We start from the raw sequence: 49,707 nt of genomic DNA on the forward strand, positions 1-49,707 counted from the left end.
TCACTCAATATTCTGAATCTGCTCACGCATTTGTTCGATTAATACTTTTAGATCCACCGAGTAACGTGTGGTATCGGTATCAATCGATTTAGAGCCCAGGGTATTGGCTTCACGATTCAATTCCTGCATCAGAAAATCCAGTCGACGGCCAATAGGTTCATCGCGCTTTAGAGTATGTTTCACTTCATTCACATGATTCTGTAAGCGATCGATTTCTTCAGCGACATCCGCTTTTTGTGCTAACAGCACCATTTCCTGTTCAAGGCGTTCCGGCTCAAGATTCACTTCAAGCTCAGCAATCCGGTCTGATAATTTTTGACGGTGACTGGCAAGAATTTCTGGTAAACGTGTTTTCGTTTGTTCTGCAATATCATTTATTTGCTCACAACGCTGAATAATCATTTGCTCCAGAGCTGCACCTTCACGTTCCCTTGTCGCTACCAGGTCAGCCAGGGCATGTTTTAATGACTCGAGCACCGTGGCTTGTAACGCATCCTGATCCAGGCTTTCTGTTTGAATGACACCAGGCCATTGCATTACACGCAAGATATCAATGGGCGCGGCACTGTCTGTAAACGAGGCAAGCTGTTGATAGTTCTCCATGACGGCTTTGGCTAAGTCGACATTCATTTGCAATGCACTCTGCGTTTGCTCTGGTGCACGGTAACGAAGTGCTACTTCAACCTTTCCACGACTTAGTGTGTCGCTGATAAGTTTGCGCATTGCCATTTCAAATGGGCGAAAACTTTCTTCTAAACGGAAAGAGACTTCTAGATAACGATGATTTACTGAGCGAATTTCCCAGCTCAAGCTGCCAAGCTCTGTTTGCTCCTCATGGCGGGCAAAGGCGGTCATACTTCGTGTCACAATCATGTCCTATTTCTGAGTTAATCTGACATCTTACCGAAAACAGGTAACAAAAAGCATCTGCGGCGGTGATTTATGGCAGGTATAATAGATTGAATTTGACTGAGGAAAAGCGAATATGCGTCCAAGTGGTCGTCAAGCCAATGAACTAAGACTGGTTAATATCACCCGTAACTACACCAAACATGCTGAAGGCTCCGTACTGGTAGAATTTGGTGACACCAAAGTACTTTGTACAGCCACCGTTGAAGAACGTATTCCACAATTTTTACGTGGCTCAGGTGAAGGTTGGGTCACGGCTGAATATGGCATGCTTCCACGCTCTACTGGCAGCCGTATGCAACGTGAAGCGGCCAGGGGTAAACAAGGCGGTCGCACGATGGAAATTCAGCGTCTTATCGGTCGCTCATTACGTGCCGCAATTGACCTCAAATCATTAGGCGAACGTAGTATCACTATTGATTGTGATGTGATTCAAGCTGATGGCGGTACTCGTACCGCGTCTATTACTGGTGCTTATGTCGCTCTGCATGATGCCATCAGTCATTTAATCAAAACTAAAAAGTTAAAATCCAGTCCCCTGCATGGTCAGGTCGCATCCATCTCTGTTGGCATTTATAACGGCACACCAGTCTTAGATCTGGACTATGATGAAGACTCATCTGCTGAAACTGATATGAATGTAGTGATGAATGACGCCGGTGCTTATATCGAATTACAGGGTACTGCTGAAGGTCATGCGTTCCGGGCTGAAGAGTTACAATCTATGTTGGATTTAGCCAGCCACGGCATTAGTCAGTTAATGGAAAAACAACGGGAAGTACTGGCAGCATCATGAAAAAAATCGTCTTAGCAACCGGCAATCAAGGCAAACTGCGTGAGTTTGCACAATTACTTGCACCTCTAAAAATTGAGATCGTCTCACAAGCCGATCTCGATGTCATTGAGGCTGAAGAAACCGGTCTAAGCTTTGTCGAAAATGCCATCATTAAAGCGCGTAATGCCTGTCACCAAACAGGCTTGGCTGCTATAGCTGATGATTCAGGTATTGAAGTAGATGCCCTGTGCGGTGCGCCGGGCATTTATTCTTCTCGCTATGCAGGCAGTTCTGCCAGTGATGAAGAAAATGTTGCCGCCCTGCTCTCGGCGTTGAAAGATGTACCGGCATCTGAACGAAGTGCACGGTTCCAATGTGTGATTGTCTTCATGCGTCATGCTGAGGATCCCACTCCCTTAATCTTTCAAGGAAGCTGGCAAGGTCAGATTATGACGGAAGCACTCGGCGAGGGAGGCTTTGGCTATGACCCTATCTTTTTTGTCCCTGAGACAGACTGCAGCGCGGCTGAACTTAGCTCAGAACAGAAACATGCTATCAGCCATCGAGGCCAGGCTATGCGCCAGTTTATAGAAGAGTTTCCATACAGCCGTCATCAGTTCTGATTACTCAGATACCACGCTTCAACAGTGTTAACTGACCATGTGCCGTTTCCCCTTTTCACTTCTCATGATGACGTTAGCGCTATTCGCCTGCACAACTTATGACTCTGATCGCCCCATTACACCGATTCGTAGCGGGCAAAACCTGAGTGATATCTGGGACAATTATTATCGTTTTTTTATTGGTCAGCCAAATCCAGCACTTTTCTCCGTCTGCCATAGCATGAGCTGTTACAGAATCAGTGAAGTCAGCCTGAGTAAAAAAGATTGGTCAGGCATACTCAACTTATTCAATAAAACAACCAATGCTCATGAAGAACGACAGGCCATTCAACAAGCCATTGCCAACCTGGAGACGCTGATCGGAAAACAAATTGGCAGCGAGAAAGATTTAGCGCGTAACCAGATTGCCAATAATCGCTTTGGTCAATTGGACTGCGTGGATGAAGCCACCAATACCAGTGTTTACCTGCGTATGCTTGAGAAAGCCGGTGTTCTAAAATGGCATACCTCTGCTTCACGTACTTCACGGGGTATTTTTCAGGGACAGGCGCCACACAACACCGCCACCATCATTGATACACAAACGCACACTCGTTATGCCGTAGACTCCTGGTTTTATGGCAATGGCGAAATGCCTGTCATTATTTATTTAGATGATTGGAAGGCAGGCTGGGAACCGGAATCAAACTAATGTTTAACTTTACATCCTTACCACCACTTAGTCTGTATATTCACGTTCCCTGGTGTGTGCGTAAATGTCCCTATTGTGATTTTAACTCCCATGATAATCATCAATCTCTGCCAGAATCGGCTTATATTGATGCACTGATACGCGATCTGGAACAAGAATTACCCCTGATTTGGGGACGGTCAATTAATACGGTATTTATTGGCGGCGGCACACCCAGTCTGTTTTCAGCTGAAGCCTATGATCGGCTATTCTCATCGCTGCGGGCCTTACTGCCTTTACAACATGATGCTGAAATTACACTGGAAGCTAATCCGGGTACGGTAGAAGCCGGTCGTTTTCATGAATATCGTGATGTGGGCATCAACCGGTTAAGTATTGGTATTCAAAGCTTCGACCAGAATGCTTTGCAGGCGTTAGGCCGAATTCATGACGGTCAGCAAGCGATCAAAGCGGTTGAATATGCTCATCAAGCTGGCTTTGATAGTTTTAATCTGGATCTGATGTTTGGTTTGCCTGGACAGGATGAGAAAAAAGCGCGACATGATGTTGAAACGGCCATTGCACTTGCCCCACCGCATATTTCTTACTATCAATTAACGATAGAACCCAACACCTTGTTTTACTCTCAGCCACCGAGCCTGCCGGATGATGATCCGATCTATGATTGGCAACTGACCAATCAGGCGCGTCTGGCTGAAGCAGGCTACAAACAGTATGAAACCTCGGCCTATGCACAAAAAGGTCATCAATGTCGGCATAATGTTAATTACTGGCGCTTTGGTGATTATATTGGTATCGGCGCTGGCGCACATGGCAAAATCAGCAGTGTTTCTCCACAGCAAATTCAGCGACGAGTTAAACAAAAACAACCACAGAAGTATATGGAAACGGCAGGCACAGAAGCGGGCTTAGTTGAGAAAACGCTGGTCAGCCCGGATGAGGTAGGCTTTGAGTTTATGCTTAATGCGATGCGCTTACTGGATGGCGTACCCACGCCCCTTTTCCAGCAGCATACCGGTGTGCCGATTTCGACGATAAGACGAGCTATGCAGCAAGCTGAGCAGTTAGAGTTATTAGAGCATACGATCGAGAAAATCCGACCCACAGAAAAAGGCCAACGTTACCTGAATAGTCTGATTGAGCTATTTATAGAGGCATAGTATGCTTTTTCGCATACTTCTTTAAGGAAACGTCTATGACGACTCGTTCTCTACTTATCATTGGCACAGCATTATTCTCTTTTACAAACCTGTGCCAGGCAGAAGTGATCTCCATTACTGATCCCAGCTATGAAGTGGCTAATGATCCTACAGGGATTGTCCGGCCGACCAGAGGCATGAGCATGGCTCAGGTTAAACAACAGTTTGGAGAACCGCAATCAACGCAGCCAGCGGTTGGCCAGCCCCCCATTACACGTTGGGAATATAAAAAGTTTGAAGTGGTATTTGAATACGACAAAGTGATTCATTCAGTTGCCGTGAGATAAGAACTAAGACAACTCAATAACAGAAAACTTAATCGTCCTGACTGGGCTCAGGTTCAATATTCAGGAAACGTTTTAATGCCCATTTCGGCAGCGTTCCCATTCTAGCGTGATGAAGAGAATCTGATTCAATCACGATCAATACCAATACGCTCACCAGCGTTGGCAGAATACCTAAACCACCAATCATAGCGTAGACGGCTTCTTTCATCATGCCAAGATACATATGACCCAGCACACCTAAGGTCGACACGCTAACAAGCAGTATAAGAATCATCATAAAAAAACGACTCCAGCGGCGTGCTACTTGCCAATGCGCCCAGACGAATTCGCCGTCTTCACGTTTTACCTTACTGGATCGCCAGTAAGTATATCCCAGTGCCATAAATGAAATTAATGGCACTAGGAATAGATACTTCATGTACGACGGACCGAACGTCGAAATCGCGGTAAACACAAGAATATGGTTACCAATTAAGTTACTCAGAAAAATATCATGGGGCAACTTGGCGCGAGCGATTTCCTTTTCGGTAGGGTCCGCGTAATAAGTCATATCATTACACCATATTATTCAAAATGGCTTCACGAACAGCGTCAAGTTCAGCATTTACGGTGACGACAGCAGAAGTACTTTGTTTAATAGCAGTATCAGGATCTTTTAAACCATGACCCGTTAATGTACAGACAATCGTACTGCCTTCGGGAATCTTGCCTGATTTCACATCACGCAATGCTCCAGCTAGAGAAGTAGCTGATGCAGGCTCACAGAACACACCTTCTTTTTCAGCTAATAATTTCTGTGCAGCCAGGATTTCTTCATCTGAACATTCATCAAACCAACCACCTGACTCTTCTTTCACCTGCCAGGCTTTATCCCAGCTTTGTGGGTGACCAATACGAATTGCAGTCGCCACCGTCTCAGGATCGTCTACCATGTGTCCACGCATGAACGGTGCACTACCAGCGGCTTGGTAGCCAATCATCTTAGGACGGTTACCGACGATAGCACCACCGGCATATTTGCATTTACCACCACAATACGCACATGCATCAGTGACATGGTCACCTGAATCACATGAATACTCACAATAACCAATCCAGTGAGCGGTGATATTACCGGCATTACCAACAGGTAAACAGTGATAATCAGGTGCACGACCTAACTCTTCAACGATCTCAAAAGCGGCTGTTTTTTGACCTTGTAAACGGTATGGATTGATAGAGTTAACAATAGTGACTGGTGCATGATCAGCCACTTCTTTAACTAACTGCATACCCTGATCAAAGTTACCTTTGATTTGAATCACGGTTGCGCCGTGCATCATAGCCTGAGCCAATTTGCCTTGTGCAATTTTGCCGTCAGGAATAAGTACAAATGCAGCGATGCCGGCACGTGCCGCATAGGCAGCAGCGGCAGCAGATGTATTACCTGTTGAAGCACAGATAATCGCTTTACTACCCTCTTCTACTGCTTTCGTTACGGCCATGGTCATACCACGGTCTTTGAAAGAGCCAGTTGGGTTCAGGCCTTCGTACTTAACATAAATATCGACATCCTTACCCAGCTCTTTTGTAATGTGGTTGAGCTTAATAAGCGGGGTATTGCCTTCACCAAGACTGATCAGGCGGGTATCGTCATTGACTGGTAAACGGTCGCGATAGCGCTCAATTAATCCAGTGTAACGTGGTCGAAATGACATAATAATTTCCTCTAAATGAATGCTTTATACAGGCTTAACCACCAAGCGATTCCATGCGAATACGCATAATGGAATCGGGTACAGTGTCCAGCGCTTCAATTTGCGCTATCGCCTGATCCATATTTTTTTCAATGACAGCTTGGGTCAGCATGATGATGGGCACCATTCCCTCATGTTCTTCAGGCTGCTTCTGCAAGATGGCTTCAATATTGATGCCTTCCTTGCTTAAAATTCGTGTGATATCCGCTAATACACCCGGTTTATCCAGCGTGTGGATACGTAGGTAATATGATGTCACAACTTCTGACATCGGCAGAATAGGCGTATCTTTCAATGCATCTGGTTGGAAAGCCAAGTGTGGTACGCGGTTTTCAGGATCGGTGGTCAATGCGCGGACAATATCGACAATGTCAGCCACGACAGCTGAAGCCGTCGCTTCTGAACCAGCGCCAGCGCCATAGTAAAGCGTTGGGCCAACCGCATCCCCTTTCACCACCACCGCATTCATTACGCCATTGACATTAGCTAATAAACGACGCTGTGGAATCAATGTCGGATGAACTCGTAATTCCACGCCAGATGTTGTTTTCTTCGCGATGCCAAGATGTTTGATTCTATAACCCAACTCATTGGCATTTAACACGTCTTCCTGAGCAATACGACTGATGCCTTCGGTGTAACATTTATCGAACTGTAATGGGATGCCAAAGGCAATGGAGGCCATGATGGTCAGTTTATGCGCCGCATCAATACCTTCAATATCAAAGGTAGGATCCGCTTCAGCATAACCCAGCGCCTGTGCTTCCGCTAACACGTCAGCAAAGTCCCGGCCTTTTTCCCGCATTTCTGTCAGGATGAAGTTGCCTGTACCGTTGATAATGCCTGCCAGCCATTCAATACGATTACCAGCCAAACCTTCACGCATAGCTTTGATGATAGGAATACCACCAGCAACAGCCGCTTCAAAAGAGATGGTGACGCCTCTTTCCTGAGCGAGCTCAAATAGCTCGTTACCGTGCATGGCAATAAGCGCTTTGTTGGCTGTCACGACATGCTTGCCGTTTTCGATGGCTTTTATTACCAACTCTTTCGCCACACCGGTACCGCCAATCAATTCAACCACAATCTGAATGTCAGGATCGTTGATGATGTCAAAAGCATCATCCGTTAAATTGATAGCAGAAGTGTCACAGCCTTTAGGTTTATCAAGGTCACGATCAGCAGCGCGATATATTTCCATATCACGACCTGCACGACGACTGATTTCTCTCGAGTTCCGGGTTAATACGTTGACAGTACCACTACCAACCGTCCCTAAGCCCAGAATTCCGATTTTTACTGATTGCACTCTGCCCCCTACGGTTTTCTCATCATGTCACGGATCCCACGGATCGCCTGACGTGTACGATGTTCGTTTTCGATCAATCCAAAGCGAACGTAATCATCACCATACTCACCAAAACCAATACCAGGTGAGACAGCCACTTTCGCTTCTTTCAATAATTTTTTACTAAATTCTAATGAGCCAAGCTCACGATATTTCTCTGGAATTTTTGCCCATACAAACATGGTCGCTTTCGGTTTTTCAACCTGCCAGCCAATCGCATTTAAGCCATCACACAAGACATCACGACGACTTCTGTATGTTTCAACAATCTCATCAACACAATCCTGTGGTCCTTCCAAGGCGGTGATGGCTGCTACCTGAATCGGTGTAAACATACCGTAATCCAAGTAGGACTTCATCCGCGCCAGAGCAGCAATTAATGTTGGGTTACCAGACATAAAGCCAACACGCCAACCAGGCATATTGTATGTTTTTGACAGTGTGTAAAACTCCACAGCCACTTCTTTCGCGCCTGGTATTTGTAAGATGGAAGGTGCTTTATAACCATCGAACACGATTTCACCATACGCTAAATCATGCACCACCCAGATTTTATGCTCGCGAGCAAAATCCACAACCTTCTGGAAAAAGTCCAAATCCACGCATTGAGTAGTGGGATTACCGGGAAAGTTAAGCACCAGCATTTTAGGTTTAGGCCATGAATCTTTGACCGACTTTTCTAACTCCGCAAAAAAGTCTACATCCGGGGTAAGCGGCACATGGCGAATATCTGCACCAGCGATAACAAAACCATAAGGATGAATCGGATAAGCCGGATTAGGTACTAACACCGCATCACCTGGGCCTACTGTCGCTAATGCTAAGTGCGCTAGCCCTTCTTTAGAACCGATGGTAACAATACATTCTGTTTCGGGATCAAGATCAACATCAAACTTGCGTTTGTACCAGCCAGTGCAGGCTTTACGCAGCCTTGGAATACCGCGTGATACTGAGTAACGGTGAGTATCTGGCCGCTGCGCCGCTTCGACCAGTTTTTCTACAATATGCGCGGGTGCCGGGCGATCGGGGTTCCCCATACCAAAATCAATGATATCCTCACCACGCGCACGTGCTTTTGCTTTCAAATCATTTACAATGTTGAAAACGTAAGGCGGAAGGCGTTTAATTCTTGGAAATTCGTCGTTCAACTGAATACCTGCGATAAGCTAAAACTGTCGGCAAACTAAGCAAAATAACTGAAATTAATAAACACTTCAAATTCATTTATCAGAAGCGATTACTATGAGCCAGCAAGACCTATTTTATAACAAAATCCTGAAAGATCTTGAGGACGGTAAACTTCTTTTACCCACATTGCCAGAAGTGGCACTCAAGGTGAGAGAAGTTGTTGATGACCCAGATGCCACTGCAGTGCAATTGGCAGACATTATTGTAACCGATCCCGCCCTGTCGGCGCGCTTATTAAAAGTAGCGAACAGTCCTTTATATCGTGGTCGTGTTCCGATTGAGAGTATCCACATGGCGGTGCCAAGATTAGGCCTGACCATGGTGCGTAATATCGTCACCAGCCTGATGATGGAACAAATGTTCAATGCCTCCAATAAACGATTGGAGAAGCGTCTTAAAGCGCTATGGGAACATAGCACCAAGGTTTCTGCGCAAAGTCAGGTGCTGGCCAGCAAAATTCCAAAAATGAATACGGATGAAGCGATGTTGGCTGGTTTAATCCATTCGATTGGTACTTTACCCATTCTGATGCAGGCAGAAGAGGAAGCAGGTTTATTAGACAATCCAAAACGATTGGATCAGATTATCGACAACCTCTACCCACGCGTTGGCGCTGCTATTCTTCGCAAATGGGAATTTCCGCAAAGCTTGATTGATGTCGCTGCTGAGCATAAAAATCTAAATCGCAACAGCGGTCCAGCAGGTCCTGACTTGGTAGATGTAGTTCAAGTTGCCTATCTGCAAAGCTTATTTGATACGGAAAAAGCCCTGGATCCCCTCACATTAAACAAAGTGATTTCTTTTGAGAAAGTAGGCGCTGATACAGGCCTCACAGTCTATGAAATCGATGAGAATAGTGAAGAATATCTGGAAGCGTTGGCTTTATTCAATATACAACCATAGCGTTGATATGCTGATTATTAAAGGGCAGATCTTCTGCCCTTTTTTGTTTATGTCATTGAGATTGTTCAGGAGCAAAAAGCCGAAATCAGGTAGAGTAACTTTGTCACAGAAAAAATACACGGTTACACATGAACTCTGAGTTTGACACTTTGTTTAATCGATTCAAACGTTACTCGCAGCGGCTTTTATTATTATCTTTAATGTCTCTGATGGCCGCCTGTCAGACAAGTCCCCCCGTATACACTCCACCACAACCTATTGGCACTATTGATCAGCAACACACTCTCAGCCAGCTATATCGTCAGTATCAGCAATGGAATGGCACCCCCTATCGTTTAGGTGGCAATAACCGATCGGGTATCGATTGTTCAGCCTTTGTCCAGCAGACGTATCAACACTTGTTTGGTATCACTATGCCACGCACAACCTCCCAACAAATCCTGCAGGGAAAACACATCAAACGCACTGAGCTTAAATCCGGGGACTTAGTTTTTTTCCGCAAAGGCAGTCATGTAGGTATTTACCTGGAAGAGGACAAATTTCTTCACGTCTCGACGAAAATAGGTGTCACTATCTCGAGTATGCATAATAGTTACTGGGCGCGTTATTTCTGGCAAGCAGTGAGAGTGAAACCGGTAAGCAGCATTTCACCTTAGGCACATTGCTATATCGTCAGACTCACGGCAATATGTGCCAGATTGATTATTCAATCATCAGTACATTTTTAGGAGAACGCATCATGTTCCAACGCGCTTGCTTAATGCTGTCATGCTTCAGTCTTATGGCTGTTTGTTTACCAGCCTACGCTGACAAACCAAATTTAACACCAGGAATGTGGGCTCATACGACCACGACAACGATTCAAGGGCCGATGTCTCTCGAGCCACAAACATCAAGTAATCAGGAATGCCTTACTCAAGCACAAATTGATAAAGGCGTGGATATGTTGGAGATTCCTAAGCAGTGCCTGGTTCAAAAAGTCAACGTATTACGTGACACCGCTGACTTTGCTGTGGATTGTGATATACAGGGGATAAAAAATCACTTTATCGGCCACACTAATTTCCGAGGCGACCATATGGATGGTCAAATGAGCAGTGAGATGAATAGCCCGATGGGCACCATGGTGATGACGATGAACTTTTCTGCAAAGCGTATTGGTGCATGTCCAGCGGCTAAATAAAGGCTATTAAGTTTGCATCAGATCAAAGCTGGCCTTGTTAACAATATAGTGCTAGCGATGATACTCACACCAGAAACAAAAAAGGCGAGAAGTTTCTCGCCTTTTTTGATCAAACCAGAACGACTATTCCGGACGCATATGCGGGAATAACAATACGTCACGGATGGAGGGTGAGTCAGTCAGTAACATGACCAATCGATCAATACCGATACCTTCTCCCGCTGTAGGGGGCATACCGTATTCAAGTGCACGGATATAATCGGCATCGTAGTGCATCGCCTCATCGTCACCGGCATCTTTTTCTTCTACCTGCGCTTTGAAACGTTCGGCTTGATCTTCTGCATCATTCAACTCTGAGAAGCCATTGGCAATTTCACGGCCACCCACAAAAAATTCAAATCGATCAGTGACGAACGGGTCATCGTCATTACGGCGAGCCAGTGGAGAGACCTCTGTTGGATAGGCGGTGATAAATGTCGGATCCATCAAACGGTGCTCAACGGTTTTTTCAAAAATTTCGATTTGGACTTTACCCAGCCCATATGATTCTTTTAGTGGGATATCTAACGATTTAGCAATCGCACGCGCCGACTCAATATCATCCAACTGTTCCGCTGTTAGATCTGGATTAAAGTGCAGAATCGACTCTTTTACCGTCATACGAGTAAACGGTTTGGCAAAATCAATATCCAGACCTTGATAGTGAACTTGCGTTGAACCTAAAACATCTTGAGTGACTGTACGTAACATGTCCTCTGTCAGATCCATTAATTCATGGTAATCAGCATAGGCCTGGTAAAACTCGACCATGGTGAATTCTGGATTATGACGCGTAGATAAACCTTCATTACGGAAATTGCGATTGATTTCAAACACACGCTCAAAACCACCCACGACCAAACGTTTTAAATACAGCTCAGGGGCAATGCGAAGATATAAGCCCATGTCTAATGCATTATGATGTGTGGTGAATGGACGAGCGGTTGCCCCACCAGGAATGGCTTGCATCATGGGTGTCTCAACTTCCAGATAATCTTTCGCCATCAAATAACGACGAACACCATCAACGATTTTAGTCCGCACACGGAATACGTCACGACTGGCTTCGTTCATGATTAAGTCAACATAACGTTGGCGGTAACGTGTTTCCTGATCAGATAATCCGTGGAATTTCTCAGGCAGTGGTCTGAGTGATTTGGTTAATAACTGAATGCTATCAACATGCACTGACAATTCACCTTTTTGCGTGCGAAATAATGTGCCTTCTGCACCGATGATATCACCCAGGTCCCAGCTTTTAAATTGAGGATAAACGCCTTCAGGTAATTCATCACGAGCCACATACAATTGAATATTACCTGACATGTCGCGTACCGTCGCAAAACTGGCCTTACCCATGACACGTTTGGTCATCATGCGGCCAGCAATCTTCACACGCAATGGGTTCGCTTTTAATTTTTCAGCATCCCACTCGGCATACTCTGCCTGCAGTTCAGCATTCATGACATTACGACGAAAGTCGTTTGGAAAGGCATTGCCTTGTTCTCTCAACTCTGCCAGTTTTTCACGTCTCTGAGCAATTAAACGGTTTTCATCCAGTTCTGTTTCATTTGTCATTCGGGTTTCCAGCTTATAATCCTGATTTGAGTGAGGCTTCGATAAATGGGTCTAAGTCGCCATCCAACACCGCTTGTGTATTACCGGTTTCAACACCGGTACGCAGGTCTTTGATGCGAGACTGATCGAGCACATAAGAACGTATCTGACTGCCCCAGCCAATATCTGACTTCGACTCTTCAGCAGCCTGTTTCACTTCGTTTTGTTTCATTAATTCCAGTTCGTACAACTTTGCCCGTAACTGGTTCATTGCACGATCTCTATTCTGATGCTGCGAACGTTCAGTCTGACATTGCACTACTGTATTGGTCGGTACGTGAGTAATACGAACAGCCGAGTCAGTGGTATTCACATGCTGACCACCAGCACCACTGGAGCGATAAGTATCGGTTCTCAGGTCTGCTGGGTTGATATCAATTTCAATAGTGTCATCCACTTCCGGATAAACAAAGACCGATGCAAATGACGTATGTCGACGAGCACCAGAATCAAAGGGGGATTTACGTACAAGACGATGCACACCGGTTTCTGTACGCAACATACCAAAGGCATATTCACCTTCAAATCGGACAGTGGCACTTTTGATACCGGCGACCTCACCCGCTGACACTTCCATCAACTCGACTTTATAGTCTTGAGATTCACCCCAACGCAGATACATACGCAAAATCATATTTGCCCAGTCCTGGGCTTCGGTACCACCAGAGCCAGACTGGATATCCAGATACGCATTATTTTTATCCAGCTTGCCGGAAAACATGCGCTGGAATTCCAGCTTTTCCAAACCTTTTTCTAATTCATTCAGATCAGCCTGGATTGCATCAAACGTGGCCTGATCATTATCCTCAACTGCTAATTCGAGTAGTTCTTTTGCATCATCCAGCATGTCACGATGGCCAGATAAAGTCGTGACAATTTTTTCTAAACTGGCACGCTCCTGCCCTAATTTCTGAGCCGTGTCTGGATTTTCCCAAACACTGGGAGATTCCAGCTCGCGCGTGACTTCAATTAATCTTTCAGCTTTCTCATCATAGTCAAAGATACCCCCTAAGATCGTCACTACGATCTCGTAGGTCTTTGATTCGCTGCATCGTTGCGCCTAGTTCCAAAGGTAACCTCTAGTAAATTTGATTGAACACCGGCGAATCCGGCAAGCCCCATATTGTAGCTGATTTGTCATAAAAATGGCGTACCCCACTTTTATCGTTTAGGTAAGAAGCGTTGTGGGTCGACAGGTTTGCCATTTCGACGTATTTCAAAATGTAATTGATATCGCTGGGTGCCGGTGCGCCCCAACGTGGCTATCTTTTGACCGGACTTGACTATTTGGCCTTCTTTGACCAGCAAACTTTCATTGTGAGCATAGGCGCTCAGGTAAACATCATTATGCTTTATAATCAGTAAGTTGCCATATCTTGGAAGTCCATTCCCACTGTATACAACTTTACCTGAAGCAGCCGCGATAACAGGCTGTCCGGCTTTACCTGAGATATCGATACCCTTGCCTCCAGAGCTGCTATTGGAATAGGAACCAATCACTACACCATCTGTAGGCCAGCGCCATTGTAAATTCTGATTACCGCTATAGCTGGACGTCGTCGTTGAAGATTTGGCTGGTTTAGTGGATGTGGTGGGTTTTGTCACTTTGGGTTTTGATGACGTAGAACTCGGTTTTGTGACCGCTTTTCCTTTATTGGAGGTCGTGGATGCTGTCCGTGTGCTGGTAGTGGATCGTTTGAATTTAAGCTTTTGCCCAACGTAGATGGTATAAGGCGAACGAATACCATTAATTCGCGCCAGCTCCTTATAATCCATGCCATATCGCCAGCTAATGGAATACAGTGTGTCGCCTTTTTTTACGGTATATGAAGAAGGAGGTGAGGTTATTTTCCGTTGGCTGCTATCGTAACCATAAGAGCCAACAGGGGCTAATGCTCTACTGCCCCCACCACATGAGGATAATAAAAAAATCAGCAGTAGCGGCCCGATCCATTGCATATGTCTATACGAATATAAAATAACCTATCACCAAACCCAGAACAGTGAACCAACCTAGTCGGTCTACCCATAGGTGGAGTTTGGATTCCAATTCAGGCCCTCCCCAGCGCATCAGACCAGCCACTAAAAAGAAACGCATACCTCGACCAACAAACGATCCGAGCAAGAACGGTATCAGTGCCATATTGGCGGCACCTGCTGCTATAGTGAATATTTTGAACGGTATAGGAGTAAACCCGGCCAGAAATATGGCCCAAATCCCCCACTGGTCAAACCACTCTGCAGCATGAATATACGCATCCATATAGCCTAGTGATATCAAGAGTGGTTCAGCCATATTGAACGCAAATAAACCAATAAAGTAACCTAACAGCCCCCCCAATACCGAAGTCACGGTGGTCAGCATCGCCAAAAACCATGCTCGCTCAGGCCTTGCTAAGGTCATGGGTGCCAACATCACATCAGGTGGAACCAAAAAACACGAAGACTCAGTGAAACTGACTAACGCTAACCAATAGGTCGCATATTTATGTCGGGCCCAAATCATCACTCGTGCATACAAACCAGAAAATAATCGCATTAAATCTGACCACTCAATAATGGGACAAAACTGACAGGATCTAATTCCGTTTCCTCATACCTGTCGCCTTCACGATCTATCACACGCAATGACTGTCCTTGGCTGCTGCCGACAGGAATCACCAAGCGTCCTCCAGGAGCCAGTTGTTTTAATAACTCTAATGGAATGTGTTCCGGTGCACAGGTCACAATAATAGCGTCATAAGGCGCATACCACTCCCATCCCCAGTTTCCATCACTGTGTTTGAGTTTAATATTATTGAGTTTTAATTGATAAAAACGTTCGCGCGCTTGATTTTGTAACGGCGAAATACGCTCAACACTGTATACCCGTTCGACAAGTTTGGATAACACCGCGGTTTGATAACCCGAGCCAGTACCGACCTCTAGAATTTTTTGACGAGGACCACCCTCTAATAAAATCTCGGTCATTTTAGCGACAATATACGGTTGAGAAATGGTCTGCCCATGACCAATAGGTAAGGCAGTATCTTCGTATGCCCGGCTCGCTAAGGCTTCATCCACAAATAGATGTCTTGGCATCTCACGAATGACAGACAACACATCACTATTTTTAATCCCTCGCTCCTGCAATCTGGCCACCAGCCGATCACGCGTTCGCTGAGAGGTCATGCCGATGCCTCGGTAGTCGGTTTTCATCTCAAATATCTTTCAACCAGTTGGCAACGCCATCAATAGCATCGTAGCGTGTTAAATCAATTTGTAAGGGGGTGACTGACACAGCTCCCCGGCGAATAGCATCAAAGTCAGTGCCAGGTCCTGCATCTTCCTCTTCACCTGCCGGACCGATCCAGTACATTGCACGACCACGAGGATCCGTTTCTTTGATAACAGGTTCAGCTTTATGACGATGGCCCAGTCTGGTGCTTTCGATACCTGTAATTTCATCTATCGGTAAATCGGGCACATTGACATTAAGAATGGTATCAGCCGGCAAAGCAGAGAGTTTTAACTGAGCGACCAACTTTTTGGCGACCCAGGCCGCTGTTTCATAGTGTGTTCCATTATGTGATGTCAGTGATATCGCAATGGCTGGTAGCCCTAGGAAACGCCCTTCCATCGCCGCTGCCACAGTACCGGAATAAAGCACATCATCACCCAGGTTAGCGCCAGAATTAATACCTGACACCACCATATCGGGTTCATCATCGAGTAATCCGGTAATGGCCAGATGCACACAATCAGTAGGCGTTCCTTCTACTCTGTATACGCCATCTTCTTGTCTCTCCAGTCTGAGCGGGTTTTCCAATGTCAGTGAATTGCTGGCACCGCTACGATTTCTGTCTGGTGCGACAACGGTTATCTCCCCTAGTTCTGCCATTGCCTTTGCCAGTGTGCGGATGCCTTTCGACATGTAGCCATCATCATTGCTTATCAGGATTTTCATTAGATTGTTTTGGTCTTTAAGCTCTTGTTATTTAGGCGCTCATATCTTAACAAGATTGAGCTGCGATCATTATACATTCAGGTAAACCAGCTATGCCGTGAGGTAATCTTACATAGCCTACCTAATCTGATGTGACAGCACTGTCATCATCATGACGTTTATTCAGCGACTTCCATCTCACTGACTTTTTGTAAACCACGAGGGAGTTTATGTCCTCTTTTGCCTCGACTGCCTTGGTAATGCTCCAGATCCGTGGCTTTCAAGGTTAAGTGCCGTCTGCCAGCGTGCAAGGTCAGGCCCTGTTCATTAGGTACAATAACGACCGCTTGCATCCATTCTTGACCCGAAGTGAATTTTGCCTGTGGAATATTAATGAGTCGGACGCCTTTGCCCTTGTTCATTTCTGGAATGTCATCTGCAGGAAAAACCAATAAACGTCCATCTCCGGAAGCCACGGCAACGCGTGTATCCTTGCTGTTTATAAATAACGGTGGCAGCAGTGAGGCGCCTTTTGGAATATTAAATATGGCCTTGCCCGCTTTATTTTTAGCGATCAAATTATCGAGTTGAGTAATAAAACCATAACCTGCCGTATTGGTTAGCAGCACCGATTGTTCCGACTCAACCGTAAGAACGGCGACAAACCTGGCCTCAGGAGGTGATTGTAACCGCCCACTCAACGGTTCACCCTGCCCCCTCGCAGAGGGTAAGGTATGAGCACCGAGAGAATAACTACGACCACTGTCATCCAGAAACACAATCTGTTGATTACTTCTGGCTTTTACTGACGCAAAATAGCGATCACCGGTACGGAAGTTTAATGAAGCCGGATCCACATCATGACCTTTGGCTGCACGCACCCAACCACTTTCAGACAGCACAATGGTTAAAGGTTCAGTGGGTAATAATTCGGTGGCATTCAGTGCTTTTGCAGCTTGTCGCTCTATAATCCGTGATCGTCGGTCGTCACCATACTTTTCAGCATCTGCCGTCAATTCTTTACGAATAAGTGTTTTCAGTCGAGTATCTGAGCCTAATAATAATTCGAGTTGTTTCCGTTCTTTACTCAACTCATCCATTTCGCCACGGATTTTCATCTCTTCCAGCTTGGCTAAATGGCGTAAACGTAGTTCTAATATAGCTTCAGCTTGTCTGTCCGAGATTCCGAAGCGCTCCATCATCACGGCTTTCGGCTCATCCTCAGTGCGGATAATGGCTATTACCTCATCGATATTGAGGTAGGCCACGAGTAAGCCTTCCAGCACGTGCATGCGATCCAGCACTTTATCCAGGCGATACTGTAGACGACGACGAACCGTTTCAACCCGATAACTGAGCCACTCCTGCAGCATATCCAGCAGATTTTTCACCTGAGGACGGCCATCCATGCCAATCATGTTCATATTGACACGATAGCTGCGTTCTAAATCTGTAGTCGCAAACAGATGTGACATTAAACTCTCAATATCCACTCTGTTTGAGCGGGGCATAATCACCAGTCGCACGGGATTTTCATGATCTGACTCATCACGTAAATCAGCGACCATCGGTAATTTTTTGGCCTGCATCTGTGCGGCAATTTGTTCTAGTACTTTGGCGCCGGAAACCTGGTAGGGCAATTCATGAATAATGATTTCACCCTCTTCTTTTTTATAACAGGCACGCTGTTTTATAGAACCATGACCCGTGGCATATATTTTATGAATCTCATCACGGCTGGAAACGATCTCGGCACCTGTTGGGAAGTCCGGGCCCTGAATATCTTCAAGCAGGTCGTCTAATGTGCTTTTTGGTGATTTTAATAAGCGTAAGCAGGCATTCACTACTTCGCGAAGATTATGAGGGGGCACATCGGTCGCCATACCGACCGCTATCCCAGTCGTACCATTCAATAATAGATTCGGTAATCGAGCTGGCAGTAATGCTGGCTCATCCATGGTGCCATCAAAATTATGTATCCAGTCCGCAGTCCCCTGTCCTAACTCACTTAACAGAACCTGTGAATACGCTGCCAGACGCGCTTCTGTATAACGCATTGCAGCAAAAGACTTAGGATCATCAATCGAGCCCCAGTTACCTTGCCCATCGACTAGAGGATAACGATAAGAAAATGGCTGTGCCATTAATACCATGGCTTCGTAACAGGCAGAGTCACCATGAGGATGGTATTTACCTAATACATCACCCACTGTTCTAGCTGACTTTTTATGCTTGGATAAGGCACTCAATCCAAGCTCAGACATCGCATAAATAATCCGACGCTGAACAGGTTTTAAACCATCACCAATATGCGGCAATGCACGATCCAGAATGACATACATCGAATAATCCAGATACGCTTTTTCAGTGAAATCGCGTAGCGGCATATTCTCCAAATCATCGACGAAAGTAGTCATGGGTTATATCTCTTCATCATTTATAAAGCAGCCAAATCGGCTAAGTCACCATGTTGCTCAAGCCAAGACTTACGATCACCAGCCCGTTTTTTGGCTAGCAGTTTGTCCAAGGTCATCATCGTATCGTCTTCGGCATTAATGGTAAGTCGAATTAAACGGCGGGTATCAGGCGCCATAGTCGTCTCGCGTAACTGCATGGGATTCATTTCCCCTAACCCTTTAAAGCGCTGCGTACTGACTTTACCTTTGATTTTTTCTTTTTCAATTCGATCCAGAATAATCTGGCGTTCTTCATCATCCAAGGCATAGAACACCTGCTTGCCCACATCGATGCGATATAACGGTGGCATCGCCACGCAGATATGGCCAGCTTCCACCAGAGGACGGAAATGTCTGACAAAGAGGGCACATAACAAGGTAGCGATATGAGCACCATCAGAATCCGCATCGGCTAATATGCAAATCTTGCCATAGCGCAGACCGGACAAATCATCAGACCCCGGATCCACACCAATAGCGACCGCAATATCATGGACTTCCTGAGATGCCAGGACTTGTCCAGGCTCAACTTCCCAGGTATTCAGAATTTTGCCGCGTAGAGGCATAATCGCCTGAAACTCACGGTTTCGCCCTTGCTTGGCACTGCCGCCAGCCGAGTCCCCTTCAACTAAAAATAATTCTGTACGGGATGGGTCCTGTGAAGCACAATCCGCTAACTTACCCGGTAGAGCTGGGCCGGACTGTACCCGTTTTCGGACCACTTTTTTTGCTTGTTTTAATCTGGACTGAGCGTTATTGATCGCCAAATCAGCTATTTTTTCGCCATCTTCCACGTGATGGTTCAGCCACAAACTAAAGGCATCTTTGACTACACCAGACACAAAGCCAGCACACTGACGAGAAGATAAACGTTCTTTGGTCTGTCCTGAAAACTGTGGGTCCTCCAACTTGACGGACAACACATAACAACAGCGTTCCCAAACATCTTCCGGTGCTAACTTCACACCTCTCGGCAATAAGTTACGAAACTCACAGAATTCCCTAAGTGCTTCCAAAACACCGCTGCGTAGGCCGTTAACATGGGTACCACCTTGTGCAGTGGGAATGAGATTGACATAACTTTCGGCCAGCTCGTCACCGGCTTCAAGCTGCCACATCAGTGCCCAGTCGACTTCCTGGGACTCCTCACTCATATGGCCTACAAAAGGCGCGGCAGGGACACAGGGAGCATCGGTCATGGCAGAGGAAAGATAAGAATTTAACCCATCTTCATAACACCAGCGATCTTCGACTTTTTCCTTTCCGGATAGATCAGTAAATGTGACCACTAACCCCGGACATAACACTGCTTTCGCCCGAAGTACGTGTCGTAATCTAGGTACTGAAAATTTAGGTGAGTCAAAAAACGGCTCTTCTGGCCAGAATCGCACTGTAGTACCAGTATTCCGTTTACCAACAGTACCAATTTCGTTTAAAGCTTCGACTAAAGCACCGCTTTCAAAAGCAATCTGATACTCGGTCGCATTTCGACGAATTTTGACTTCCAGGCGAGACGATAATGCATTAACAACAGAAACACCCACACCATGTAAACCACCTGAAAATCGGTAGTTCTTATTGGAAAACTTACCACCAGCATGAAGTCGGGTCAGAATCACCTCAACACCAGGCACGCCTTCTTCGGGATGAATATCCACGGGCATACCTCGACCATCATCACTCACTTCCAATGAATTGTCTTTGTGTAGTGTTACCTGAATCTGTTTAGCATGACCGGCCACAGCCTCATCAACACTGTTATCAATGACCTCTTGGGCAAGATGGTTAGGACGAGCAGTATCTGTATACATGCCTGGTCGTTTTCGGACAGGCTCAAGCCCCGTCAAAACTTCAATGGCAGATGCATTGTATGTATTCGTCATTGTTGAGATATCTACCTAAAATTATTCCCACCGAAGGTTAGCAGGATAAAAGCCTAACAGACAACACAGATACAACATATCTGTGAAAAAAACACGATTTAAATAAAGTGAGTGTGTGATTCCCTCGTGTTAAAGGTGACAAGTTTGTAAAGTTTTGTAAATAAAAACCTGATAAGACTGCTTAACAAAATATCTGGCGTATGATTTCCACCTTAAAATTAACTAAGCTGGCAACCTGATTTAACTTAAATTGACTAAGATCATGTTTTCTTAATTAATGTTGTGGTGGAATAGTGGCGAAGAAATTATTCACTGATAGAAAATTGATAATTGAGCTTAGCATTATGTTGGTCTGCAAGCTCGTGTTACTTTTTTTTATTTGGCATTTGTTTTTTAGTAGCGCCCCCGACGACATTGACCATGACGCCGTCGCTGACGTGATTATTAATCACTCTTCAGATGGAGAAGCACCTTGATTTCTGAACACCTAGTCGATCTATCCCGTTTGCAGTTTGCCATCACGGCAATGTATCACTTCATTTTTGTTCCACTTACTCTGGGGCTTTCTTGGATTCTGGTGATCATGGAATCCGTCTATGTTATGACCGGTAAAGAAATCTACCGAGACATGACAAAATTCTGGGGCAAACTCTTCGGTATCAACTTCGCTCTTGGTGTGACGACTGGGCTGACTATGGAATTTCAGTTTGGCACCAACTGGGCCTATTATTCGCACTATGTTGGCGATATATTTGGTGCCCCACTAGCCATTGAGGGCTTGATGGCTTTCATGCTTGAGTCCACCTTTGTAGGTATGTTTTTCCTCGGCTGGGACAGACTCAGCAAACGACAACATTTAACCACCACTTTCCTGGTCGCTCTCGGGTCTAATCTTTCTGCATTATGGATTCTGGTGGCGAATGCCTGGATGCAAAATCCGGTTGGCGCACAATTCAATTATGAAACTATGCGTATGGAACTGACCAGCTTCTCCGAAGTATTTTTCAACCCTGTGGCTCAGGTGAAGTTTATCCATACTGTGGCTGCCGGTTATGTCACTGGTGCCATGTTTGTTCTCAGCATCAGTGCTTACTACTTATTGAGAAAGCGTGACATCGGCTTTGCTCGTCGTAGTTTTGCTGTCGCAGCAGGTTTTGGTGTGGCGGCCATATGTTCAGTCATTCTGCTAGGTGATGAAAGTGGTTATGAAGTAGGTGATGTACAGAAAACAAAATTAGCCGCCATTGAAGCTGAATGGGAAACTGCAGAGCCACCTGCCGCATTTACACTGTTTGGCTTGCCGAATGACGAAACAATGGAAACCGACTATGCGGTTAAGATCCCTTATCTTCTGGGACTGATTGCGACACGCTCAGTCACTGAACCTGTTACGGGTGTTAAAGATCTGGTAGCTGAACATGAAGACCGTGTTCGTAATGGTATGCAAGCCTACGCCTTATTAAAACAATTACGCGAAGGTCCTGTCACAGAAGAAACTAAAGCCGCGTTTGATGAAGTCAAAGATGACTTGGGCTACGGACTACTGTTGAAGAAATATACTAACAACGTCACCGACGCGACAGACGAACAAATTAAAGCGGCAGCACGTGATACTGTGCCACCTGTTGCACCTATGTTCTGGGCGTTCAGAGTCATGGTCGCTTGTGGTTTTGCCATGCTGATTGTGTTCTTTTTGTCTTTCTATCACTGTGCAAAAAGACAAGAGTACAAGAAAAAGTGGTTGCTTCGTCTGGCCATGTTCAGCCTGCCGTTACCATGGATAGCCGCCGAGACAGGTTGGTTTGTAGCTGAATTTGGTCGACAACCCTGGACCATCAGTGGCATTTTACCAACGCATATTTCGACATCGACCTTGTCCGCCGGTGATGTATACAACAGCCTGATAGCGTTAGTTGTCTTTTACACGCTGCTGTTAATTGTTGAGCTTTACCTGATGATCCGGTTCATCAGGCAAGGACCTAGCAGTTTACACACGGGTCGTTACCACCACGAAACATCAGCAGCGAGGAGCTAATCATGGTACTGGATTACGAAACATTAAAATTAATCTGGTGGCTGCTGATGGGAATTCTCCTTATTGGCTTTGCCTTGACTGATGGCTTTGATATGGGCGTAGGAATTTTGCTACCTTTTATCGGCCATACCGATGAAGAGCGCCGTATCATGATTAATACGGTCGGTCCTCACTGGGAAGGAAACCAAGTGTGGTTAGTCACGGCAGGTGGTGCCTTATTCGCTGCATGGCCACTGGTTTATGCCATGGCGTTTTCAGGTTTTTATTTAGCGATGATGCTAACGTTGTTTGCCCTCTTTCTTCGACCTGTAGGGTTTGACTATCGAAGTAAACTGGATGACTCACGCTGGCGTTCCAGCTGGGATTGGGGGTTATTTATCGGCAGCTTTGTCCCGCCACTTATCTTTGGTGTGGCATTCGGTAATTTATTACTGGGTGTACCCTTTTATTTTGACGAAATGATGCGTCCAAACTACACCGGTGGCTTCCTGCAGTTATTGAATCCCTTTGCATTGTTAGCGGGCGTAGTCAGCTTGCTGATGATTGTTATGCATGGATCTGTCTGGTTGCAAATTCGAACATTGGATAGTCTTGAATGGCGAGCCACACAAGTTGCCAAGGCCAGTTCAGTCGCCTTATTAATTGCCTTTGCTTTAGCCGGCTTATGGGTGTCTTTCGGTATTGATGGCTATGTCGTCAGCTCTATGCCTGCGGCAAGTTCAAGCTTCACACCCGACATGAAACAAGTCACCACTCAAGCGGGAGGCTGGTTACTCAATTATCAACAGTATCCATGGATGATGCTGGCGCCCATATTGGCTTTTCTGGGCATGATTGGCGTGTATTTATTTTCTCACTTTTCACGTGCTGGCTGGGCTTTCATCAGCAGTTCCATCACACTGACGGGCATTATCCTGACCGCTGGATTTTCTATGTTCCCATTCATCATGCCATCAAGTGATGCAGTGAATCATAGCCTGACTATGTGGGATGCCACCTCGAGTTTGTTAACATTAAAAATTATGTTTTGGGTGGCGGTAGTCATGGTGCCAATTATTATTTGCTACAGCTTCTGGACCTACCGTCGTATGTGGCGAAGACTCGATGTGAATTTCATTCGTGGTAACCAACATTCAACCTATTAGGAACCTGTTATGTGGTATTTTGCCTGGATACTTGGAATTTTATTAGCTGTGGCATTAGGTATTATCAATGTCATGTGGTTAGAAAACTGCCCAATGGATACGCTGGATGACTGAATCTTGGTTAGATAAAACTATTATTCGTTTGCTTAGCCTGTTAATGGCATTAGGCTTGTCTGCAGCGATATTAGTTTTTCCCAACCGTTTGTTAATGGAAAATGGTAAATCTGATCATGATTTATTAATGCTGTTGCTTGTCGGCATCTGCATTGGGTTTATTCATGGTGTGGGCTTTGCTCCAAAAAGGACTCTATGGCACTTTTTACTCAGCCCTTATCTATGCTGGCCCATAATGCTCTATGGCTACTTTCACATGGCGATCAATTAATGCGTCTGGGTCTTTTTTTTCCTCTCATTATTGCACTGGGTTTCGGCATACCCGCCTATGCAGATAGCGATGAACAAGCGGCTTTCGAGCGTGATGCTCAGGCGGCTATCAAAGATCTATCAACGCATCTGAAAGAAGCATTAATGTCAGCGCTACAGGACGGCGGTCCTGTAGAAGCTATTTCTGTCTGTAAATTGGTCGCACCGACCATCGCTGATGAAATGTCGAAGAAATACAGTCTCGATATTCATCGAACAAGCTTGCGAGTTCGCAACCTTGAGAATGAAGCTGACAGCTGGGAAACAGGTGTTCTACAGAACTTTGAAACGCGCCTAAAAACGGGAGAAGCTATTCAATCTCTGACCTTCATAGAAAAAGTCGATTCTGATTTTGGGTATGACTGGCGTTATATGAAAGCGATCCCAACGGATAAAGTCTGTCTGTCATGTCATGGCAGCAAGATAGCGTTACCTGTTAGCAAAATAATAGACAAGAACTACCCTAATGACATGGCTACCGGCTATAAGATGGGTGATATTCGGGGCGCATTTTCAGTCAAACGCCGTTACTCAAAAATCAACGCAAACTAAGGTATTCGGTACGCCCTTGTTGCTTGATAAGTAGCTTATTCTCTTTAGCTAACCAGCCTACAGCTCGCTGAAACAGCTTTGCCTCAAGCTTGGTCTCTTTGCATATACGTGAAGCTGAGGTCTCACCCTTCGCGTTTAAGAACGTCCATACAACACCTGCCGCTTCACCAATTTCATCATTCATCATCGCTGTAAACTCCGTTTCCTGACTGAATTAATTTGCTTGCTAGTGATTAGGTTCTGACTGCTAGCCAAGATGATGCTTCAGCTTGCACTAATACCATCAATGGCACTAGCGATTCTCTTCATTGCCTGCTGGACAATCTCGAGACGTGTTCCAATATTAAGACGCATAAAACCTCCCCCATTATCACCAAAGACATAACCTGGATTCATACCTACGCCGGCCTGCTCGATAAAGAAACGTTTGAGTGTCTCATTATCCATTCCCAAAGCACGGCAATCGAGCCACAATAAATACGTGCCTTCCGACTCAATCAGCTTGAGCTGAGGGCAATGAGTTTGAAGAAAATCTTCTACCCATTTCTTATTTTTGTAAATATAAATATTTAGCTGGTCTAACCAGTCTTCACCATGACGATAAGCCGCTTCAAACGCGGTGATGCTGAAAGGGTTAGAAGGGCTAATATGCCATTGTTCAAACACCGCTTTTATCGCTTTACGCTGTTGCTTATTACTGACAATCAGTGACGATAAGCCCATACCGGCAATATTGAATGTTTTACTGGGTGCTAATGTAGTGATGACATTATTGGTCTGAGTCAGCGTTGCCAATGCAATATGCTGTTGTTCAGGAAAAATCAGATCAGCATGAATTTCATCAGAGATAATAGTCATCTGATAACGCTCAGCCAGCTCAAGTAACTGTGCTAATTCTTCTTGTGTCCAAACCCGACCAACTGGATTGTGAGGGGAACAAAAAAGTAATGTTTTAGCACCTTGCTGTGCACACTGTTCAAGATGCTCAAAATCAATATAGTAGCGATTATTGTCGAGATAAAGCGGATTTAACACTAACTCCCTGCCACTTTTCTCAACCGATGAAAAAAACGGAAAGTAAACGGGAGGCTGAACAATGACTTTGTCACCAGGCTCTGTGATCGCTTCAATAACGGCATTGATTGAAGGGACAACGCCAGGACACATTATGATCTCGCTTTGCTTTATCTGCCATTGATAACGCTTGGCACTCCAATCAATCAAAGCGTCATACATGGAGTCAGGATGCAGCGTATACCCATAAATTGGATGCTTAGCACGTTCAACGAGCGCCTTTGTCACGGCTTCTGGAGCAGAAAAGTCCATATCCGCCACCCACATCGGAATCACATCACTCCGGCCGAAATAAGCTGCTCTGGCATCAAATTTCAGACTATGACTAAAACTTCGATCTATCTTCTGATCAAAATCTATCGTCATTATTTACGTTTCCAGACCGTCACTTCAGATAAAGTATGTTGGAATTTTCGGCTCGTTTCACGAATAACAAAGGGGATTGCTTCCGGCCCACGAATAAGCTCGAAATGGGGTTCTAAAATCGCCTTCAAACCATCCAGCGTGGTAAAGCTCTCACCATCTTTCTTGAAACCGCCCAACCAATGTGCTTTTTCCGTGTGTTCTTCCAGCCAGGTATAAGGCGAAGCCAGTACCAGCAAGCCATTCTGATTCAACCGTTCATGTACCGTCGCTAAAAATTGTGTCGGTTTGTAGAGTCGGTCAATCAGGTTGGCAGCCAATATCAGGTCATACTCTTTGAATATGGGCTTCAAGTTACAGGCATCACCCTGTAAAAATTCGACCTTAGCAGCTGTGTCTTCTAATCCAAGTTGGTCGAGGCGTCGCTCATTGTAGTGAACTAACTCACCTTCATCAGTGATGGTGTATCGCACCACACCTTGCTCAGCCATTTGCGTGCCGAGATTAATAAGACGTGCTGAAAAATCAACGCCGGTCACTTGTTCGAAATGTTTGGCTAACTCAAAACTCGCTCGACCCACTGAACATCCCAAATCCAGCGCCTTTTTCATTTCTTTGCCCGCCATCATTTCAATAGCAAGCTCAGCCAGTGCTTTAGGGAAATTCGCTACATTGAGGTATTCATCACCATAATGGAATTCTGCATACTGTGACAGCATCGTATCTGTTTCGTAGTTAGAACTGTATTCTTCCAGCTCCGCCTCAGACACGACATAACGGAATCCGGCATGCTGGAAAAAATGTTTACGAAAAGCATAGCGAGAAGCTTTGCGGCTTTCGTTACCGGAGGAAATCCACGATCCGCCTTTAATCAGGTTGTGTCGACCGTCAAAAGTCGGTGTCGTAAAGTCATCGTAGATAGCATGTACTTTAAACTCATCGAATGGATAAATGGGTGTTTCAGTCCATTGCCACACATTACCAATGACATCATACCAATCACCGTGTTTAAAGAAATTCACAGGACAAGATGAAGCCGCATAGTCCAGATGAATATTTGCCGGTGCGAGATCGCTGGTTAATTCTTGCAGTCCAGCCTCATCATAGAGTCGATACCATTCATCTTCGGTTGGAAGACGCACGGATTGGCCTGTTTGCTTTGCCTTCCAATTACAAAACGCTTTTGCTTCGTGATAATTAACATCAACTGGCCAGTCCCATGGCATATCAATGACCTCAGTCATCAAACGACACTGCCAGCCTTGCTTGGTTTCAAGCCAAAAAGTGGGATGCTGTGCCTGGGTAAACTGACGCCATTGCAGACCGTCCTCAGACCAGTATTCATCGGTGTTATAGCCACCATCTTCAACGAACTCTAGGAACTCCTGATTACTGACTAAAAACTTAGCAGCCTGAAAGGTCTCAATTTCTGCTTCGTGTGTGCCATATTCATTATCCCAGCCATAGATAGAATCCGAATATGGTTTACCCAAACTCACTTTTCCAGCAGGCACTTCGACCAGGCTATTCTCAGGTGCTTGGTTTGTTTCTTTGAATGGTTGCCAGGCAGGATGCGGTTTTACCCATTCCAGTCGTTGCTGACGAATAAGAACTGAAGAGGTTTCAAGATGGATCTGCTCATGCTCAATCCCCATCATGATAGACCACCATGGATTTTCCCAATCAATAGGTAGTTTGAGTGGCGCCTGACGAATCACCTTGTTGACCATCGCCTGTACTTTCTTGCGGTAAGCTTTAACCTCTTCAACCGCTGGCCAGTCATAATGATCATCGTTGAGATCATCCCAACTCATTTCATCCACACCCACCGCAAACATCGATTCAAATTTAGGATCAATACGTTTATCAATCAGCCCTGCTAACAGCATTTTATTAACGAAAAAAGTCGCCGTGTGACCAAAATAAAAAATCAATGGGTGACGAAGAGGAATCGACTTCTGAAAGTAGGCTTGATCATCGCTTAAGGTAGCAAACAAAGATTCGTAACGTTCGAAAGTGAAATTAAAGTAATCAGCAATTTCTTGACGTTTCTCTGCTGGGTTACCTTCGTCTAGTACTGGCGTTCTTAAATAAGAACTTTCCATCGAAGCATATTTTTTCAATGCGCTTTCAGCAGTCATATTGCTACCTCATCTCTGTATTTTTATTGTGTCGTTATGACTAATGAACTGTGAATTTGTTGCGAAAATAAGTCACACACTTCAGATTTGTTTAGCTAACCATGCTGTTTTTGCTGACAACTCCAGTGAACATGTCCATTTATAAGCCAAATTTATCGTTTCGGCACAGGCATAGACACCATGGCCACTGACTACTGTCACCTTATACTTTTTTAAAGTCTGCGCAACAGCAGCGGGTGCCTTTTCGACATATTCAGCATAATTGATATGAATAATCGGGACCACTGGAAAGTAGTATTGCCCTTCAAAATCGATGGGTGTAAAACCATCACCAGTTAAGGTCATGGCGACGGCATGAGGTCCATGGCTATGAAATACTGCCCGGGTTTTGTCGTTTTGTTGATAAACAGCAATATGCAGAGGCGCATCCAGAGAAGCGCCTTCCCCGCAGTGGCCATCAAGATGACAACGAACCAAATCATCAGGGCTGAGTGTATCGGCACAACAACCTGTTGGCGTCACCCAGACATCATTATGCCAGCGAAAAGAAGCATTACCACTGTGGGAGTCATTGCATCCGTATTGACGCAACCATTTGTAATGTTGGACCAGTGCCTGTTTTTGCTCATGCAGATCAGGCAGCCGGCTCATCTTTCTTCTCTAACAGACTGTTAATATGTTGCAACCACTGCCCAGCTTGTTTTTTCTGTGCATCAAAAGCCGCCGCTTTTATAAACTGATCCTTTGCCTGCTCTAAATTGTCCAGGTGGTAATAAGCCGTTCCTAACATCAGGTGGGTTTGTCCCAGTTTATTGCCTTTTAATTTATTTATGGCACTGGATAACGTATCTACTACCTTACCCCACTGCTCAGTCCTGATATAGATTTGGCTCAGTTTTAAGTGGCTTTCACCCGTGTTATCCATGGTAATCATGACGTTTAATGTCTCTGCTGCACGCTGATTTTCCCGAGCGGCTAACCAACTGTCAGCTAACTTATTCAGATTGTCATAGTTACGTGGGAGGACTTTTTGTTGCATACCTTGTTCAAGTAGTTGGCCAGCTTTGAATGGCACGGCCAGATAACGGTACATATCTGACAAGTTGACCAGGGTTTTAGGTTCTGTCAGGTCAAGACGTTTAGCCAGCATTTTTACAGCAAGTGAGGTGAACTCTTTATTCTGTTGCATGTATAAAGCAGACAATTGCTCCCAATACACTTTTTTATGCGGATATCGGGTAATCAATACCTCAAGCACATTAATGGCAGATTTATAGTGTTTCAGAGACAAATAAGATGATAGCAATAAGCGGTACCAGTCCTCTTTGGGAGTTTTATCGTTTTTGATGGCGATGTTGATTCTATCCGCTGCTTTTGAAAAGTTTTCTATTTGATAATAGGCACTGGCCAGAAGCACATAGACTGTGTTGTCAGGTTTTTTTTCTGCAGACAGCCATTCTTCCATCAGCGGAATACCTTTTTTATACTGGCCATCCGCAATTAGTAGCTGTGCCAGATTGTAACGTAGTGTGTGCGTTACATCCTTTGGCAAGGCATCCAAGTCCAGCGCGCGCTGAAATGTATCCGTCGCTTTTTTATACTGTTCAAGGGAGGAGTATAAAAAACCCAATGTTTGCAGAACAACGGCTTGCTCATAGCTGCCTTTTTCCACCTTATCGAGCAAGTTATTCAGCTGCTGTTGAGCTTGAGGATAGCTTTCTTTCTCCATCAGCTCTTGAGCCTGATTCAGGGCTTTATATGTGTCTTCGCTAAGTAGAAACTGCTCATCTTTCGTTTCGGCAGCAGAGACAGTCCCTATCCCTAGGACAAACAGCACAATCAATATGGTTAGTAATGGCTTACTCATCGTGACAATTTAAACTCTATTTCCTGAGTGGCCTGACGTTCAACAGCTTGTCCATCCACATACTTAGGTTTGAACTTCCATTTAAGGATCGCTCTCAAAGCCGCATCATTAAACACACTAGCAGGTTCAGCTTTAATAACTTTTGGATCACGTACTCGGCCATCTTTAGTGATGATAAATGTCACCGTGACCACACCTTCAATACCCCGTCTGGAAGCCACGCGAGGATATTTAGGAGGAATACGCACCAGTGGCACCACCTCATTATCTAACATTGGCGCATTATTCGGTGCTGGTGCTGGCGCTGCTTTGGGAGCAGCGGCAAAATCGCCCAGATAAGGCCCGCCTGTAATATTCATGGGCACATCAATGGCAGGAATATCCATCTGTGGCGTAGGTGCATCAGGTTTATCTGCCTGAGTGGCGGCCGGTTCAGGTGGTGGCGGCTCTTCCGGTGGCGGTGGTTTTTTGGGTACTTCTCGCTTTTTGGTTTCGGGTTGAGCTTCTTCTTTTTTCAAACGCACAAAGTCCAGAATCTGGACTTCTTCAATCTCACGTCTATCAATGCTTTTACTATTGGTCATGTGCTCCATTAAATAGAACAGACCAAAGTTCACGACTAATGCCAGAAGGATACCTACTACTAATCTCATCAAGACCGCCGTTAGTCGCGTTCAGCAGCAATAGATACATTGGCCACACCCGCCAACCGGGCCTGGTCCATTACCTCAATTAACAGCCCGGTTTTGGCTTCTTCATCCGCTAAGATGATCACAGAACCTTCTGGATTTTCAGCATGCATTCGCTCAACATTAGCCCTGACAGCACGACGATCAATTTGGCGTTTGTCCATCCAGATTTCGTCATTGGCACGAATCGATATCAGAATATTTGCCCGCTCTTTTTTCACAGCTGTTTTGGCCGAAGGTCGGTTAACGTCTACTCCGGTCTCTTTGACAAAAGAGCTGGTGACAATAAAGAAGATTAATAAGATAAACACCATATCTATCAATGGTGTCATGTTTATTTCAGCGATACCGCCGCTTTGGCGTCGGGAATGTCGGTTTCTCATGTCTATCCTTTACTCTCTACGCAGGGCGTCAGCCACTTTATCGACTTCGCGTTCTGTACGTTGAGTTAACTGCGTGCTGAAATACAAACCAGATAATGCCGTCAAAAGACCGCCCATCGTCGTAATCAGAGCGACAGAAATCCCACCAGCCATGCCTCTGGCATTACCTGTACCGAAAACGGTCATGACATCAAATGTTTGAATCATTCCACCCACTGTGCCCAGTAAGCCCAACATGGGCAAGGCGACGGTGAGTGTGCGAATTGTCATCAAATAACGTTGCAGGGAAATACGACTTTCAGTAATCATGCCTTGACGTATTTGAACAGCAAACCAACTATTTCTGTCCTGACGCTCTTGCCACTCCTGAATTCGCTTTTTCATTTGTTTGGGATGTGTGAACACCACAAACAAATAACGCTCAATAATTAAGGTCCACATTAATACAGACGAAAACAGGATCAACCATAAAACGGTTCCCCCGCTTTCCATCAGTAATTCAATCTGAAAAAGTCCGTCAGACAGATTGGTCATGTTGTTTTTCCGCATTACGAGCAACGATAGCCGCACTTTCTTCATCAAGAATTTGCACTAATCGATTCGACTTGCCTGATAAACCACTGTGAATCAACAATAAAGGAATCGCTACAGCCAGCCCCAGCTCTGTAGTGACCAATGCCTGAGATATACCACCAGACATTAATTTAGGATCACCAGTACCAAATAATGTGATTGATTGGAATGTTTCTATCATGCCTGAAACCGTCCCCAACAAACCAAGCATAGGGGCAATCGCGGCTAGAATAGCTAGTGTAATCAAACCGCGCTCCAACTTAGGCATTTCTCTGAGAATAGCCTCATCCAGTTTTAAAGATAAGGTTTCCACATCATGTGCTAAGCGATCATTGTAAACAGACAAAATTCGTCCCAGCGGATTTTTTTCGCTGACTTCTTTTTGTTTCTGCTGTTTGGCAATGCCATGACCATCTTTGGTCAGCGATAAAAACTGGATGAGTGCGATAATGAGGCCAATAGCACCAAGCACTAAAATGATGTAGCCAATCCAGCCACCTTGTTGAATACGTTCTTTCAGAGTGGGTGTCTGCACTAACAAGGCCATGATCGCACCACGGGTGGGATCAACAACGGTTGGCATTAACTCACCTGCTTGTGCCTCTTCAAACTCAGATACGACGTTTCTGAAGCGATCCACAGGTTGCCTTGCCAGCTCAACTAAATTGCCGGTCTCAGACAGGTATCTTAGGAAAGTCCCATCAGAAAAAGCCGTAAAGACACCAATGCGAGTGACGTCTTTATCTTCAACATCACCGGTGGTTGTAATAACGGGGGTGGTAAATTTTTCGACTTTGCCCGAAGCCGTCATTTCTTCTTGCAGTGTTAACCACAACTGGCGTAGCTCTTCTATCGTCGGTTGTTGTTTGCTTTCACTCAAGTTATTGAGAAAGTCTACCCTTTCAGGATGTTGAACGTTGGTCATTGAACTTTCCAGGACACCACGACTGTCATTAGCAACCTGTCTGACTGTCCCAAATAATTCACCCAGTGAACCTGATTTTTCATCAAGTAAGTTCTGTTGTTCAGCTAAACGTTGTTCTTGTTCATTAAAAGTGGTGTTGAGCTGTTCGGTACGATTTTCTTGTGCGGCTAACTCTCTTTTGGCTTCCGCCAAAAGATTAGCTTGTTCACTATGTGCTTGGGCAAATTCTGCTTCACGCCGTTGATTTTGCTGCTGCTCAAGCACACGTTCCCGTTTTACCTGTTCTAATAACTGATCCAGGTTAGCAGGTTTATCAGCCGCAAAGGCGGGTAGACAAATGCTGAGTAGTAAAAGAGAAATTAGCTGTTTCATTGTTTCTCTCCTACTGCTTTGACAGGTAATACCATCAGGTCTGGTGGCGACTGCTTTCTCGCCACTTTCAAGCCATCATTGATGGCCTTGATATAATCGTCAGATAAAGTAATCCATTGTTTATCCTCTTTGTCCCACATACCTGCTTCTTTTCCATCCAGTGAGAGGTAATATAGGTTGACGCGACCAATTCTTAAAAAATCGACTGTCTTTTTCGTTTCACCTTCAAGCAGATCGGCTTGGTAGGCTTCAATAGTGCGGCCATATTCCGTTTCAACCTGGTAGGCTTCCATGATGCGGCGATATTTTTCTGCCAAGGATACATCTGCGCGTCCCATCATGGCATTAAGAGCCGCTAAACGTGTTTGCCGTTCCTGCTGTAGAAAAGGGATATCAAGCTCGACGAATTGAGTCAGCACATCTACCATTTTCAGCATTAGCGGGACAATATCATGCTGAGTTGTTTCAATATTATCGAGCTGCTCAGAAATTGAAGCCATTTCTTGTTGTTGAGAGTCAACGAGGGCCTCGAGCTGATCATTGTAGGATTTGAGGCTTTGAGTTTGTCGTAATACATCACGATACTCTGCCAACATATCCGTGGTTTCATCAGACAAATTATCAATCTTTTCTTGAGACTTTTGTGCCGCGATATCGGTATTGACCTGAGTATCAATCGCCTCATCTAAGGCGCCAGCATTGGCCAGAAAAGGCAATGCTATAAGAATACTCAACTGCCAACCACATTTGATGGTTTGCTTGAGGTGCATAAATTCCAAATCCCTTATTTGCCGCTTAACGGCAGTAAACGAAAGAGGAATATTAACAAGAGAATGGAAAGTGGGGAAAGCTCTCTGTAAAATTACAGGCAAAAAAAAGCCAGATACAAATTGTATCTGGCGAAACCTTCATAGAAGGAGAGAGAAATATAAGACTATAGAAGCTGAAATTTCTATAAACTTGAGATACATAATACAAATCGCCCGACGTTTGCAAATGAGCGACTTATCCTAATAACTCGGGAAATTATTCCTATTCCTCTTTCCTTCAATATCAATTATTTACGATGCAATGCCATGACTTATCGCAAAGCGCATCAGCTCTGCGGTTTTACTGATATCTAGCTTACTTTTAATTTGCGTCAGGTTATTGGCAACCGTTTTATAACTAATTCCTAACACTTCAGAAATCTCAGTCATACTCTTGCCCTCACCTAACAATCGTAATATTTCCAACTCACGACGCGACAAATCACTTAGAGCACTCGTACCAGCATCTATATTCAACATGGCTAACTGTTGAGCCATATCCGGACTTAAATAAATTTTACCATCAAGTACTTTACTCACCGCTTCCACTAAGTGATCCGCGGCATTATTCTTGGTGATATATCCTCTGGCACCAGACTGCATCGCACGCGAGGCAAAGACGGGGTCTTCGTGCATACTGAACATCAACACTTTCGCATCTTCACGGTTAGCCCTGATACGTCTTAATACTTCCAGACCACCGACACCTGGTAGTGTAATATCCAGCAACACCATATCAGGCTGAGACTCCTGAAAAAGGCGGTACCCTTCTTCGCCTGTTTCAGCTTCGAGAACTGTAGCCGAGGGAATTTGTTGAATCAGTTGACGACAACCTGCTCTGACTATCGGATGATCGTCCACCACCAAAATTGTTAATGCCTGTTTCATTTTTTGTTTCACCCTTTAATGGAATCAACACTCGGACCTGTAAACCACGTCCTTCTTCCGTATCAAACGCTATACGACCACCGAGTGCTGACACCCTTTCTCGCATACCAATTAAACCAAACCCTTTCACCAAGTTAGCATCCAGACCTTTTCCGTCATCCGTCACAGCGACTTTAATTGTCTCAGCTTCCCGGCGTACTTCAACTTTTACATGACTGGCATGGGCATGACGTACGCAGTTGGTCGTACATTCCTGCACCAGACGGTAAATCGTGACCTGTAAGGTATCAGGTAAGGATTCAAATTCACCGACAAAATCCCATTCCCAGTCAATCTCTGGCTGGCGCTCACGCCAGTTATGCAACATATCTCTTAATGCTTCGGTTAGCCCTAAATCATCCAATGTCATAGGACGCAATCGACTTAGCATTTTTCTCACAAGAGATTGAATATGATTAGTGATGGTCTTGACTGACCCCACTTTCTCTTCAATCTCGATCAAATGATTTTCGCCAGCAATTCGTTCAATTTCACCTAAATCAACGCGAATCCCGAATAAACATGGCGCTAACTCATCATGTAGTTCTCTTGCCAGATCGCGCTGCTGGGATTCCTGCAAGCTGAGCATATTACCCGCAAGCGCATGGTTTTCGACCATCGTCTTTTCTAGCACGCTGGCCATATGGTTAAAACGAATCTGGATAGGATTAAGCTCTTTTACGGCAGAAGTATCAACACGAGCTGTAAAGTCACCCTGTTCAAGATGGCCTAAGGCATCAGACAATTGCGACAATGGCCGTAAGCCTTGACGCAGAGCGAGATAAATCAGACTCAAGATCAGTAATAAGAAGAATACACCCAGCCAGAATAACGTTTGAATATCCTGCCAGACCTCCGTGACTTCATCGCTGGGATCGGCTTCAACCACCAAATAACCATAGGATTTACTGCCTTTGGTAATAAGGCGTCTAAAGGCCACGGCCTCAGGCTCCATCATACGAATGAACCAGTCCGGTGCATCAGGTTTATTAAAAAAGCCGGTTTGATCTTCCTGACCAATTAGCGGTTGGCCATGCATATCTTCAAACCAGGCTCGTATATGGCGGGTATGTCTGACACTATCGACAATCAATGTCAGTCGCTCACTCAGATCATTAGAAAAACGTAATGTCGGAAGCGCATTTACCAGCAAACCTTTCGCTAATTGCGTACTGGAGGCCATTTCTTGAGCAAGCGCTAATCTGGCGTTTTGCACCATGAAATAGCCGGCGGCAGCAAAGTTAATCAGCAAAATGATGCTGACTATAATCAGTAATCGTAGTTTTAAACTCATGATCATCAGTACAATAGATGAGATAAGTTTAGAATTATCGCACAGTTACAACGGAGACGATTAGGAAACAGCATGCAAAATAACCACGATTTGTTCCAAAAAGCCCAAAAACATATCCCAGGTGGCGTCAACTCGCCGGTTCGCGCATTTAAAGGTGTAGGCGGTGATCCCGTGTTTTTCCGCGAGGGAAAAGGCGCATGGCTAACAGATGCGACAGGCAAAAAGTATGTTGACTACATTGGTTCTTGGGGACCTATGATTGTCGGTCATGCACATCAGGAAGTACTTGATGCTGTCAAAGAGGCGGTAAATCATGGTTTAGGTTTCGGTGCCCCAACAGAAATCGAAACAACGATGGCTGACTTGGTATGTGAGATAGTACCTTCAATGGAATTAGTCCGTATGGTCAGCTCTGGTACTGAAGCGACAATGAGTGCTATTCGCTTAGCTCGTGGCTATACCGGCCGTGACAAAATCGTCAAGTTTGAAGGCTGTTATCACGGTCATGCTGACTCCCTACTAGTGAAAGCCGGTTCTGGTGCGTTAACTTTAGGTGTTCCTTCTTCTGCCGGCGTCCCTGCGTCATTGGCAGAACATACCCTGACTTTGCGTTATAACGATCTGGAGTCTGTCAAAGCCTGCTTTGAAGAGGCCGGTGATCAGATTGCCTGTATTATCATCGAGCCTGTTGCCGGTAATATGAATTGTATTCCACCCGTGCCTGGATTCCTTGAAGGGCTGCGCGCCATTTGCGATGAGTACGGTACTGTATTGATTTTTGACGAAGTGATGACTGGATTCCGTGTTGCCTTGGGTGGCGCGCAAGCCCATTACAATGTCACTCCAGATTTAACGACATTTGGCAAAATTATCGGTGGTGGTTTACCCGTTGGCGCCTTTGGTGGCAAACGAGAAGTCATGGAGCACATAGCTCCATTGGGACCTGTTTACCAGGCAGGAACCTTATCCGGTAATCCCATCGCCATGGCAGCGGGCCTGACCACATTAAAACTCATTCAGCAATCAGGCTTTCATGCCGCGTTAACCAGCACCACTGAAACGCTAGTCTCAGGTTTGCAGGAACTGGCTGATAAAGCCGGCATTCCAATGACAACGAATCAGGTCGGCGGTATGTTTGGCCTGTTCTTTACCGAAGATAGTGAGGTGAATTTTTACGAACAGGTCGTGGCCTGTGATCAAGAGCGTTTCAAACACTTCTTCCATTTGATGCTTGATAACGGCGTGTATCTGGCACCATCAGCATTTGAAGCAGGTTTTGTCTCTGCGGCCCATGGTCAGCAAGAAATTGAACATACCTTATCTGCAGCAAAAACCGCATTCGCCGCTTTGTAATCGGCAATCAGTGATAAAGCCATACATCGCTCACTGGTGTATGGCTTTTTACGTTAAGATGGCTTCACATCACCGGAATCAACCTAAGATATTGAATTAATTATGAATACGCTTTACTGGCATGACTATGAAACTTCTGGCACAGATCCCCGTTATGACAGACCTTTGCAGTTTGCCGGTATTCGCACCGATGAAGATCTCAATATCATTGGCGAACCGTTGATGATTTATTGCAAACCCGCCAACGATTTTTTACCTCATCCACAAGCATCTCTAATCACCGGCATTACACCACAAAAAGCGGAAAAAGAAGGCTTGACTGAGGCCGAGTTTATGGCGCGTATACATGCTGAACTGGCAGAGCCAGGCACCTGCGGTGTGGGTTATAACAGTTTACGGTTTGATGATGAGTTCACCCGCTTTAGTTTGTTTCGTAATTTTTATGATGCTTATGCCCGTGAATGGCAGAACGGTAATTCTCGCTGGGATATTATCGACATGGTCAGGCTGACTCGGGCACTCAGACCGGAAGGCATCAACTGGCCTGATCGCGAAGACGGCAAACCCAGTTTTCGATTAGAGCATTTAACCGCAGCCAATAATATTGAACAAATTGGTGCTCATGATGCCCTAGTAGACGTTTATGCCACCATAGAAATTGCTAAGCTCATTAAAAATGCACAACCCAAATTATTTGATTATGTTTATCAGAATCGTCGCAAAAATGCGGTTGCCCCCCTACTGAACATCCGTGAGCGCACGCCTGTCATTCATGTATCTAGAATGTATCCCAGTGAGTATTGCGGCGCGGCAATGGTGGTACCTTTAGCAAAAGATCCGACCAATCCTAATGGCGTTATTGTCTACGACTGTCGCTACGATCCTACCGATTTAATAGAGCTTGATGCTGAGACCTTACAACAACGTTTATTCACCCCTTCGGCTGAGTTGGCTATCGGCGTGGAGCGTCCTGCACTGAAAACAATACATATCAATAAATGCCCGGTGGTGGTACCGGTAGCCACGTTAAATGATGCTGCAGCCCAGCGCTTGCATATTGATCGTGCTCAACATCAAAAACACATGGATATGCTTAATGCAGCTGGTGATTTAACAGAAAAACTCTCGCAAATATTCAGCCCTAAACCATTTGATCCCGTATCCGATCCTGATGCCAGTCTCTATAGCGGTGGTTTTTTCAGTGATAATGACAAACGCAAAATGGAGATAATTCGTTCAGCTGAACCTGATATGTTAAAGACCTTATCTATTCCGTTTGAAGATCCACGCCTGGCGGAAATGTTATTTCGCTATCGTGCACGAAACTGGCCTGAGTCATTGAGCTCGGATGAGCAAGAACAATGGCTGCAGTACCGTCAACAACGTTTGGCAGATGATACAGCCAGCCCTATTCTGAATTTTTCAGCGTTTTATGCCGCTCTGGCCGAGGCCAGACAACAAGATTTATCTGAAAAACAGCAAACGGTTCTCACCGACTTAGCTCATTACAGTGCGCAATTAGCCGCTGAGTTGGGTTATCAGACAACATAATATGACTCAGCAATACGACATCCTGCTTACCACGCTTAATGCCCGCTATATGCACTCTGCATTTGGGTTGAGGTATTTACTTGCCAACTTGGAAGAACTTGAATCAAAAACCAAAGTGATCGAGTTCACTATTCAGGAACAAACACTCAATATTGCTGAGCACCTGTTGCAGCATCAGCCTAAAATTATTGGCTTTAGTGTATATATATGGAATATTCGTGAAATCAGTGACATTGTTACCGTCATTAAACAAATATCACCCGACACCGTTATCGTGCTTGGTGGGCCGGAAGTCGGCCATTACCCGGATGTACCAGATATCTGTGAGTTAGCTGATTTTGTGATCAGTGGTCCGGGTGAAAAAAGCTTTCGTGAGCTGTGCCGCCAAATTTTAGATAAAGCACGGCCTGAAACAAAATATATTGATGGTATCGCTACTGAGTTAGCTGAATTACAACTGCCCTACCACCTCTACAATGAAGAGGACATTCGTAACCGACTGATTTATGTCGAAGCATCACGCGGCTGTCCGTTTAAGTGTGAGTTTTGTTTGTCGGCCTTAGATAAAACAGCAACCGCCTTCCCGCTGGAATCATTCCTGGCTGAAATGGATGCCTTATGGCAACGCGGCGTGCGTAACTTTAAATTCATCGATCGGACCTTTAACCTCAAGGTCTCCACCAGCATTCGCATTCTGGAGTTTTTTCTGGAGCGTATGACAGATGATTTATACCTTCACTTTGAAGTCGTGCCTGATAATCTACCTGATAAATTAAAAGAGGTATTAACGCGCTTTCCCCCACAAAGCCTACAATTTGAGATTGGTATTCAGACATTTGATAGTGATATCCAAACACTGATCAGCCGCAAACAAAACAATGATAAGACTCGCGAAAATATCCGCTGGCTACGCGAACATACTGGTGCTCATTTACATACCGATCTGATTTTTGGCTTGCCCAGTGACACATTAGATAATTTCGCTGACAGCTTTAATCAACTAGTCTCACTCAATCCCCATGAAATTCAACTAGGCATTCTCAAACGCTTAAGGGGCGCACCACTCAACCGTCACAATGATAACTATGCCTTAAACTATAACCCGCAAGCACCCTATAATATTTTATCTACTAACACCGTCGACTTTATGACGATGCAACGGGTCAATCGCTTTGCTCGCTTTTGGGATATGATTGGCAACTCAGGTCGCTTTATTAATACGTTGCCATTGATACTTGCTGATGATGCCTTTGCTCGCTTTATGCTGGTGTCAGACAGACTTTTCGAGATTAGTGGCAGTACGTGGAAAATTGCACTCAAACGTCTGTTTGAATTGTTATTTGTTGTACTCACTGAAGATTTAGCGATCGATGAGTATACGGTTAAGAACCAATTAAAGCTCGATTATGCTCGCGCGGGCGTCAAGGGTGTTCCGGATTATGAGAACTTGCCTAGCATTAATAAGCCGGCCAAAGCAGGTATTGCCAATAAACGCCAGCGTTATCATGCATGAAAGGCTTACTGACCGCTTTTCGAGTCAATAATATAGATTCCAACTATGGCTAAACAATCTACATCATCCAAAAACGTTATTCCGAGTCCATGCTTGCGGAAATGCTGCCTGGATGAGCGAGATGTCTGTTTAGGGTGCTTTCGTAAAATCGATGAAATTACTGGCTGGTCTGCCATGAATAATAATGAAAGACTAAAAACATTAGACCTTTGCCAGCAGCGAAGAAAACTACGTCTGGCACAAAAACGAAAAGCTAGATAATCAACTTAGACAGTGTTTTAAACTCGGGATGCTTTGCATCACCAAGGCATTCAAATAGCAGTGACTCAACATTGGTGATGATGGCCCCAGCCTCCCGCAGACGACTTAAGGCATTTTGATGTTTTTCCTTATGACGTGAGCACACTGCCTCTTCAATCACAAACACTTCATAGCCTTGCTTTAATAAGTCTAAAGCTGTTTGCAAAATACAAATATGGGTTTCCATACCCGTTAAGAATACCTGCTGGCATTGCGAGCTCTTTAGGGTCTCAACGAACGCGTCAACCTGCCAGGCTGAGAATGCTGTTTTCTCATGTATCGGCGTGTTGCCAGGTAATAGAGCCTGTATATCAGAGTTTGTATGGCCTAAGCCCTTCGGATACTGCTCGGTGACGACCACGGGCAGTGTTAATGCATCAGCCGCTTTGAGCAAGGTCATCACTGACTTCTGAACGTGTTCTTGTTGCTTTTGTGGCATCGCTGACAATAGCCGATCTTGAATATCGACTACTATCAGCATACCCTTCCCTGCATTAGCTTTGGTGAGTTTCTGACTCACTTATGACGTCCCTTTTCCTAGCCAGTTATTTATATCGACTAAATCATTCACGCTTAAAATACCTGCCGCTTGTTTTAGGCGTAGCGTATCTAAAATGTAGTCATAGCGAGAACGGGCATAATCACGTTTTGCACTGAACAGATTACGACGCGCATTCAGTACGTCTACCGTTGTCCGTGTGCCAACATCGTATCCTGCTTCGGTTGACTCCAGGGCTTTTTCATTCGAAACCACCGCTTGTTTAAGCGCTTTAACACGGCTGATGCCCGACATCACACCATTGTATGACTCGCGAGTTTGACGTGTCACCGCTCGACGCTGCTGTTCTTCAACTTGCATTGTCTCATCTAGACGATGGCCTGCTTCACGCGTTCTGGAAGAAACTGCACCACCAGAATAGATGGGTAGATTAAACTCAAGACCTATCGTTTCATTGCTAGCATTACTGCGACCGTTAATACCATCACTATCAGAGTTATAATTCTTCTGAGCCACAATACCTAATGAAGGGTAGTGACCACTACGTTGCAGTTCAATGGTTTGTTTTGCAGCTTCAACATTAATATTGGCGAGTAATAATGATGGGTTCTGTGAAATCGCTGTATCACTCCAGGCATCAATATTGGCTGGCTCGGGTTTGACCAGCGGCGACTCACCGTATAAACCAACCAAGTCATCAATATATCTGCCAGCCGTCTCACGAAGTTGCTCTTGAGCATTAGCCAGATCGTTTTGCGCCTGAATCACTCGGGCATTGGCCAGATCATAAGCCGCTTGTGACTCCGTGATATCAGTGATCGTTGCCATGCCAACATCAAAACGCTGCTGCATTTGTTCTAATTGTTTGGAGATCGCTTCACGTTCAGCCAGCGCAAAAGTGAGATCGTCCTGAGCACCCAAGACACCAAAATAACGCTCAGCTACACGTAACGTTAGCGCTTGCTCAGCGACTACGTAACTGGCATCAGCCCCTTTCATCGCGATTTCAGCTTGCGTTTTCTGAACAAAATTCTCACGTTTATACACTGACTGATTCAGACTCAATGTATAACCATGACTGGTATAGTCCGTTTTACCTGCAAATAGACGGGATGATGAATCCAGCCAGGTTTTATTTTGATTCGCCGTTAATCCTACTTGTGGCAAAAAGTTAGCAATTGCCTGATCATCTAATTCTCCAACGGCCTGACGAGAGGCGGCCTCAGCCAGCAATTGAGGGTCACTGTTGAGGGAGAGTTTATATACATCTAGTAAATCTTCAGCCCACACTACACCTGAAAATAATGTTGAGGCTATCAATGCGCTTAACGCAAATTTTTTCATTTTCCTTCCTTAGGAGTCATTCAATTAAATGGTATTCAATTGACTAATAAGTCGACATTGAATTATCAACATCTACAGCCCAGCTGTTCATGCCACCTTCAAGATTAATCACATCATTAAAGCCAACATGTTCGAGAAACTGACCTACTTGAGCACTTCGCTTGCCACTTCGACAAATAATAGCCACTGTTTTATCTTGATAAGAGCCTAACTCTTCGAGGCGTGATGGAATCTCATTCATAGGAATATGTATTGCCCCTTCAATCATTCCATGTATTAGCTCATGACTCTCTCTGACATCAATCATGACAGGAGGGACATCACTTAGTAATAAGGTGCTAAATTCAGTGGGGGTCATGTGTTTCATATTGTTACTCTGTTTTAAAATTCAAATGGTTGGCTGGGTTCAGCGTTAATCAAATATGGGATAACGGTCTCAAACAGAACTATGGTTTGCCATTCCCGTTCACTTGTTCGCGTGATTAATTTAACAGGCATTGCCGGTGCTTTACCGGTCACGATAAGTAGTTTTCCGCCCACTTTCAGACTTTGTAAATAGTCATCAGGAATATCGGCGCAAGCTGCTGTTACGACAATTATGTCCACACGCTCGACTAACGACCAACCTTGGCTGGCATCGCCCACCGTTAAGGTCACATTGCCGATACCTGCATGAGATAAACGTTGTGCTGCTCTTTCAGAGAGATCTGAATAAAACTCAACAGATATCACGTGGCGTGCCAGTTTGGCCAATAAAGCGGTGAAATACCCGGAGCCGGTTCCGATTTCTAGGACATTTGTTTCAGGAGTAAGGTGTAAAGCCTGTAAAAACCGGCCTTCTAATATCGGTGATAACATGGTCTGCCCATGAGAGAGAGGCAGCATTGTATCGGCATAAGCCATCATCGCTAAATGCTCATCAACAAAATCAGCTCTGGACACCTCTGTCATCACGCTTAAAACGGCGTTATCAAGCACTTCACTGGGACGAACTTGCTGAACGACCATATTATGATGAGCATGATTTAGCAACGACACATTATTGCCCCTATCTTTGAGCTATAGCTGGTTAGGAGAATAAGGATAAGTGCTTTCTTATATAGGTGCAACCATAGAAGAATAAGGGAAATATCCAGTCACTTTGCCTATTCATGACTTTATAAAAGCAACGGTCGTGTGATTTTATTTTTTACCAGTAACACGATGGAATAAAGGCTCGTGGACAGATTCGCGAGAAAAGCGCCAGCAAGCAAGGCTAATCGCCATAATGGAAAATCCTGTCACCACCATCACATCCGTCATAATAGAAAAATCACTGGTCGCACTGGGGACCGCATGTTTCATCAAGTCAACACCATAACTAAATGGATTGATTAAGACGATATACTTCAGCATCTCAGGTAATTGGGTGACGGGATAAAGCGCACCGCTTAAAAAAAATACAGGGAAGATGAAAAAATTCATAATCACGGCAAAGTTATCTAATGTTTTTGACCATGCAGCAATTAAACCACCTATTGCTGCACAACATACCGCTGTTGCTAGAGCGGGCAATAATAACCATAAGGCCACTTCTACCTCGATTAAGCCTATCACTGCCAGTATGATTAATAACAAAATGGCCTGAACCATCGCCGTGATGGCTGCAGCGATTAATTTGGCAATCACAATTAAATAATGCGGAATAGGGGCAATTAACATCATTCGCATCACACCAAATTCTTTGTCATAAACCAGGGTCAAAGCTGACAATAAAGCGGCAAATAATAAGGTCATCGCTACAATACCAGGCACCAGAAAGCTCAGATAACCCGCTTGTTGCTCACCCTGCAACATACTGCCCACACCAGAACCTATCACCAGCAACCATATCATGGGTCTGACCATGGCACTGAGTAGTCTTGCCCGTTGACGAAAGACTTTTGTCAGCTCTCTTGCTACGACAGCCTTAACCGCAAGCATATGTGTCATGTCACGACCCCATAATCAGGTGGACATACTGTCCATAGATACACATCATTCAAATTTGGTTTACGCCATTGCATCGCATTAACGGCATGGCCAAGTGTTTTCTGCAGCTGATAAAAATCCGTTTCTTTGTCTTGGATACGATATGTCAGATGCTGATCTTCCCATAATGGCTCACCAAATTCTGAGCGCATCTGCTGACTGACCGCTTCGGTATCAGCACAATCAATTTCCAGCATATACGCGGCTAGATTCTTAATCAGTTTTTTTGGAGAGCCACCTTTCTGTAGCTGCCCTTTTTGTATGAAGTCAACATGGTCGCAAGCTTCTGCTTCTTCGAGATAATGCGTGGTCAAAAAGACAGTCATCCCCTCATCTTTTCGAAGTTGTTCAATAAACCGCCATATGGCACGACGGTTAGGCAAATCCAAACCAATCGTCGGCTCATCTAGAAATAAAACCTGAGGTTTATGCAAGACACCTCGGGCAATATCAACGGCGCGTCGCTGCCCTCCAGATAGAGTGACTAATTTCTGATGTCGTTTTTTTTCTAAGCCAAATACCGACAGTAACTCAGCGATACGTTGTTCCGCCTGCTGTTTATTCAAATGATACAAAGCGGCGGCAAACTGTAAGTTTTCATCCACCGTCATCATCCGATCAAGCGCTGAATCCTGAAACACCAAGCCAACAGCAGCTCGGGTTTGAACGGCGTTTTTACTAACATCCAGCCCAGCAATCCATGCTTGACCCGATGAGGCAGACGTCATGGTGGTTAGCATATGAATGGTTGTGCTTTTCCCCGCACCATTCGGACCAAGCAAACCATAAAACTGCCCAGGCTCGATACTTAGATCGAGCCCATTAACAGCAAGGGCCTGACCATATTGCTTGGTCAGGCCCTTGCTTAAAATCGCATATTGATTTTTATAAGCCACAAATTTCTTTTGAGTTTTTCGGGTTTCTGAATACGAGCGGTTTAGCCGTATCAGCTGGTTTTTCAGCTTCCTGCCGCCCTTTCTCTATCGCTTCCAGGATCAGGTGATGATCCGGTGATTTAGTACAGACTGGATCGGCCATCGCAGGATCACCTGTCAGCATATAGGCCTGACAGCGACAACCACCAAAGTCTTTTTCTTTTTCATCACAACTGCGACAAGGCTCTTTCATCCAGTCAAAGCCACGGAAACGATTAAAATCATTCGAACCTTCCCAGATTTCCTTCACACTCAGTTCTTTGACATTCGGTAGTTCCATGCCTGGTAATTCACGAGCCGCATGACATGGTAGAGCGGTACCATCTGGTGTGACGGTCAGAAATACATTTCCCCAACCATTCATGCAGGCTTTTGGCCTATCCTCATAATAATCAGGGACAACGTAATAGATCTTCATATTACCTTTTTGCTTTTCCTGATATTCATGCGCAATAGCTTCTGCACGAACTAATTGTTCTTTCATTGGTAATAGTTGATCACGATTATGCATGGCCCAACCGTAGTATTGGGTTGTTGCCAGCTCAACATAATCGGCGTCAAGGTTGATAGCTAAATCCAGAATCTCATCGATCTGATCAATATTCTGACGATGTGTCACAAAACATAGCACCATCGGATAACCCGCAGCTTTTACTGCTTTTGCCATCTCAATCTTATGCTGAAAAGCATCGGTACCAGCAATCAAGTTATTAAGATCTTCTGAACTCGCCTGGAAACTGACTTGGATGTGATCCAACCCCGCCTCTTTAAATTCTTTTGCCTTGTCAGCATTCAACCCTACGCCTGAAGTAATCAGATTCGTATAAAAACCCAAGTTTCTGGCTTCACGGATAAGCTCAATCAGATCGGGGCGAGTTAATGGCTCACCACCTGATAAACCCAATTGGGTTGCACCCATTTCACGTGCCTGGCGGAAAACGTTGATCCATTCTTCGGTTGTTAGCTCTTTTTTAACATTGGCAAAATCCATCGGATTGGAACAATAAGGACACTGTAATGGACAAGCGTAAGTAAGCTCTGCCAATAACCAAAGAGGCTGACGAATGCTGTCACGGACATTCATTCCGATAGCACCACCAGTACTGCCTGGTGCTTTATTCTGGTCTGATCCAGTCGTTGTCATGAGCTTCCTCCAAAAACTGATAGACGTCATCGTCTAAGTCAGCGCCATTAAAGGCTTCTTTAAGTTCAGCGATAAGCTCGCCGACGGTCTGCTTTTTTTCACTTACCCGCTTCAGGATTTCACCTGCAGCAGGATTTAATTTCACCATGCCTTCTGGGTAAAGCAGTACGTAACAGTCCTGCGCTGGCTCCCATTGGAAACGGTAACCCAGAGCCAGAACAGGAATCGTGTCTGCATTAAAAATGCGATCGGTCATTTTTCAACTTCCATAAAATAAGGGGGACGTCCTTCAATATACGCCATCCACATCGCATCTAACATGGTCCATAGGATATCAAGCTTGAATTGCAGTAAATCAACAGCGCGTTGTTGTTTCTCACGAGTATCACAATAATCCAGTGTGATTTGTAAGCCATGGTCGACATCACGACGCGCTTCACTTAAGCGTTTACGGAAATAGCGGTAACCTCGTTCATCAATCCAGGGATACAAGTCAGGCCAGTTGTCTAGTCTTGCTTGATGAATCTTAGGCGCAAATAATTCTGTTAACGAAGAGCCTGCCGCTTCCTGCCAGTTAGCCCGGCGCGCAAAATTAACATACGCATCTACCGCAAAACGAACACCTGGCAACACATGTTGATGTGATTCCAGTTCTTCTCTTGTTAATCCAACAGCTTCACCCAGCTGCAGCCAGGCTTCAATGCCTCCCTCTTCTCCATCATAACCATCGTGATCAAGAATACGTTGCACCCAATGTTTACGGACAGAAGCATCTTCACAATTTGCCATAATGGCAGCGTCTTTAATTGGAATCGCCGTTTGATAATAAAAGCGATTAGCAACCCAACCTTGAACTTGTTTTTGGTCCAGCTTGCCAGCATGCATCAGTTTATGAAAGGGATGGTTAATATGATACAGCGACTCTTTTTCGCGTAATTTTTGTTCAAACTCTTCGCGTGTCCATGGTGCTGGTTTTTCTGACATGTCATGTTCCTCTAGAATCATCTTAGACTGTTAAAGCTCGATATCCATGCCGTCATACGACACTTCTATTCCAGCCGCTTCCAACGTTTTCCGCTGGGGTGATTCCTCGTTGAGTATTGGATTAGTATTATTAATATGTATCAGGAATTTGCGTGGCTTATCCATGCCACTTAGGATCTCCATAATGCCACCTTTACTAGACTGGTCCAGATGTCCCATTTCCTGCGCCCGTTTATTGCTAATGCCTTCGTGTGACATCTCGTCATCAGTCCAAACGGTACCATCAACAAGTACGACGTCAGCATTCGCCATATATTCCATAACGTGCGGTTCTGCTACACCTAATCCTGGTGCATAGAATAAATTTTTACCGGTACGCGTATCTTCTATACGCATGCCAATGTTATCGCCAGGCACCGTGTTATGACGATGCGGTGAATAAGGAGGTGCCTCACTCTTCAAAGGCACGGCAGTGAAAACTAATCCTTCTGCTGTGGGAATGGTGAAGCTTGACTCATCCGTCGCGATCTCATGATGATTAATGCCACGGAAATGTCCGAGAATGTTGAAAACAGGGAATCCTGTGGTGAGATCTTCGTATACGGCATTAGTGGTATATACATCCCAAGGTTTATTATGTTCTCTGAGAGTAAGCATGCCGGTGACATGATCAATCTGTGCGTCTGTGATGACTATCGCGGTGATGGCTGTATCTCTGACTTGTCTAGCTGGTTGTAAAGTAGGGAAGTCATCCAGTTGTTTTTTAATATCAGGGGAAGCATTAAACAAAATCCAATCTGTTCCGTTTGCACTGATAGCAATGGAGGATTGTGTGCGAGGACTGGCTTTAATTGTGCCCTCTCTTACACCTTTACAGTTAGTGCAATTACAATTCCACTGAGGAAAACCACCGCCGGCTCCCGAACCTAAAACATGTACAAACATAAATATCCTTAGAAACTTGCATTAGACCAGATAAGACTTTAACAAATTTTATCTGGTATAACGTTGCCCGGAACAGAAAGTCCCGGGCATACATCAAAACCGTGATTAACGGTTGCAGATGTACATGGTTACTTCAAAACCAAAACGCATGTCTGAATATTCAGGTTTAGTCCACATAACTATATCCTCTCTAAAATTGTTTTATTTAATGTCATCCAACCTATTTGGAAGACGATTAGATAGTACACAGCGAATAAACTTGTTTCGTCAGGATTCCCCGCCTTGCCATTCAGGATTTTCCTGATTCAAGGATCGCCGGAAAAAGCTTTACCTGCCTATAATCCACAAAAATGGCTGTATTAAAAACCGTCAAAATTAGCTCAATGCTCAGGAAGATCTTCTTACCTGTCTCAGGTAAAAAACACCCAGTTAAAAATGCATTTATGCTCACGACTATCCTTGGCTGTCTTTATACAATATATGTATTAGAGAATTTTTCAGCTTCTTTAATGATTTTGTGGTTTACCACATGATTGCATTACCTATATTTCATTTTAACCAGGCCTTGTGCCTGGTTTTTTTTGTTCAAAAAAAAGACCCGACATCAAAAGATGCCGGGCCTTTTATTCAGATTAAGATTACAGGGTAATCTATATCATCTGGGTCTTACAGGCTGAATACACTCAGAACACCACCCAGGTTAGTCCAGCTAGACAATGCACGGTATGCACCGACTGCGCCAAGACCATCTGTTTCGTTTTCTAAGCTTGGGATCGCCATACCGATACCAGCCCA

General features: G+C 44.9%; 54 protein-coding genes. 18 read left to right on the forward strand and 36 right to left on the reverse strand.

From position 1 onward, the window contains the following. Positions 1-867, reverse strand: a complete 867-nt coding sequence (locus tag B3V56_RS07380; RefSeq protein WP_349676206.1) for a YicC/YloC family endoribonuclease — start codon at positions 865-867, stop codon at positions 1-3. 118 nt (positions 868-985) lie between these two features. Here B3V56_RS07380 and rph point away from each other — a divergent pair, with 118 nt between their 5' ends. From rph to B3V56_RS07405, 5 genes are all read left to right on the forward strand, one after another. Next, the gene (rph, locus tag B3V56_RS07385) at positions 986-1,705 is read left to right on the forward strand and encodes a ribonuclease PH (protein WP_286303855.1); all 720 of its coding nucleotides are present in this window, start codon (positions 986-988) and stop codon (positions 1,703-1,705) included. Further along, complete coding sequence (rdgB, locus tag B3V56_RS07390; RefSeq protein WP_289281774.1) at positions 1,702-2,307, forward strand: RdgB/HAM1 family non-canonical purine NTP pyrophosphatase; 606 nt, start codon at positions 1,702-1,704, stop codon at positions 2,305-2,307. The genes rph and rdgB overlap by 4 nt, the downstream gene beginning before the upstream one ends. Before the next feature lie 64 nt (positions 2,308-2,371). Then, entirely contained in the window at positions 2,372-2,998 is a 627-nt protein-coding gene (locus B3V56_RS07395) for a hypothetical protein (protein WP_289281773.1), read from the forward strand. Next, entirely contained in the window at positions 2,998-4,158 is a 1,161-nt protein-coding gene (gene hemW / locus B3V56_RS07400; protein WP_286303852.1) for a radical SAM family heme chaperone HemW, read from the forward strand. The genes B3V56_RS07395 and hemW overlap by 1 nt, the downstream gene beginning before the upstream one ends. 35 nt (positions 4,159-4,193) lie before the next feature. Then, positions 4,194-4,484, forward strand: a complete 291-nt coding sequence (locus B3V56_RS07405; protein ID WP_289281772.1) for a hypothetical protein — start codon at positions 4,194-4,196, stop codon at positions 4,482-4,484. Positions 4,485-4,512: 28 nt separating this feature from the next. On the opposite strand, the gene B3V56_RS07410 is transcribed toward B3V56_RS07405, so the two are convergent. Genes B3V56_RS07410 through alaC form a run of 4 tightly spaced genes read right to left on the reverse strand, consistent with a single transcriptional unit; the run spans position 4,513 to position 8,716 of the window. Next, complete coding sequence (locus B3V56_RS07410) at positions 4,513-5,034, reverse strand: hypothetical protein (RefSeq protein ID WP_286303850.1); 522 nt, start codon at positions 5,032-5,034, stop codon at positions 4,513-4,515. A gap of 4 nt (positions 5,035-5,038) precedes the next feature. After that, positions 5,039-6,181, reverse strand: a complete 1,143-nt coding sequence (gene thrC, locus B3V56_RS07415; protein ID WP_286303849.1) for a threonine synthase — start codon at positions 6,179-6,181, stop codon at positions 5,039-5,041. Positions 6,182-6,215: 34 nt separating this feature from the next. Then, complete coding sequence (locus B3V56_RS07420; protein WP_289281771.1) at positions 6,216-7,529, reverse strand: homoserine dehydrogenase; 1,314 nt, start codon at positions 7,527-7,529, stop codon at positions 6,216-6,218. An 8-nt stretch (positions 7,530-7,537) separates the two neighbouring features. Beyond that, positions 7,538-8,716, reverse strand: a complete 1,179-nt coding sequence (gene alaC / locus B3V56_RS07425) for an alanine transaminase (RefSeq protein ID WP_286303847.1) — start codon at positions 8,714-8,716, stop codon at positions 7,538-7,540. 94 nt (positions 8,717-8,810) lie between these two features. On the opposite strand from alaC, the gene B3V56_RS07430 reads away from it, so the two are divergent. The 3 genes from B3V56_RS07430 (at position 8,811) to B3V56_RS07440 (ending at position 10,842) form a co-directional block, all read left to right on the forward strand. Beyond that, entirely contained in the window at positions 8,811-9,659 is an 849-nt protein-coding gene (locus B3V56_RS07430) for an HDOD domain-containing protein (RefSeq protein ID WP_286303846.1), read from the forward strand. Positions 9,660-9,787: 128 nt separating this feature from the next. Then, positions 9,788-10,315, forward strand: a complete 528-nt coding sequence (locus B3V56_RS07435) for an NlpC/P60 family protein (RefSeq protein WP_289243119.1) — start codon at positions 9,788-9,790, stop codon at positions 10,313-10,315. An 83-nt stretch (positions 10,316-10,398) separates the two neighbouring features. Next, positions 10,399-10,842: a DUF3617 domain-containing protein gene (locus B3V56_RS07440; protein ID WP_289243118.1), complete on the forward strand. Its 444-nt coding sequence runs from the start codon at positions 10,399-10,401 to the stop codon at positions 10,840-10,842. Positions 10,843-10,965: 123 nt separating this feature from the next. Here the strand turns inward: B3V56_RS07440 and lysS are convergent, their stop codons facing one another. The 8 genes from lysS to parE all read right to left on the reverse strand — a co-directional run bounded on the left by lysS (position 10,966) and on the right by parE (position 20,762). Beyond that, positions 10,966-12,459 carry a lysine--tRNA ligase gene (gene lysS / locus B3V56_RS07445; protein WP_289243117.1) on the reverse strand — a complete coding sequence of 498 codons (1,494 nt, stop codon included), beginning with the start codon at positions 12,457-12,459 and terminating at the stop codon, positions 10,966-10,968. 13 nt (positions 12,460-12,472) lie between these two features. Continuing rightward, positions 12,473-13,550 (reverse strand): peptide chain release factor 2 gene (gene prfB, locus B3V56_RS07450; RefSeq protein ID WP_289281770.1). Its coding sequence is split into 2 segments (ribosomal slippage): positions 12,473-13,495 and positions 13,497-13,550, totalling 1,077 coding nucleotides; the frame shifts between segments, so codons are not numbered across the junction. A 109-nt stretch (positions 13,551-13,659) separates the two neighbouring features. Then, positions 13,660-14,457 carry a peptidoglycan DD-metalloendopeptidase family protein gene (locus B3V56_RS07455; RefSeq protein ID WP_289281769.1) on the reverse strand — a complete coding sequence of 266 codons (798 nt, stop codon included), beginning with the start codon at positions 14,455-14,457 and terminating at the stop codon, positions 13,660-13,662. A 4-nt stretch (positions 14,458-14,461) separates the two neighbouring features. Next, positions 14,462-15,037: a YqaA family protein gene (locus tag B3V56_RS07460; RefSeq protein WP_286303839.1), complete on the reverse strand. Its 576-nt coding sequence runs from the start codon at positions 15,035-15,037 to the stop codon at positions 14,462-14,464. After that, entirely contained in the window at positions 15,037-15,696 is a 660-nt protein-coding gene (locus B3V56_RS07465) for a protein-L-isoaspartate(D-aspartate) O-methyltransferase (RefSeq protein WP_286303838.1), read from the reverse strand. Before B3V56_RS07465 ends, B3V56_RS07460 begins: the two co-directional genes overlap by 1 nt. A 1-nt stretch (position 15,697) precedes the next feature. Further along, a complete protein-coding gene (gene surE / locus B3V56_RS07470; RefSeq protein ID WP_286303837.1) occupies positions 15,698-16,444 on the reverse strand; it encodes a 5'/3'-nucleotidase SurE in 747 nt (248 codons plus the stop codon). A gap of 158 nt (positions 16,445-16,602) precedes the next feature. Next, positions 16,603-18,840, reverse strand: coding sequence for a DNA topoisomerase IV subunit A (gene parC, locus B3V56_RS07475; RefSeq protein WP_289281767.1), 2,238 nt, complete (start codon positions 18,838-18,840; stop codon positions 16,603-16,605). Positions 18,841-18,860: 20 nt separating this feature from the next. Further along, a complete protein-coding gene (gene parE, locus B3V56_RS07480) occupies positions 18,861-20,762 on the reverse strand; it encodes a DNA topoisomerase IV subunit B (protein WP_289281766.1) in 1,902 nt (633 codons plus the stop codon). Between the two features lie 293 nt (positions 20,763-21,055). Between parE and cydP the strand changes: the two genes are divergently transcribed. From cydP to B3V56_RS07505, 6 genes are read left to right on the forward strand one after another with little or no spacing between them, the layout of a single operon-like run. Further along, a complete protein-coding gene (gene cydP / locus B3V56_RS14745) occupies positions 21,056-21,238 on the forward strand; it encodes a cytochrome oxidase putative small subunit CydP (RefSeq protein WP_354001267.1) in 183 nt (60 codons plus the stop codon). Next, entirely contained in the window at positions 21,235-22,797 is a 1,563-nt protein-coding gene (locus B3V56_RS07485) for a cytochrome ubiquinol oxidase subunit I (RefSeq protein ID WP_286303834.1), read from the forward strand. The genes cydP and B3V56_RS07485 overlap by 4 nt, the downstream gene beginning before the upstream one ends. A gap of 2 nt (positions 22,798-22,799) precedes the next feature. After that, the gene (gene cydB, locus B3V56_RS07490) at positions 22,800-23,942 is read left to right on the forward strand and encodes a cytochrome d ubiquinol oxidase subunit II (RefSeq protein ID WP_289281765.1); all 1,143 of its coding nucleotides are present in this window, start codon (positions 22,800-22,802) and stop codon (positions 23,940-23,942) included. A gap of 9 nt (positions 23,943-23,951) precedes the next feature. After that, complete coding sequence (gene cydX / locus B3V56_RS07495; RefSeq protein ID WP_286303831.1) at positions 23,952-24,056, forward strand: cytochrome bd-I oxidase subunit CydX; 105 nt, start codon at positions 23,952-23,954, stop codon at positions 24,054-24,056. Further along, on the forward strand, positions 24,049-24,327 hold the full coding sequence (locus B3V56_RS07500; protein ID WP_286303830.1) for a cyd operon YbgE family protein: 279 nt from the start codon (positions 24,049-24,051) through the stop codon (positions 24,325-24,327). The genes cydX and B3V56_RS07500 overlap by 8 nt, the downstream gene beginning before the upstream one ends. After that, entirely contained in the window at positions 24,327-24,917 is a 591-nt protein-coding gene (locus B3V56_RS07505; protein ID WP_289284127.1) for a Tll0287-like domain-containing protein, read from the forward strand. Before B3V56_RS07500 ends, B3V56_RS07505 begins: the two co-directional genes overlap by 1 nt. Here the strand turns inward: B3V56_RS07505 and B3V56_RS07510 are convergent. The 12 genes from B3V56_RS07510 to B3V56_RS07565 form a co-directional block, all read right to left on the reverse strand. Next, positions 24,904-25,104, reverse strand: a complete 201-nt coding sequence (locus B3V56_RS07510) for a winged helix-turn-helix domain-containing protein (RefSeq protein ID WP_286303828.1) — start codon at positions 25,102-25,104, stop codon at positions 24,904-24,906. The genes B3V56_RS07505 and B3V56_RS07510 overlap by 14 nt on opposite strands. A gap of 77 nt (positions 25,105-25,181) precedes the next feature. Next, the gene (locus B3V56_RS07515) at positions 25,182-26,357 is read right to left on the reverse strand and encodes a pyridoxal phosphate-dependent aminotransferase (RefSeq protein WP_289281763.1); all 1,176 of its coding nucleotides are present in this window, start codon (positions 26,355-26,357) and stop codon (positions 25,182-25,184) included. Next, complete coding sequence (gene ovoA, locus B3V56_RS07520) at positions 26,357-28,495, reverse strand: 5-histidylcysteine sulfoxide synthase (RefSeq protein ID WP_289281762.1); 2,139 nt, start codon at positions 28,493-28,495, stop codon at positions 26,357-26,359. The genes B3V56_RS07515 and ovoA overlap by 1 nt, the downstream gene beginning before the upstream one ends. 81 nt (positions 28,496-28,576) lie before the next feature. Then, positions 28,577-29,146, reverse strand: a complete 570-nt coding sequence (locus tag B3V56_RS07525; protein WP_286303825.1) for a class II aldolase/adducin family protein — start codon at positions 29,144-29,146, stop codon at positions 28,577-28,579. Then, positions 29,130-30,362, reverse strand: coding sequence for a tetratricopeptide repeat protein (locus B3V56_RS07530; protein ID WP_289281761.1), 1,233 nt, complete (start codon positions 30,360-30,362; stop codon positions 29,130-29,132). The genes B3V56_RS07525 and B3V56_RS07530 overlap by 17 nt, the downstream gene beginning before the upstream one ends. Further along, positions 30,359-31,015: an energy transducer TonB gene (locus tag B3V56_RS07535; protein ID WP_289281760.1), complete on the reverse strand. Its 657-nt coding sequence runs from the start codon at positions 31,013-31,015 to the stop codon at positions 30,359-30,361. Before B3V56_RS07535 ends, B3V56_RS07530 begins: the two co-directional genes overlap by 4 nt. Positions 31,016-31,026: 11 nt before the next feature. After that, positions 31,027-31,434 carry an ExbD/TolR family protein gene (locus B3V56_RS07540; RefSeq protein WP_286303820.1) on the reverse strand — a complete coding sequence of 136 codons (408 nt, stop codon included), beginning with the start codon at positions 31,432-31,434 and terminating at the stop codon, positions 31,027-31,029. Positions 31,435-31,443: 9 nt separating this feature from the next. Beyond that, positions 31,444-31,968: a MotA/TolQ/ExbB proton channel family protein gene (locus tag B3V56_RS07545; protein WP_286303819.1), complete on the reverse strand. Its 525-nt coding sequence runs from the start codon at positions 31,966-31,968 to the stop codon at positions 31,444-31,446. Continuing rightward, the gene (locus B3V56_RS07550) at positions 31,952-33,304 is read right to left on the reverse strand and encodes a MotA/TolQ/ExbB proton channel family protein (protein WP_289281759.1); all 1,353 of its coding nucleotides are present in this window, start codon (positions 33,302-33,304) and stop codon (positions 31,952-31,954) included. Before B3V56_RS07550 ends, B3V56_RS07545 begins: the two co-directional genes overlap by 17 nt. Then, positions 33,301-34,074 (reverse strand): DUF3450 domain-containing protein, encoded by a 774-nt coding sequence (locus tag B3V56_RS07555; protein ID WP_289284128.1) that lies wholly within the window; start codon positions 34,072-34,074, stop codon positions 33,301-33,303. Before B3V56_RS07555 ends, B3V56_RS07550 begins: the two co-directional genes overlap by 4 nt. A 291-nt stretch (positions 34,075-34,365) precedes the next feature. Then, positions 34,366-35,001, reverse strand: a complete 636-nt coding sequence (locus tag B3V56_RS07560; protein WP_286303816.1) for a response regulator — start codon at positions 34,999-35,001, stop codon at positions 34,366-34,368. Next, positions 34,895-36,334 carry a LapD/MoxY N-terminal periplasmic domain-containing protein gene (locus tag B3V56_RS07565; RefSeq protein ID WP_289243100.1) on the reverse strand — a complete coding sequence of 480 codons (1,440 nt, stop codon included), beginning with the start codon at positions 36,332-36,334 and terminating at the stop codon, positions 34,895-34,897. Before B3V56_RS07565 ends, B3V56_RS07560 begins: the two co-directional genes overlap by 107 nt. Before the next feature lie 72 nt (positions 36,335-36,406). Here B3V56_RS07565 and hemL point away from each other — a divergent pair, with 72 nt between their 5' ends. The 4 genes from hemL to B3V56_RS07585 all read left to right on the forward strand — a co-directional run bounded on the left by hemL (position 36,407) and on the right by B3V56_RS07585 (position 41,012). Beyond that, the gene (gene hemL, locus B3V56_RS07570) at positions 36,407-37,687 is read left to right on the forward strand and encodes a glutamate-1-semialdehyde 2,1-aminomutase (protein ID WP_289243099.1); all 1,281 of its coding nucleotides are present in this window, start codon (positions 36,407-36,409) and stop codon (positions 37,685-37,687) included. A 102-nt stretch (positions 37,688-37,789) separates the two neighbouring features. After that, positions 37,790-39,238 (forward strand): exodeoxyribonuclease I, encoded by a 1,449-nt coding sequence (gene sbcB / locus B3V56_RS07575; protein ID WP_286303813.1) that lies wholly within the window; start codon positions 37,790-37,792, stop codon positions 39,236-39,238. A gap of 1 nt (position 39,239) precedes the next feature. Continuing rightward, positions 39,240-40,751: a B12-binding domain-containing radical SAM protein gene (locus B3V56_RS07580; protein ID WP_286303812.1), complete on the forward strand. Its 1,512-nt coding sequence runs from the start codon at positions 39,240-39,242 to the stop codon at positions 40,749-40,751. Between the two features lie 45 nt (positions 40,752-40,796). Continuing rightward, positions 40,797-41,012, forward strand: coding sequence for a DUF1289 domain-containing protein (locus B3V56_RS07585; protein ID WP_286303811.1), 216 nt, complete (start codon positions 40,797-40,799; stop codon positions 41,010-41,012). Here the strand turns inward: B3V56_RS07585 and B3V56_RS07590 are convergent. The 11 genes from B3V56_RS07590 to pqqA form a co-directional block, all read right to left on the reverse strand. Next, positions 41,005-41,571, reverse strand: coding sequence for a hydrolase (locus tag B3V56_RS07590; protein WP_286303810.1), 567 nt, complete (start codon positions 41,569-41,571; stop codon positions 41,005-41,007). The genes B3V56_RS07585 and B3V56_RS07590 overlap by 8 nt on opposite strands. After that, positions 41,572-42,894, reverse strand: coding sequence for a TolC family outer membrane protein (locus tag B3V56_RS07595; RefSeq protein ID WP_286303809.1), 1,323 nt, complete (start codon positions 42,892-42,894; stop codon positions 41,572-41,574). It abuts the gene before it with no gap. A gap of 43 nt (positions 42,895-42,937) precedes the next feature. Continuing rightward, positions 42,938-43,261 carry a rhodanese-like domain-containing protein gene (locus tag B3V56_RS07600; RefSeq protein ID WP_286303808.1) on the reverse strand — a complete coding sequence of 108 codons (324 nt, stop codon included), beginning with the start codon at positions 43,259-43,261 and terminating at the stop codon, positions 42,938-42,940. A 14-nt stretch (positions 43,262-43,275) separates the two neighbouring features. Next, the gene (locus tag B3V56_RS07605) at positions 43,276-43,932 is read right to left on the reverse strand and encodes a protein-L-isoaspartate O-methyltransferase family protein (protein ID WP_286303807.1); all 657 of its coding nucleotides are present in this window, start codon (positions 43,930-43,932) and stop codon (positions 43,276-43,278) included. A gap of 144 nt (positions 43,933-44,076) precedes the next feature. Next, positions 44,077-44,865: an ABC transporter permease gene (locus B3V56_RS07610; RefSeq protein ID WP_286303806.1), complete on the reverse strand. Its 789-nt coding sequence runs from the start codon at positions 44,863-44,865 to the stop codon at positions 44,077-44,079. Beyond that, the gene (locus B3V56_RS07615; RefSeq protein ID WP_289281997.1) at positions 44,862-45,800 is read right to left on the reverse strand and encodes an ABC transporter ATP-binding protein; all 939 of its coding nucleotides are present in this window, start codon (positions 45,798-45,800) and stop codon (positions 44,862-44,864) included. The genes B3V56_RS07610 and B3V56_RS07615 overlap by 4 nt, the downstream gene beginning before the upstream one ends. After that, entirely contained in the window at positions 45,790-46,983 is a 1,194-nt protein-coding gene (pqqE, locus tag B3V56_RS07620) for a pyrroloquinoline quinone biosynthesis protein PqqE (RefSeq protein ID WP_286303803.1), read from the reverse strand. Before pqqE ends, B3V56_RS07615 begins: the two co-directional genes overlap by 11 nt. Continuing rightward, on the reverse strand, positions 46,955-47,239 hold the full coding sequence (pqqD, locus tag B3V56_RS07625) for a pyrroloquinoline quinone biosynthesis peptide chaperone PqqD (protein ID WP_284723182.1): 285 nt from the start codon (positions 47,237-47,239) through the stop codon (positions 46,955-46,957). Before pqqD ends, pqqE begins: the two co-directional genes overlap by 29 nt. Further along, entirely contained in the window at positions 47,236-47,967 is a 732-nt protein-coding gene (pqqC, locus tag B3V56_RS07630; protein ID WP_286303802.1) for a pyrroloquinoline-quinone synthase PqqC, read from the reverse strand. Before pqqC ends, pqqD begins: the two co-directional genes overlap by 4 nt. A gap of 30 nt (positions 47,968-47,997) precedes the next feature. Then, positions 47,998-48,912, reverse strand: coding sequence for a pyrroloquinoline quinone biosynthesis protein PqqB (pqqB, locus tag B3V56_RS07635; protein WP_286303801.1), 915 nt, complete (start codon positions 48,910-48,912; stop codon positions 47,998-48,000). A 105-nt stretch (positions 48,913-49,017) separates the two neighbouring features. Next, the gene (gene pqqA / locus B3V56_RS07640) at positions 49,018-49,089 is read right to left on the reverse strand and encodes a pyrroloquinoline quinone precursor peptide PqqA (RefSeq protein WP_081443609.1); all 72 of its coding nucleotides are present in this window, start codon (positions 49,087-49,089) and stop codon (positions 49,018-49,020) included. Positions 49,090-49,707: the final 618 nt, after the last annotated feature.

This window comes from Methylophaga sp. UBA2513 (genome assembly GCF_002341285.1).
In the GTDB taxonomy this organism is placed as follows: Bacteria; Pseudomonadota; Gammaproteobacteria; order Nitrosococcales; family Methylophagaceae; genus Methylophaga; species Methylophaga marina.

Coding starts and splice junctions, on each gene's coding strand:
- rph (WP_286303855.1), top strand. CDS start 986: ATGCGTCCAAGTGGTCGTCAAGCCAATGAACTAAGACTGGTTAATATC.
- rdgB (WP_289281774.1), top strand. CDS start 1,702: ATGAAAAAAATCGTCTTAGCAACCGGCAATCAAGGCAAACTGCGTGAG.
- B3V56_RS07395 (WP_289281773.1), top strand. CDS start 2,372: ATGATGACGTTAGCGCTATTCGCCTGCACAACTTATGACTCTGATCGC.
- hemW (WP_286303852.1), top strand. CDS start 2,998: ATGTTTAACTTTACATCCTTACCACCACTTAGTCTGTATATTCACGTT.
- B3V56_RS07405 (WP_289281772.1), top strand. CDS start 4,194: ATGACGACTCGTTCTCTACTTATCATTGGCACAGCATTATTCTCTTTT.
- B3V56_RS07410 (WP_286303850.1), bottom strand. CDS start 5,034: ATGACTTATTACGCGGACCCTACCGAAAAGGAAATCGCTCGCGCCAAG.
- thrC (WP_286303849.1), bottom strand. CDS start 6,181: ATGTCATTTCGACCACGTTACACTGGATTAATTGAGCGCTATCGCGAC.
- B3V56_RS07430 (WP_286303846.1), top strand. CDS start 8,811: ATGAGCCAGCAAGACCTATTTTATAACAAAATCCTGAAAGATCTTGAG.
- B3V56_RS07435 (WP_289243119.1), top strand. CDS start 9,788: ATGAACTCTGAGTTTGACACTTTGTTTAATCGATTCAAACGTTACTCG.
- B3V56_RS07440 (WP_289243118.1), top strand. CDS start 10,399: ATGTTCCAACGCGCTTGCTTAATGCTGTCATGCTTCAGTCTTATGGCT.
- lysS (WP_289243117.1), bottom strand. CDS start 12,459: ATGACAAATGAAACAGAACTGGATGAAAACCGTTTAATTGCTCAGAGA.
- B3V56_RS07455 (WP_289281769.1), bottom strand. CDS start 14,457: ATGCAATGGATCGGGCCGCTACTGCTGATTTTTTTATTATCCTCATGT.
- B3V56_RS07460 (WP_286303839.1), bottom strand. CDS start 15,037: ATGCGATTATTTTCTGGTTTGTATGCACGAGTGATGATTTGGGCCCGA.
- B3V56_RS07465 (WP_286303838.1), bottom strand. CDS start 15,696: ATGAAAACCGACTACCGAGGCATCGGCATGACCTCTCAGCGAACGCGT.
- surE (WP_286303837.1), bottom strand. CDS start 16,444: ATGAAAATCCTGATAAGCAATGATGATGGCTACATGTCGAAAGGCATC.
- parC (WP_289281767.1), bottom strand. CDS start 18,840: ATGACTACTTTCGTCGATGATTTGGAGAATATGCCGCTACGCGATTTC.
- parE (WP_289281766.1), bottom strand. CDS start 20,762: ATGACGAATACATACAATGCATCTGCCATTGAAGTTTTGACGGGGCTT.
- cydB (WP_289281765.1), top strand. CDS start 22,800: ATGGTACTGGATTACGAAACATTAAAATTAATCTGGTGGCTGCTGATG.
- cydX (WP_286303831.1), top strand. CDS start 23,952: ATGTGGTATTTTGCCTGGATACTTGGAATTTTATTAGCTGTGGCATTA.
- B3V56_RS07500 (WP_286303830.1), top strand. CDS start 24,049: ATGACTGAATCTTGGTTAGATAAAACTATTATTCGTTTGCTTAGCCTG.
- B3V56_RS07505 (WP_289284127.1), top strand. CDS start 24,327: ATGCGTCTGGGTCTTTTTTTTCCTCTCATTATTGCACTGGGTTTCGGC.
- B3V56_RS07510 (WP_286303828.1), bottom strand. CDS start 25,104: ATGATGAATGATGAAATTGGTGAAGCGGCAGGTGTTGTATGGACGTTC.
- B3V56_RS07515 (WP_289281763.1), bottom strand. CDS start 26,357: ATGACGATAGATTTTGATCAGAAGATAGATCGAAGTTTTAGTCATAGT.
- ovoA (WP_289281762.1), bottom strand. CDS start 28,495: ATGACTGCTGAAAGCGCATTGAAAAAATATGCTTCGATGGAAAGTTCT.
- B3V56_RS07525 (WP_286303825.1), bottom strand. CDS start 29,146: ATGAGCCGGCTGCCTGATCTGCATGAGCAAAAACAGGCACTGGTCCAA.
- B3V56_RS07530 (WP_289281761.1), bottom strand. CDS start 30,362: ATGAGTAAGCCATTACTAACCATATTGATTGTGCTGTTTGTCCTAGGG.
- B3V56_RS07535 (WP_289281760.1), bottom strand. CDS start 31,015: ATGAGATTAGTAGTAGGTATCCTTCTGGCATTAGTCGTGAACTTTGGT.
- B3V56_RS07540 (WP_286303820.1), bottom strand. CDS start 31,434: ATGAGAAACCGACATTCCCGACGCCAAAGCGGCGGTATCGCTGAAATA.
- B3V56_RS07545 (WP_286303819.1), bottom strand. CDS start 31,968: ATGACCAATCTGTCTGACGGACTTTTTCAGATTGAATTACTGATGGAA.
- B3V56_RS07550 (WP_289281759.1), bottom strand. CDS start 33,304: ATGAAACAGCTAATTTCTCTTTTACTACTCAGCATTTGTCTACCCGCC.
- B3V56_RS07555 (WP_289284128.1), bottom strand. CDS start 34,074: ATGCACCTCAAGCAAACCATCAAATGTGGTTGGCAGTTGAGTATTCTT.
- B3V56_RS07560 (WP_286303816.1), bottom strand. CDS start 35,001: ATGAAACAGGCATTAACAATTTTGGTGGTGGACGATCATCCGATAGTC.
- B3V56_RS07565 (WP_289243100.1), bottom strand. CDS start 36,334: ATGAGTTTAAAACTACGATTACTGATTATAGTCAGCATCATTTTGCTG.
- hemL (WP_289243099.1), top strand. CDS start 36,407: ATGCAAAATAACCACGATTTGTTCCAAAAAGCCCAAAAACATATCCCA.
- sbcB (WP_286303813.1), top strand. CDS start 37,790: ATGAATACGCTTTACTGGCATGACTATGAAACTTCTGGCACAGATCCC.
- B3V56_RS07580 (WP_286303812.1), top strand. CDS start 39,240: ATGACTCAGCAATACGACATCCTGCTTACCACGCTTAATGCCCGCTAT.
- B3V56_RS07585 (WP_286303811.1), top strand. CDS start 40,797: ATGGCTAAACAATCTACATCATCCAAAAACGTTATTCCGAGTCCATGC.
- B3V56_RS07595 (WP_286303809.1), bottom strand. CDS start 42,894: ATGAAAAAATTTGCGTTAAGCGCATTGATAGCCTCAACATTATTTTCA.
- B3V56_RS07600 (WP_286303808.1), bottom strand. CDS start 43,261: ATGAAACACATGACCCCCACTGAATTTAGCACCTTATTACTAAGTGAT.
- B3V56_RS07610 (WP_286303806.1), bottom strand. CDS start 44,865: ATGACACATATGCTTGCGGTTAAGGCTGTCGTAGCAAGAGAGCTGACA.
- pqqE (WP_286303803.1), bottom strand. CDS start 46,983: ATGACAACGACTGGATCAGACCAGAATAAAGCACCAGGCAGTACTGGT.
- pqqD (WP_284723182.1), bottom strand. CDS start 47,239: ATGACCGATCGCATTTTTAATGCAGACACGATTCCTGTTCTGGCTCTG.
- pqqC (WP_286303802.1), bottom strand. CDS start 47,967: ATGTCAGAAAAACCAGCACCATGGACACGCGAAGAGTTTGAACAAAAA.
- pqqB (WP_286303801.1), bottom strand. CDS start 48,912: ATGTTTGTACATGTTTTAGGTTCGGGAGCCGGCGGTGGTTTTCCTCAG.